The 57,671-nt window shown below is 60.0% G+C and carries 48 protein-coding genes (1 of these 48 running past the window's edge); 32 read left to right on the forward strand and 16 right to left on the reverse strand.

Annotated elements, in window-relative coordinates; translation table 11 throughout:
* The 3 genes in view from PMI07_RS11615 to PMI07_RS11625 are tightly spaced (at most 43 nt apart) and all read left to right on the forward strand, a layout consistent with a single transcriptional unit that may run on beyond the window.
* Nucleotides 1–79: the end of an ABC transporter ATP-binding protein gene (locus PMI07_RS11615; protein WP_007762429.1), read on the forward strand. The gene continues 716 nt to the left of window position 1, outside the view; only the last 79 of its 795 coding nucleotides appear in the window; the start codon falls outside the window, past its left edge; the stop codon is at nt 77–79.
* Entirely contained in the window at nt 76–897 is an 822-nt protein-coding gene (locus PMI07_RS11620; RefSeq protein WP_007762426.1) for an ABC transporter permease, read from the forward strand. The genes PMI07_RS11615 and PMI07_RS11620 overlap by 4 nt, the downstream gene beginning before the upstream one ends.
* Before the next feature lie 43 nt (nt 898–940).
* Nucleotides 941–2,572 carry an ATP-dependent acyl-CoA ligase gene (locus tag PMI07_RS11625; RefSeq protein ID WP_007762424.1) on the forward strand — a complete coding sequence of 544 codons (1,632 nt, stop codon included), beginning with the start codon at nt 941–943 and terminating at the stop codon, nt 2,570–2,572.
* A 120-nt stretch (nt 2,573–2,692) separates the two neighbouring features.
* Here the strand turns inward: PMI07_RS11625 and PMI07_RS11630 are convergent, their stop codons facing one another.
* The 6 genes from PMI07_RS11630 to PMI07_RS11655 all read right to left on the reverse strand — a co-directional run bounded on the left by PMI07_RS11630 (nt 2,693) and on the right by PMI07_RS11655 (nt 8,423).
* A complete protein-coding gene (locus tag PMI07_RS11630; RefSeq protein WP_007762422.1) occupies nt 2,693–3,403 on the reverse strand; it encodes a hypothetical protein in 711 nt (236 codons plus the stop codon).
* 109 nt (nt 3,404–3,512) lie between these two features.
* The gene (locus tag PMI07_RS11635; RefSeq protein WP_007762412.1) at nt 3,513–4,544 is read right to left on the reverse strand and encodes an MsnO8 family LLM class oxidoreductase; all 1,032 of its coding nucleotides are present in this window, start codon (nt 4,542–4,544) and stop codon (nt 3,513–3,515) included.
* A 189-nt stretch (nt 4,545–4,733) separates the two neighbouring features.
* Nucleotides 4,734–5,735, reverse strand: coding sequence for a nuclear transport factor 2 family protein (locus PMI07_RS11640; protein WP_007762410.1), 1,002 nt, complete (start codon nt 5,733–5,735; stop codon nt 4,734–4,736).
* Between the two features lie 26 nt (nt 5,736–5,761).
* Nucleotides 5,762–6,253: a nuclear transport factor 2 family protein gene (locus PMI07_RS11645; RefSeq protein ID WP_007762409.1), complete on the reverse strand. Its 492-nt coding sequence runs from the start codon at nt 6,251–6,253 to the stop codon at nt 5,762–5,764.
* A gap of 27 nt (nt 6,254–6,280) precedes the next feature.
* The gene (locus PMI07_RS11650; RefSeq protein WP_007762406.1) at nt 6,281–7,387 is read right to left on the reverse strand and encodes an alkene reductase; all 1,107 of its coding nucleotides are present in this window, start codon (nt 7,385–7,387) and stop codon (nt 6,281–6,283) included.
* 16 nt (nt 7,388–7,403) lie between these two features.
* Nucleotides 7,404–8,423 (reverse strand): LLM class oxidoreductase, encoded by a 1,020-nt coding sequence (locus tag PMI07_RS11655; protein WP_007762403.1) that lies wholly within the window; start codon nt 8,421–8,423, stop codon nt 7,404–7,406.
* 94 nt (nt 8,424–8,517) lie between these two features.
* Here PMI07_RS11655 and PMI07_RS11660 point away from each other — a divergent pair, with 94 nt between their 5' ends.
* Nucleotides 8,518–9,438, forward strand: a complete 921-nt coding sequence (locus PMI07_RS11660; RefSeq protein WP_037086208.1) for a LysR family transcriptional regulator — start codon at nt 8,518–8,520, stop codon at nt 9,436–9,438.
* A 191-nt stretch (nt 9,439–9,629) separates the two neighbouring features.
* Here PMI07_RS11660 and PMI07_RS11665 read toward each other — a convergent pair whose 3' ends face one another.
* On the reverse strand, nt 9,630–10,472 hold the full coding sequence (locus PMI07_RS11665) for an IclR family transcriptional regulator (protein ID WP_007762396.1): 843 nt from the start codon (nt 10,470–10,472) through the stop codon (nt 9,630–9,632).
* Nucleotides 10,473–10,628: 156 nt separating this feature from the next.
* Here PMI07_RS11665 and PMI07_RS11670 point away from each other — a divergent pair, with 156 nt between their 5' ends.
* From PMI07_RS11670 to PMI07_RS11705, 8 genes are all read left to right on the forward strand, one after another.
* Entirely contained in the window at nt 10,629–11,621 is a 993-nt protein-coding gene (locus PMI07_RS11670) for a tripartite tricarboxylate transporter substrate binding protein (protein ID WP_007762393.1), read from the forward strand.
* Nucleotides 11,622–11,666: 45 nt separating this feature from the next.
* Nucleotides 11,667–13,085, forward strand: coding sequence for an MmgE/PrpD family protein (locus PMI07_RS11675; protein ID WP_007762390.1), 1,419 nt, complete (start codon nt 11,667–11,669; stop codon nt 13,083–13,085).
* A gap of 46 nt (nt 13,086–13,131) precedes the next feature.
* On the forward strand, nt 13,132–13,581 hold the full coding sequence (locus PMI07_RS11680; RefSeq protein WP_007762385.1) for a tripartite tricarboxylate transporter TctB family protein: 450 nt from the start codon (nt 13,132–13,134) through the stop codon (nt 13,579–13,581).
* A gap of 4 nt (nt 13,582–13,585) precedes the next feature.
* On the forward strand, nt 13,586–15,091 hold the full coding sequence (locus tag PMI07_RS11685; RefSeq protein WP_007762382.1) for a tripartite tricarboxylate transporter permease: 1,506 nt from the start codon (nt 13,586–13,588) through the stop codon (nt 15,089–15,091).
* Nucleotides 15,092–15,167: 76 nt separating this feature from the next.
* Nucleotides 15,168–16,655, forward strand: coding sequence for an NAD-dependent succinate-semialdehyde dehydrogenase (locus PMI07_RS11690; RefSeq protein WP_007762379.1), 1,488 nt, complete (start codon nt 15,168–15,170; stop codon nt 16,653–16,655).
* Nucleotides 16,656–16,747: 92 nt separating this feature from the next.
* On the forward strand, nt 16,748–17,623 hold the full coding sequence (locus PMI07_RS11695) for an SMP-30/gluconolactonase/LRE family protein (RefSeq protein WP_007762378.1): 876 nt from the start codon (nt 16,748–16,750) through the stop codon (nt 17,621–17,623).
* A 13-nt stretch (nt 17,624–17,636) separates the two neighbouring features.
* Complete coding sequence (locus PMI07_RS11700) at nt 17,637–18,251, forward strand: glutathione S-transferase family protein (RefSeq protein WP_007762375.1); 615 nt, start codon at nt 17,637–17,639, stop codon at nt 18,249–18,251.
* Nucleotides 18,248–18,883 carry an RraA family protein gene (locus PMI07_RS11705; protein WP_007762373.1) on the forward strand — a complete coding sequence of 212 codons (636 nt, stop codon included), beginning with the start codon at nt 18,248–18,250 and terminating at the stop codon, nt 18,881–18,883. Before PMI07_RS11700 ends, PMI07_RS11705 begins: the two co-directional genes overlap by 4 nt.
* Nucleotides 18,884–19,010: 127 nt before the next feature.
* Here the strand turns inward: PMI07_RS11705 and tcuB are convergent, their stop codons facing one another.
* From tcuB to PMI07_RS11720, 3 genes are all read right to left on the reverse strand, one after another.
* Complete coding sequence (gene tcuB / locus PMI07_RS11710) at nt 19,011–20,150, reverse strand: tricarballylate utilization 4Fe-4S protein TcuB (protein ID WP_155956497.1); 1,140 nt, start codon at nt 20,148–20,150, stop codon at nt 19,011–19,013.
* A 4-nt stretch (nt 20,151–20,154) separates the two neighbouring features.
* Nucleotides 20,155–21,576, reverse strand: coding sequence for an FAD-dependent tricarballylate dehydrogenase TcuA (gene tcuA / locus PMI07_RS11715; RefSeq protein ID WP_007762368.1), 1,422 nt, complete (start codon nt 21,574–21,576; stop codon nt 20,155–20,157).
* A gap of 78 nt (nt 21,577–21,654) precedes the next feature.
* Nucleotides 21,655–22,602 carry a LysR family transcriptional regulator gene (locus PMI07_RS11720; protein WP_024163753.1) on the reverse strand — a complete coding sequence of 316 codons (948 nt, stop codon included), beginning with the start codon at nt 22,600–22,602 and terminating at the stop codon, nt 21,655–21,657.
* Between the two features lie 381 nt (nt 22,603–22,983).
* Here PMI07_RS11720 and PMI07_RS11725 point away from each other — a divergent pair, with 381 nt between their 5' ends.
* From PMI07_RS11725 to PMI07_RS11735, 3 genes are read left to right on the forward strand one after another with little or no spacing between them, the layout of a single operon-like run.
* Nucleotides 22,984–24,690: an FAD-binding protein gene (locus tag PMI07_RS11725; RefSeq protein ID WP_245277126.1), complete on the forward strand. Its 1,707-nt coding sequence runs from the start codon at nt 22,984–22,986 to the stop codon at nt 24,688–24,690.
* Nucleotides 24,687–26,471, forward strand: coding sequence for a thiamine pyrophosphate-binding protein (locus tag PMI07_RS11730; RefSeq protein ID WP_007751923.1), 1,785 nt, complete (start codon nt 24,687–24,689; stop codon nt 26,469–26,471). The genes PMI07_RS11725 and PMI07_RS11730 overlap by 4 nt, the downstream gene beginning before the upstream one ends.
* Nucleotides 26,472–26,487: 16 nt before the next feature.
* Nucleotides 26,488–26,856 (forward strand): cupin domain-containing protein, encoded by a 369-nt coding sequence (locus PMI07_RS11735; RefSeq protein ID WP_007751922.1) that lies wholly within the window; start codon nt 26,488–26,490, stop codon nt 26,854–26,856.
* Between the two features lie 63 nt (nt 26,857–26,919).
* On the opposite strand, the gene PMI07_RS11740 is transcribed toward PMI07_RS11735, so the two are convergent.
* The 5 genes from PMI07_RS11740 to PMI07_RS11760 all read right to left on the reverse strand — a co-directional run bounded on the left by PMI07_RS11740 (nt 26,920) and on the right by PMI07_RS11760 (nt 33,089).
* Complete coding sequence (locus PMI07_RS11740; RefSeq protein ID WP_007751920.1) at nt 26,920–27,897, reverse strand: tripartite tricarboxylate transporter substrate binding protein; 978 nt, start codon at nt 27,895–27,897, stop codon at nt 26,920–26,922.
* A gap of 32 nt (nt 27,898–27,929) precedes the next feature.
* Complete coding sequence (locus PMI07_RS11745; RefSeq protein ID WP_007751918.1) at nt 27,930–29,915, reverse strand: FAD-dependent oxidoreductase; 1,986 nt, start codon at nt 29,913–29,915, stop codon at nt 27,930–27,932.
* A 37-nt stretch (nt 29,916–29,952) separates the two neighbouring features.
* Nucleotides 29,953–31,458: a tripartite tricarboxylate transporter permease gene (locus tag PMI07_RS11750; protein ID WP_007751916.1), complete on the reverse strand. Its 1,506-nt coding sequence runs from the start codon at nt 31,456–31,458 to the stop codon at nt 29,953–29,955.
* An 18-nt stretch (nt 31,459–31,476) separates the two neighbouring features.
* Nucleotides 31,477–31,932, reverse strand: a complete 456-nt coding sequence (locus tag PMI07_RS11755; RefSeq protein WP_007751913.1) for a tripartite tricarboxylate transporter TctB family protein — start codon at nt 31,930–31,932, stop codon at nt 31,477–31,479.
* Between the two features lie 209 nt (nt 31,933–32,141).
* Nucleotides 32,142–33,089 carry a LysR substrate-binding domain-containing protein gene (locus tag PMI07_RS11760; protein ID WP_007751910.1) on the reverse strand — a complete coding sequence of 316 codons (948 nt, stop codon included), beginning with the start codon at nt 33,087–33,089 and terminating at the stop codon, nt 32,142–32,144.
* A 335-nt stretch (nt 33,090–33,424) separates the two neighbouring features.
* On the opposite strand from PMI07_RS11760, the gene PMI07_RS11765 reads away from it, so the two are divergent.
* From PMI07_RS11765 to PMI07_RS11815, 11 genes are all read left to right on the forward strand, one after another.
* Complete coding sequence (locus tag PMI07_RS11765) at nt 33,425–34,879, forward strand: aldehyde dehydrogenase family protein (RefSeq protein WP_007751906.1); 1,455 nt, start codon at nt 33,425–33,427, stop codon at nt 34,877–34,879.
* Nucleotides 34,880–34,896: 17 nt separating this feature from the next.
* Nucleotides 34,897–35,598: an SDR family oxidoreductase gene (locus PMI07_RS11770; RefSeq protein WP_007751903.1), complete on the forward strand. Its 702-nt coding sequence runs from the start codon at nt 34,897–34,899 to the stop codon at nt 35,596–35,598.
* A complete protein-coding gene (locus PMI07_RS11775) occupies nt 35,595–36,206 on the forward strand; it encodes a glutathione S-transferase N-terminal domain-containing protein (protein WP_007751900.1) in 612 nt (203 codons plus the stop codon). The genes PMI07_RS11770 and PMI07_RS11775 overlap by 4 nt, the downstream gene beginning before the upstream one ends.
* A gap of 213 nt (nt 36,207–36,419) precedes the next feature.
* Complete coding sequence (locus PMI07_RS11780) at nt 36,420–38,408, forward strand: FAD-dependent oxidoreductase (protein ID WP_007751898.1); 1,989 nt, start codon at nt 36,420–36,422, stop codon at nt 38,406–38,408.
* Between the two features lie 102 nt (nt 38,409–38,510).
* Nucleotides 38,511–40,046, forward strand: coding sequence for an ABC transporter substrate-binding protein (locus PMI07_RS11785; protein ID WP_007751895.1), 1,536 nt, complete (start codon nt 38,511–38,513; stop codon nt 40,044–40,046).
* Between the two features lie 66 nt (nt 40,047–40,112).
* Nucleotides 40,113–41,027, forward strand: a complete 915-nt coding sequence (locus tag PMI07_RS11790; protein ID WP_007751893.1) for an ABC transporter permease — start codon at nt 40,113–40,115, stop codon at nt 41,025–41,027.
* A gap of 33 nt (nt 41,028–41,060) precedes the next feature.
* Nucleotides 41,061–41,933, forward strand: a complete 873-nt coding sequence (locus tag PMI07_RS11795) for an ABC transporter permease (protein ID WP_007751890.1) — start codon at nt 41,061–41,063, stop codon at nt 41,931–41,933.
* Between the two features lie 11 nt (nt 41,934–41,944).
* Nucleotides 41,945–42,937 (forward strand): ABC transporter ATP-binding protein, encoded by a 993-nt coding sequence (locus tag PMI07_RS11800; RefSeq protein ID WP_007751889.1) that lies wholly within the window; start codon nt 41,945–41,947, stop codon nt 42,935–42,937.
* Nucleotides 42,934–43,929, forward strand: a complete 996-nt coding sequence (locus PMI07_RS11805; RefSeq protein WP_007751888.1) for an ABC transporter ATP-binding protein — start codon at nt 42,934–42,936, stop codon at nt 43,927–43,929. Before PMI07_RS11800 ends, PMI07_RS11805 begins: the two co-directional genes overlap by 4 nt.
* An 18-nt stretch (nt 43,930–43,947) precedes the next feature.
* Nucleotides 43,948–45,903, forward strand: a complete 1,956-nt coding sequence (locus PMI07_RS11810) for an FAD-dependent oxidoreductase (RefSeq protein WP_007751886.1) — start codon at nt 43,948–43,950, stop codon at nt 45,901–45,903.
* Between the two features lie 257 nt (nt 45,904–46,160).
* Entirely contained in the window at nt 46,161–47,312 is a 1,152-nt protein-coding gene (locus PMI07_RS11815) for an L-dopachrome tautomerase-related protein (protein ID WP_007751884.1), read from the forward strand.
* Nucleotides 47,313–47,447: 135 nt separating this feature from the next.
* Here the strand turns inward: PMI07_RS11815 and PMI07_RS11820 are convergent, their stop codons facing one another.
* Nucleotides 47,448–48,143 carry a GntR family transcriptional regulator gene (locus PMI07_RS11820; RefSeq protein ID WP_007751880.1) on the reverse strand — a complete coding sequence of 232 codons (696 nt, stop codon included), beginning with the start codon at nt 48,141–48,143 and terminating at the stop codon, nt 47,448–47,450.
* A gap of 123 nt (nt 48,144–48,266) precedes the next feature.
* Between PMI07_RS11820 and PMI07_RS11825 the strand changes: the two genes are divergently transcribed.
* The 6 genes from PMI07_RS11825 (at nt 48,267) to PMI07_RS11850 (ending at nt 57,398) form a co-directional block, all read left to right on the forward strand.
* Entirely contained in the window at nt 48,267–49,667 is a 1,401-nt protein-coding gene (locus tag PMI07_RS11825) for a CapA family protein (protein ID WP_007751872.1), read from the forward strand.
* A 140-nt stretch (nt 49,668–49,807) separates the two neighbouring features.
* Nucleotides 49,808–50,578, forward strand: coding sequence for an SDR family NAD(P)-dependent oxidoreductase (locus PMI07_RS11830; RefSeq protein WP_007751870.1), 771 nt, complete (start codon nt 49,808–49,810; stop codon nt 50,576–50,578).
* A gap of 77 nt (nt 50,579–50,655) precedes the next feature.
* Nucleotides 50,656–51,696 carry a tripartite tricarboxylate transporter substrate-binding protein gene (locus tag PMI07_RS11835; protein ID WP_007751868.1) on the forward strand — a complete coding sequence of 347 codons (1,041 nt, stop codon included), beginning with the start codon at nt 50,656–50,658 and terminating at the stop codon, nt 51,694–51,696.
* Nucleotides 51,693–53,792, forward strand: a complete 2,100-nt coding sequence (locus PMI07_RS11840; protein WP_024163754.1) for a tripartite tricarboxylate transporter permease — start codon at nt 51,693–51,695, stop codon at nt 53,790–53,792. The genes PMI07_RS11835 and PMI07_RS11840 overlap by 4 nt, the downstream gene beginning before the upstream one ends.
* A gap of 338 nt (nt 53,793–54,130) precedes the next feature.
* The gene (locus PMI07_RS11845) at nt 54,131–55,771 is read left to right on the forward strand and encodes a carboxylesterase family protein (RefSeq protein WP_155956444.1); all 1,641 of its coding nucleotides are present in this window, start codon (nt 54,131–54,133) and stop codon (nt 55,769–55,771) included.
* 16 nt (nt 55,772–55,787) lie between these two features.
* The gene (locus PMI07_RS11850) at nt 55,788–57,398 is read left to right on the forward strand and encodes a hypothetical protein (protein WP_007773504.1); all 1,611 of its coding nucleotides are present in this window, start codon (nt 55,788–55,790) and stop codon (nt 57,396–57,398) included.
* Nucleotides 57,399–57,671: the final 273 nt, after the last annotated feature.

Consider the following 57,671-nt stretch of genomic DNA (forward strand, 5'->3'; position numbering starts at 1 on the left):
TATCTTGCGCGAGGATATTTCGGCCGAGGTCGGTCGGACGCTAAAGGCGCAAGGATTGATTTCGGAGAATGCGGCATGAGTTCGACAGACGCGGTGCCCACGCCGGCCGCAGCGCAGAAAGCTGGTTTGCAGGGAAGGTCGCCTTCTTGGCTTCTCAACATGCTTCCGGGCGCACTTTCCGTCGTGGCCGGGATCGTCATCTGGCAGCTGATGAGCCTGCGCGTTGCGCCGCTGTTCCTGCCTTCGCCCTATGATACTGCGCTTGCGCTGATCGAACTGTCGGCCGACGGCACGCTGCAGATGTCCGTCGCCGCGTCCGCATACCGCATCCTGTTCGGTTGGGCAGCCGGCGTGGTCATCGGCATTCCGCTCGGCATTTTCATGGGCATGCTGCCGGTGGTGCGGCGCGTATTCGACCCCTATATCGAGTTTTTCCGCTTCATTCCGCCGATCGCCTTCGTAACCCTGTCGGTGATCTGGCTCGGGCCAGGCGAAATTTCGAAGATCGCGCTGATCTTTTACACCACCGTTTTCATCGTGACCCTGAACACGATCGCCGGCGCCAAGGCGACGCTCGAAATGCGTCTGCAGGCCGCGTCCGCACTCGGGGCCAATCGCTGGCAGATCCTGATCACCATCGTCGTGCCTTCGACAGTGCCATACATGGTAACGGGTGCCAGAATCGCCATGGGCAATTCGTTCTTGACCATAGTGTCGGCTGAAATCGTCGCGGCACAGGAGGGATTGGGTGCGCTGATCTGGAATGCCCGCAATTTCGGGCGGACGGACTGGGTCTTCGCCGGCATCATCGTGCTTGGCCTGCTTGGGCTCTGCTTCGACCGGATCTTGCGCTATGGCACCACAAAGTTCCTGCATCGCTACCAGATCCGCCATTGAGAGCGACGGCCCATCGCGAGCGTATGAAGTTGTGAGGATCAAGATGAATTTCGATCAGACCGAGCTGCTCAGGGCGGAAAACGTCTTCCAGCTTCGCGAGGTGTTTCCGCCGCAGGCGCGGACATTTCCGGAGTTGATGACCCGCCAGGCCGAACGTTACGGTGACCGCAAGCTGATAACCCTGGGCGACCGGGTGCTCAGCTTTGCGCAGACGCGGACGCTGGCCTCAACCGCCGGACAGACATTGCGGATGGCAGGTATCAAGGCCGGCGATACGGTTGCGATCATGTGCAGCAACCGGCTGGAATTCTTGCAGGTGCTTCTTGGCTGCGCATGGTGCGGGGCTATCGCCGTGCCGCTCAACACCGCCTCGCGCGGCGCCCAGCTGGAGCATATCCTGAAGAACAGCGGCGCAAGACTGGCTGTGATCGAAACTGCCTATCTTGGCGTCTTCAATGCTCTTTCCGACACCGATCTTCCGCTTCAACAGATCTGGACGGTGGGAGACGTGCCTGCAGATGCGGCGCTTGCATGGCCGCATTGTCCGATCCCGGAGCAAAATGGCGAGATGGACGCGTATCCGAGCCGGCCGTCGGATACTGTCGCAATCCTCTACACCTCCGGCACAACGGGTGTTTCGAAGGGGGTATGCTGCCCCCATGCGCAATATTTCTGGTGGGGCATCCATACCGCGGCATTGCTCGGGGTGTCCGAAACCGACGTGCTGCTAACCTGTCTGCCGCTCTTCCATACGAATGCGCTGAATACTCTTTTCCAAGCGCTTTTGACTGGGGCGTCGATGGTGCTCGAACCGAAATTTTCGGTGTCGAAGTTCTGGGTGTCGCTTGCTGCGCATGAGGCAACCGTCACCTATCTCCTTGGTGCGATGGTTCCGATGCTATTGTCCAAGGAAGCCAGCGAGACCGATCGCCTGCACAAGACCCGGATCGCTCTGGCGCCGGGCGTTCCGCCGCAGTTTCATGCACCGTTCACCGAACGCTTCGGCGTGGCGATCCGCGATGGTTATGGATCGACGGAAACCAATTTCGTCATCAGTGCCCTGTCGCACGAGCAGCGGCTGGGCAGCATGGGAAAGGTCCGGCCCGGCTTCGAGATTGCGGTGTTCGATGAAGATGATAACGAAGTGCCAGACGGCACGCCCGGCGAACTGGTGATCCGGGCATCCGAACCGTTCTCGATCGCGACCGGTTATTTTGGCATGCCGGAGAAAACCGTCGAAGCCTGGCGCAATCTCTGGTTCCATTCCGGTGACCGGGTGACAAAGGATAGCGATGGGTATGTCCAGTTTCTTGACCGCATGAAGGACGCCATCCGTCGCCGCGGCGAAAACATCTCGTCATTCGAGGTGGAGCAAGTGTTGGTGGCGCATCCGGCGATCGAGAATGCAGCCGTGTTTCCGGCGCGCTCGGAACTTGCCGAAGACGAGGTGATGGCGTCGATCGTTCTTAAAACCGGCATGACGTTGACGCCGGCCGAGCTGATGGATTTCTGCCAGCCGCGGATGTCCTATTTCTCCGTGCCCCGTTTCCTCGATTTCGTCGAGGGACTGCCGCTCACGGAAAACGGCAAGGTGCAGAAGTTCAAGCTGATCGAGCGTGGTATAACGGACAGCACCTGGGATCGGGAAAAATCGGGCTACAAACTGGTGCGGTGATCCTCACAATCTGCGTCGTGTTGCGTCCGCCGTCTGCAGCGCCATCCGCTCCGTCGCCTTTAATGGTGTCTGACCAGGTGCAAGGCGTTCGTGGACGATCGTCTTCTCTGGGCCCGATATTTAACCGAGTTGCGCGGGAACAAGCATCTCGATTCGCTCAAGCGTCGGAAGGGCGGAGCTGACGTCATCCGTGATCTTGAGGTGAATGACCCGGGTTCCAAGAGGATCGCCGCCTGTGCTGGTGACAAGAGCCTCATACGTGCGGCTGCCCTCGGGAGCGGCTGCCTGTGCGAACACCAGCCTTACGTCATCGCCAAGCGCGGCGCGCAGACGGCTGTCTGCCGAGCCGATACCGCCGAGCTCGGCGTGGATCAGCGCCAGTGCCCGGTTCGTGGACCAGGAGGTCTCGTATTCGGCCCTCGTATTGGAAAGGATCGGCGTCTTGTCGAGCGCAATGAACCGAGGGGCACCCGGCACGAACTCGATCCGCGTCTCGTAGCTGATGATCGATCCGTGAACGCCCAATTCACCTTTGGCCTGATAGGCCACCACCACGCTCAATAGACCGTCGCCATTGTCTGCGATTGAATAGCTGGAGTGCACGATGTGGTGTGAGCTGACCTCATCCGGCACGGCGTCGAACCACGCGACGAGGCTCTGATGGTCGCTCGCAAACAGATGACCACCTCGGCGTCCGGAGAGACGGACCTGTGGATGGAACATCGCCAAGTGCGCTTCTAGGTTTCCGCCCGGCGCTTCCAGGAAGGCGAACCATCGGTGAGCGAGGTGAAGTGCGATGTGGTAACGGTCGAGCGTTGTCTCGGCGGTCATGCATGCACCACCGCGTTGTCGATCCTGGTCGATCCGCTGATATGGCCGATCGTGGCACTGTTGCGCGCGGGGCCTATGATGGTGACATGAATCATAGATTTCTTCCTGTTCAAGCCGATTTGGCAGAGGGGATTTCCACAGGCGCGGCGTCCATCGCCGCGGCGATGGTGTCGATCGCATTCAGACGCGCTTGCTCACCCGGCATCATGAGGTTGATCATGACTTCGTCAGTTCCATAGGCATCCGCCAGATCGCGAAGCTGAGCGACGACCTGCGAACCCGTTCCGGAGATGAGCCTGCCCTGGTTGCGCTCTCGCGCGGCGAGTTCGTCAGCCGTCCAGCGGTGGCTGCGTGTGGTGTCAAGGGAGGGCACCCGTTCAAATGGCCTCATGCTCTCGGCATGCGAGAGCCAGAGGTGAAACGCATCCGCAAATGCCGCAGCCTCGGTAACGGTATCGCCGACGCTCACGAAGACTGCCACGACAACGGACGGGCTCGCAGAAAAGCCGGTTGGTCGGAACGCAGCGCGGTATGCCTCGGCGGCCCGTTGGCCGCGGGCGGTCGGGTTGATGAAGTGGGCGAAGGTAAAGCCGAGCCCCGCCTGCGCGGCGATCTCCGCGGTTGCACCGGACGCCCCGAGCACGAACGGCTGAGGTCTGTCGGCCGTCTCGGGAAGCGCGCGCATCCCCGCATACCGGGATCCGGGCAGGTGGCGCCCGGTCACGAAGCCCAACAGCTCGGAGACCTTTTGCGGGTACGGGATGGTTTCGCTTTTCTCGTCATTGAGGGCGGCGGTTATGCGCTGGTCGGCGCCGGGTGCGCGACCGAAGCCGAGGTCGATCCGGTTTGGGAACAGCGCTTCAAGAAGCTGGTAGTTCTCCGCGATCTTCAAGCTGCTGTAGTTAGGGAGCAGCACGCCGCCGGAGCCGACGCGGATGCGCGTCGTCGCCGATGCGATGCGCGACATAAGGATCTCCGGTGAGTTGCTTACGGTGGCGGGCATGCCGTGATGCTCGGACACCCAAAAACGAGTAAATCCGTTTTCTTCCGCGCGTTGTGCCAGTCGCACGGTGGAAGCCAGCGCATCTGCCGGGACGAGACCTTCGTCTACCGGCGAATAATCTAACAGGCTCAGTCGCATAGGTGGTTCCTCATTCATTTCGTTGTGATGGCGTTCATCAATTTTGCGCCAACAAGATCGCGAGCGAACAGGTAATCGCAGGCAGACAGGTCGGATCGACCAGATACTTCGCAACAAGCGCGACGAGGTAATCGACAACTATAAAAGCTGTGGCACTAAGGGCGTTGCAGCCTGGCGGGTCATGCAGCCCTATTCCGTCCAGTCGCCTTCGCCGCTCATGGTCGCCGTCAGAAGTTTGTCCATGTCGACATCTGCCGACCTGAACCAGCCCGGACGGTACTCTGTCCATGTGATCCGCCAGAGCGTGCCACTTCGTCTCAACCTCATCGGGTAATATGCGCCGAACATGCCACGTTCCAGGTTGGACTGCGGAATGGTCCGCCCGACGATGATGGCGGCCTCGTCACCCTCGACCACGCTCCCGAGCACCTCTCCGTAGTGTTGCATCCACGGCCACGCGCGCCGGAAATCCTTGAGGACGCCGATGATGGCGTGTCTCCCGGAAAGAGGTCCCATCGGGCGGAACGTGCCAGCCGCATCTTCCGTATAGCATCCGGTCAGCAGACCGAAGTCTGCCTGATCGATCCCCCAGCTATAACGGGCGTAAGTGTCTTCGACGTCGCGGACGTCACCCGCCCGTAGCTCGTTATCCGGATGCACATGCCATGGAGCATCGACCTCGCTGACAATGACCGGAAGCGGGTCGCCCTCGGTCCAGATCTTTTCATGGACCGGGAATGTCCAACCCGGCCGCAGTTCCTTCACACCCTCGATCCAGGTCAGCTGGACTTTCAGGCCTGAGACCTTCCACGGTTCAGCCAGGACCTCGCGCGTCAGGTCAACGACGAATACCGCGCCGAAGGACAATTCCGTCGTTCCGGTCACTCGTCCTGCAAGGTAACCGCTCGCGCGCGCCTGGGTCATGGATCCGGCAAGGTACACATTGCTCGATGAGAGATGCATCTCCTGCTTTTCGGGAAATGGCCCGAACATCCTCGCGACCTCCGCACGACCGGCGAGGTGGCCGCAGTGACTGGTTTCTGCGGAAACAGAACCGGTCGTCAGCGTTTCTAACGCGCCGGCGTTGCCCGTTCTAAGTGCGGCCAGCAGGCTATCGATGGTCGCCAATCCGGCCTGATGTGCCGTCGCAGGTTCGGCGATGGGCGTTTCAGCAGCAAGAGATGATGTCATTTCACGATCCTTCTGGCTCGAACCCGTCACGACGGAAAGGTCATGCCGTTGCCCGGCTCGCCAAGGCCTTCGCCACCTTCGCGCTTCGGCCAGACCGTTTCCAGCCGCGATCGGCTGATCCGCCATTCACCGTCAACACGGCGATACTGGTCGGAATAGAGCCCAAGAAGGAGGAGGGGGTTGGGATCAGGCTTTGAAGCTGTCTCGAAGTCGATCAGGTAGCAGCGGCCCTCCGCCGTGTCAGGGCCGGTGATCCTGACCCAGTGATTGGTGACGGCATGCAGGAATGGGTAGTTGCCCTTCCCATCCCGATCGAACAGTGTCACGGCGTCGCCAAGTCCTTTTTGGATCGCCTCGATGCCCCGCATGCTGCCGACCGTCACCTCGACGATGGCGTCATCGGTGAAGACGTTTCCGAGTTGTCGGACATTGGCGCTGTCCAGGTAGTGGCTGTAGAGAACGCGCAGGTTGCGGATTTCCTCGATATCGAGAAGGTTCTGAATTCGTTTGTCTGTCATGATTGTTTCCGTGCGTTTTGATGGAGATCAGCCGCGTTCGGCCTGATATGTCGGATAGTCGGTGTAACCTCGAGCTCCCCACTGGCCATACAAGGTCTCGCGATCGGGCTCAGCGAGTGGCCAGCCATTCTTCAGGCGTTCAACGAGATCGGGGTTAGAGATGAAGGGGCGCCCGATGCCGATCAGGGAAAGGTGTCCCTTCTGCAGTGCTTCCTCTCCGGTATCGCGGTCGAAGCCACCCGCGGCGATCAGCGTGCCGTGATACAGGCGGCAGAAGTTCTCCGGGAAGTCGGCCGGGATCCCTTCGAGTCCCATCGTGATCTGATCGCTTAGGTGGACATAGGCAAGCTTGCGAGCGTCCAGTTCGCGCGCGACGGAAAGCCAGGTCTCGGCTTCGTCGGCATAGGGCCGCATGTCGTTAAGACGACCGAACGGGGAGATCCGGACGCTGACGCGATTGCTGCCGATGGCGCCGCACACTGCGTCCACGGTTTCCAGGAGGAACCGAAGCCGGTTCTCGATGGAGCCGCCGTACCGGTCAGTCCGGTCGTTGACCGCGCCATTGATAAACTGCTCGAAGATATAGCCGTTCGCTCCGTGAATCTCGATGCCGTCGAAACCGGCCTCGATCGCTAGCCGTGCGGCGGCAACGAAATCATGGCTTACGCGCGCGATTTCATCGGTCTGCAGCGCCCGCGGCGTGCTCGTCCGCACGTTCTGCGGCTTGCCGTCCTCGCCAAAGGCATAAGCCTGGCTGTTCTCCGCCCGCGTAGACGTCGAGGACACCGGAGCGCCACCATCGGGCTGCAGGAAAACATGCGAGACTCTCCCAACATGCCATAACTGGGCGAAGATCTTGCCGCCCTTTTCATGGACGGCAGCGGTTACCTTGCGCCAGCCCTCGGCCTGCTCTTTCGTATAGAGGCTCGGATTGAAGAGATAGCCCTGACCTTCTTTGGAGATAGGAGCGCCCTCGCTGACGATCAGGCCCGCGTTGGCGCGCTGGGCATAGTAGAGGGCCGTCTGGTCGTCGGGAATGTTGTCGAGCGCGCGGGCCCGAGTCATCGGGGCCATCACGATCCGGTTGGCAAGCGGGAGTCCGGCAAGGTCATACGGTTCGAATAGCAGGGTCATGTGTATTCCTTCTGAATCAGGAGGCGTTCGGAACAATGGATGGGAAAGACGGAATGACGTTCTCCGCCAGATCTGCCATCAATTCGTCGTAGGGGCGGCGACTGATCTTCGGATTGAGGGCGGCATGGTTCACACCAGCGGAGCGCGCGGTTTCAAGGAATTCAGCCAGGGCGCGGGATCCGGTCCTGAATCCCGCTCGCATCCTCTGGAACGGGTGGTTTCGGTCTTCGACCAGATCGAGGTATCCGGCGATGCCGATGGGTTTGAACGTATGCTCGCCGTGCACAGATCGGACGAGGTTCGCCCATTCTCCGGCAAAGACTGGCAGATTCTCGACGGCGGGCGAGGGAGCGATCAGGCCGTCCATGCTCTTCGCGATCCACTCGATCGATTGTTGCCCGCGCCCGATCGCGATCGACGGCGTTCTGTCGAATGGCGGCTTCGGAAGCAAATCCAGATGGCCATGAGAATTGCCGAACCGCGGTGACTTGAAGGTCGGGAAATCTTCGTCCGTGACTGTTCGGTAGACATCGTAGGCATCGCGAAAGCGTTCACCGCGCGTGGCGAAATCGATGTCGAACAGGGGGTATTCGGCCGGCCTGTCACCAGATGACAGGCCAAGGAGCATGCGGCCTCTCGACAGGTGGTCGAGGGAGGTAACTTGCTTTGCCAGGATCTTGGGTTCTCTCAATGGCAATACGATCCCGGCAGTGCCGAGGGCGATCGACTTGGTCGCTGCTGCCAGAGTGGCGATGTAAATCAAGGGCTCGAATACCTGGCCCGTATCGCCATAAGTAGGGTCGTAGAATGGAACGTCCCGCATCCATAGGGCGCCAATGCCGTATTCGTCCGCTCTCTGTGCCATCTGGATATGATTGCGCATCGTGGGAGCGGGCGTGTCCGGATGAGTTTCCAGCGGTAGTATGAGGCCGACGGTAAGGCGATCCTTGGAGAACAGGCGTCTGTTGCCTGGGTGCTGAACGGGAGCGGATACGACACCGCCGCTCGCGGCCTCCGGCTTCCAGTTGAGTGTCATGGGGTGGCTCCTTCGTTTCCACCCAAAAGATAATAGATATGATTATGAAGATAATGCCCTTTGAATTCCATTCATTACGTCCTATGATTCCAGAATGGTCGGCGAGAATCGATTTGATGGCGTTCAAGAGTTTGTGGAAACGGTCCGCACGGGCAGCTTCACGTCGGCTGCGTCAAAATTGGGTGTCACCGCTTCTGCGGTCGGCAAAAGCGTCTCTCGGCTAGAGGCTCGTCTGCGAACGAAACTCCTGCATCGAACAACGAGGAGCCTCAGCTTGACCAGCGAGGGCGAAGTATTCCTTGCTACATGCATGAACGTTCTAGAGGAGCTCGATAGTGCCGAGGGAACCCTTGCTGCCGGTGGAAGCGTTCCAGTCGGCCGCGTGCGCGTGGATCTACCGGGAGCGTTCGGCAGGCGGCATGTCATGCCGGTCCTACTTGATCTGGCGTTGCGCCATCCGAGGCTGGATCTGTCGGTCATGTTCTCGGAACGCACTGTAGATATATTCGCCGAGGCAACTGATCTCGCCGTGCGCATCGGTGAGCTTCGTCAGGATTCCGGACTGGCGGCGAGGAGGCTGGGCACACAGCGGCTGGTGATCTGCGCGGCGCCAAGATACCTTTCGGAACACGGCGTACCACGCGATCCTGCCGAGCTCTCGCAAAGTGATTGCGTCATGGGCTGGCGCAGAGAGGCCCGGGCGACCTGGCTGCTGAAGCACGAGGGCGGTCCGGTCCTCTCTCAGGAAGTAAGGACCCGGCACGAATTTAGCGACGGAGACGCAATGCTCGACGCCGTGCTCGGCGGCGCGGGACTATCCCAGCTTCCGACCTGGCTTGTAAACGACCATCTGGCAAGCGGTGCACTGGTTCCGGTTCTGACGGAATATGCCGGGGCCGAGATGCCCATCCACGCAGTCTGGCCGCAATCGCGCTACATGAAGCCAAAGCTTCGCGTCATCATTGACGCCTTGGCTAAGGCGGCCACTTCGAAGATGTCGGGTTTCCATCCTTGAAGTGGTCCCTCTTCGAAGTGGCCGAGGAAAATCGCGATTAAGATCTCGACCTTTTCCGAAACGCGATCATCTGAAGGTGGTATTCGAAGGACATTTGCGTCCTTCATCAAGCGGAAAACCAACTCTCCCTGGAGTGCGGGCGCAAGTTCACCCGGATGCAATCGACAAACAAAACCGAATGTCGAGAAATCTCACAGATGTTCAACCAGGCTGCCTAGCAACTCCCCGTCGTGCGACACCGAGCCCAAAGGGTCATGGATGTTCCCCGGACCCGACATTCTCGCCTGAAGTTCGCGCGAGAAATGCGCGGCGGCATCCCGTACATCGCGGGCGAGTTCATCGTCGGACTCTGAATGAGAGCGGGTAAGTATCCGTGTCAGGCTTCCGATTACCGCACCTTCGCCGTTGAAGATCGGAGCTGAAATCGCGGCAAGGCCTGACTCGAACGTGCCGACGGTGATGCAGAAGCCGGCCTTTTTGATAGCCTGCATGCGACGCCGGAACTCGGTCCAGCTCTTGCCGAGGCCGGCCTCGGATATCTCTGATCCTGACCGCAGGAAAAGAGACTTCAGCCTCGCCGGCGGCAGGTTTGCGAGGATAACGAGCGAGGCGGCGCCTTTGAACAGTGAAAAAGGAAGACCTCGTGCTCGCATCAGCCGCAGCGGCATCTTGTCCGAGAGATTGCTATTTTCCTGCCGGAGGCAAAGCACTCGATCCCCCCAGAGTCCGCAGAGGATCAGAACGCTGTTCGGGACGCGCCGCGCGGTTTCGGGCATGATCCGGTTTCCGACGGAAGTCATAGGATCGCTGATCTGGATTTTGCGTTCCAGTTCCACGATTCGTGGCCCGAGCGAATAGCTGCCTCTGCTGAGCTGAACCAGCAGCCCGGCATTACACAGCACGCGCAGATATCGGTAGGTGGTTGATCGCGTCAAATCCAGCTTTGCGCTGATCTCGTCAGGCGACACCGTAGGGCTACCTTCATCAAGCAGATCGAGGATTTCGAAAGCGCGATCGATGCTTGTTTTTTCCATGTCGCGTTGCCCTGTGTCCAAAGATTCTCGATAACTTCCTGCAACATACAGGAATTTTCTATTATCGCAACAATCAACACTTGATGTTTTTCTCAAATAATGGCACAAACCTATATATCGGCGCTGGGAACCGATGTTCGTGGAGGAACAAATTACATGATAACCCGCAGACTATTTACCCGAAGCACGCTGGCTGCCGCAGCCATTGCTTCCTGCTTCGCACCAACTCTGGCTTCCGCGCAGACCGCAAATGGTTATCCGGACCGTCCTGTAACGATCGTCGTGCCATTTCCGCCGGCAGGTCCGCCGGACCTGCTTGCCCGTTCGATCGGCGAGCACCTTTCGAAGAAATGGGGTCAGCCTGTTCTTGTCGAAAACAAGCCCGGGGCCAACGGTGTCGTCGCAACCCAGTTCGTGGCGAGCGCGAAGCCGGATGGCTATACGATCCTGGTCGGCAGCGTCGCGACGCAGGCCATGAACCGCGCCCTTCGTCCGGACCTGCCTTTCGATACGTTGAAGGCGTTTGTTCCGGTGACGCAGCTCGGCTTTACGCCGATGTTGATCACTGCCCACCCATCCACCGGGATCAAGACCATTCCCGACCTCGTTGCGAAGGCGAAGGCCAATCCGGAATCGATCACCTATGCGTCCGTTGGCCAGGGAAGTGCGGCGCATCTTGCTGCCGAGCTGTTTCAGGCGGCAGCCGACATAAAGCTGGTGCATGTGCCTTATGACGGAATTGCGCAGGCTAGCCTCGATCTGATCTCCGGCCAGGTCGACCTCGGCTTCTCGAACGTCGTCAACATGCTGCCGAACGTAAAGGACGGCAAAAGCACGGCGCTTGCGGTTACGGATACAAAGCGCGACGCTGTCCTGCCCGACGTGCCAACCCTTGCGGAGAGCTATCCGGGAATAGACGTCCGGCTGTGGTGGGGCATTTTCGCGCCGGCCGGTACTCCGACACCGATCGTCGACAAGTTGAGCGCTGAAATCAACGTTGCACTCAAAGATCAGGCTCTGATCGACAAGTGGGCGAAGTCGGCAACGGTTATCGTGGGCAGCACGCCTTCGGACTTCAAGGCAATGGTCGATGCCGATGCCGAGAAGTGGGGAACGGTGATCAAGAACGCCAAGATCACCACGCAATAAGCAGTCGGGGCCGCCACATCGGTCGCAGCCTCAGGAGGATTTATCATGAGCGTTAATCTGTCGCTTGGCCTTGCCGAGTTCATCAAGCATGCCGATATCGCGGATGCAGGTCCGGATGCCGGTGAATTCGCAAAGCGGGTAATTGCCGATACAGTCGCTGTTATCCTGTCCGGCGCCGGCAGCGATATGGCCTCTCCCATGCTCGACTACACCTCCCGCATGGGGACGGGGACGGTGCCGTTGATCGGCACGAATGTCAGTGCTTCGGCTCCCGTCGCCGCCCTCGTGGGCGGGACTTTCGGGGCGGCTCTCGATTTCGACGACGTGCTCTCCATGATGCCGGGGCATCCGGCCGCCGTCATCATGCCGGCACTCATCGCCCAGTGCTACGATGTGCCGATCTCCGGCAAGGCGCTCATCGATGCCTATGTCGTAGGTCTTGAGGTTGGCGCCAAACTCTCGCAGGGCGTGGGCATAAAACACTATCAGCGCGGCTATCACACTACCGGCACGATTGCACTGTTCTGCGCCGTTGCGGCCCTGGCGCGGCGCTTCGATCTTTCGATCGACCAAACACGCATGGCGATGAGCCTTGCTGCGTCCACCGCTTCGGGCATTCAGGCCAATTTCGGCACCATGACCAAGCCGTTCCATTCCGGCTGGGCTGCCCAGTCGGCGGTCATCGCAGTCGATCTCGTGCGTTCCGGCTTCACCGCATCACTTTCGGCGCTCGAGGACAACGGTGGCTATCTTTCGGCCTACGGTACGGAGGAAAGCGACGCGGGCAAGGTCTTGCCCCTGCTTGGCAAGCCATGGACAATCGTTTCGCCGGGCATCGCGCTCAAGAAATTCCCGACCTGCTATGCGACCCACAGGGCGATCGATGGTGTTGTGGAAATCGAACGCGAGGTTGGCCCGCTGATAGGCCAGCTTGAAAGACTGACCTGCCGAGTTGTTCCCGGCGCACTATTGCCGCTGCGTTTCAACAGGCCCAAGACTGGTTTGGAAGGCAAATTCAGCATGCCGTACGGACTTGCCGTCGCCATGCTGGATCGCCGATTGACCATCGCATCCTTCGAGGATCCTGCGGTCATGCGCCCTGAAATATGGGATCTCTACGAGAAGATCGAGGTGATCGAAGACGAGGCATGCGGCGCCGAAGATCCCGACTATCACAAAAAGAGCGCCGGCACCCGGGGCTTTGTGGTCGTCGAGGCCAGACTCGCGGATGGCCGTACAGTTAGCCGGCGCGTGGATATCTCGCCGGGTCATCCCAAACGGCCACTCACCTGGTCGGACCTGAACGAGAAGTTTCTGGACTGCGCGGCAAGCTGCGAGGTCGATGGCAACGTTGCGCAGAAGGCATTCGACGGACTCAAGGCACTGGAAAACGTACCGGATGTCGGGGCCCTGCTGCGAACGCTTGTTCCCTCGCCGACCGCCAAGTCTGCCGCAGCCGAATAAGGACCAATGACGGTCGTCCGGAGAGGCGGCGTCGGGGAGGAATTCGATGAACGAGAAATTCTACAGGACACCTGACGGGCAGTCGGGGATCTTCTTCACCCTGTTCGGCGCATTTGTTACCTGGCAGTCGCTCGGTTATCCGCTGGGTAAGCTTTCGCAAATGGGGCCGGGCATGTTTCCGCTTGGACTGGGATCGCTGCTGGTGATCGTCGGTCTGATAGTGACATTTAATGCCATCAGGTCCTCTCAGGAGGAGGCCGAACCGTTCGAGTGGCGCTCCGCCGTTATTATCACCGTGGCGATCATTGCATCCGGACTGCTGCTGCTGACCGCAGGACTTTTCGTCTCGATACCCGTTCTGGTGCTGATCTCATCGCTCGCGGGCAGGAAAAACCGCATTGCCTCGGTCATCCTCTCGGCGATCGGGCTGACGCTCATGGCATGGCTGATTTTCCTTGTCGGTCTCGACATGCGTATTCCTCTTTTCTGGAATTAAGATCATGGACCTCTTTTCAAACCTCCTGATCGGCTTCGAGACATCGCTCCAGCCCGCCAACCTGCTCTACTGTTTCATCGGCGTAGTGGTTGGAACGGCGATCGGTGTTCTGCCTGGGCTTGGGCCGCTCGCAACCATCTCGATGCTGCTGCCTCTTACCTATTCGCTGGATCCGGTTGCCGCCCTGATCATGCTCTCCGGCATCTATTACGGCGCTCAATATGGCGGCTCCACAACAGCCATCCTAGTCAACTTGCCCGGTGAAGCTTCCTCCGTCGTGACCGCGATCGACGGCCACAAGATGGCCAATGCCGGCCGCGCGGGGGCAGCACTCGCCATCGCGGCTCTCGCATCGGTGTTCGCCGGCACCATTTCCACCTTTTTCGTGGCCGGGTTCTCCCCTCTGCTGGCGAAAGTCGCGCTGTCGTTTGGTCCGGCGGAATATTTCTCCCTGATGGTCGTCGGATTGGTGGCGGCCGTCATCCTGGCACATGGCTCGTTGATGAAAGCCATCGGCATGGTTCTGGTCGGACTCGTGATCGGCAGCGTCGGCATCGACAATAACAGCGGCGCCTACCGCTTCACATTCGGCTCGCTGGAACTCTCGACCGGAATTGAATTCGTGTCCGTCGCGATGGGGCTGTTCGCATTTGCTGACATCATTGCCAATGTTGGCGACAAAACCAGCAATGCACCGATCATTCACAAGATCTCGCGGTTGTGGCCATCGCGCCAAGATTTCCGCGACGCCACACCAGCGGCGGCGCGCGGAACAGTGCTTGGCTCCATCCTCGGAATTCTGCCAGGCGGCGGAGCGGCCTTGGCATCCTTCTCCGCTTATACCTTGGAAAAGAAGGTCTCGCGCCATCCCGAACGTTTCGGCAATGGTGCTGTCGAAGGTGTCGCAGGCCCGGAAGCTGCAAACAATGCCGCGGCACAAACCTCTTTCATTCCCATGCTGACGCTCGGCATACCGTCGAATGGCACAATGGCCCTGATGATGGGCGCGATGATGATCCACAATATCGCTCCGGGCCCACAGGTCATCACCCAGCAACCAGTTCTTTTCTGGGGTCTGATCACCTCCATGTTCGTCGGCAATGTCATGCTCGTGCTGCTGAACCTGCCGCTGGTTGGAATATGGGTAAAGCTGATCTCCATCCCTTACCGTTTTCTCTATCCCGCGATCTTGATGTTCTGCGTCATTGGTCTCTACAGCATCCAAAACCAGACGTTCGAGATCATGACCGCGGCGGTATTCGGGCTTGTCGGTTATCTCTTCATGCGAATGAAATGCGAGCCCGCACCATTGCTGCTTGGCTTCATCCTCGGTCCGATGTTGGAATCGAATCTCAAGCGGGCAATGCTGCTGGCCAAGGGCGACGCGACAACGTTCTTCACCCGCCCCGTCTCCGCCATCATGCTGCTTATCGCTCTTGGATTGCTGCTGACCGTGGTCTTGCCGCAGTTCCGCAAGAAGCGCGAAGAGGTATTCGCCGAAGATGCCTGATGTGTCTGCCCAAGATGCTTCGGTCATCGGCCCTTGGCCGATGACCCCGATTACTGCGCTCTGAAGGAACCGAACGATGGTCGTTCACGAAACATTGCTGTCTCGCCTGAAAGACAAGACTCTCGTGGTTGAAGCCGCCAAAGTCGGTGGAAAATGGGTTCGCGACGTCTCGGATGGTGCTCGTTTCGATGTCTTTAACCCGGCGACGGGTGTGGTTCTGGCAAGCCTTCCGGCCCTGTCGGCCACGGATGCGCGCTGCGCCGTTGCCGACGCCAAGCATGCCCAGAAGGCGTGGGCAAAGCGCACGGGCAGGGATCGCTCCGCGGTCTTGAAGTGCTGGCATCAATTGTGGATCGAAAATCTCGATGACCTGGCACTGATCCTGACCTGCGAACAGGGTAAACCTCTCGCCGAGGCGCGCGGTGAGGTACTCTACGGTGCCTCCTATCTTGAGTGGTTTGCCGAGGAGGCCAAGCGCATCTACGGCGACATCATTCCCGGGCATGCGGAAAACCTTCGCATCCTGGTGATGAAGCAGCCGGTCGGCGTAGTCGGGGCGATTACCCCCTGGAATTTTCCAAACGCCATGATTGCCCGTAAAGTGGCGCCGGCGCTCGCCGTCGGTTGCGCCATGGTCGCAAAACCCGCCGCGGAGACGCCGCTTTCGATGCTGGCACTGGCGGTGCTTGCCGATCGCGCTGGTCTTCCGGATGGCCTGTTCTCGGTCATAACCGCGCGCAGCGGCGCGGATTTCGGCAAGGAAATGACCTCCAATCCGGATGTCGCGAAAATCACCTTCACCGGATCGACTGAAGTGGGCCGCATCCTGATGCGCCAAGGCGCCGATCAAATCAAGAAACTTGGACTTGAACTCGGTGGCAACGCACCGTTCATCGTTTTCGACGACGCCGACATCGATGCGGCCGTGGATGGTGCGATGGCAGCGAAATATCGCAATGCTGGCCAGACCTGCGTGTGTGCCAACCGCATCTATGTCCAGTCAGTTGTTTATGAAACATTCGTGGAGAAATTCAGCGCAAGAGTTGCGTCACTCAGAGTTGGCAACGGCCTCGAAAGTGGTGTGGAAATAGGACCGCTGATCAATGCGGGGAGTGTGGCCAAAGTTCGCGAGCACATCGCCGACGCAATCGATAGAGGTGGCAAGGTCATTGTCGGTAGCGAACCGTCGGAGCTGGGTCCGCTCTTCGTCAATCCAACCGTCATTCGCGACGCAACGTCCGATATGAAGCTGTCGCGCGAGGAGACCTTCGGTCCGCTTGCGCCGATCTTCCGCTTCGAAACGGTGGACGAGGTGATCGCGCTCGCCAATGACACCGAGTTCGGTCTTTCCGGCTATTTCTACGCGCGTGACATGGCTCGCATCTTCAAGGTCGCGGAGGCATTGGAAGTCGGCATGGTCGGCGTCAATACCGGCCTCATCTCGACAGAGGTCGCACCATTCGGCGGCGTCAAGCAGTCCGGTCTCGGTCGTGAAGGCTCCCGTTATGGAGCCGATGATTATCTCGAAATCAAATACGTCTGCCTTGGAGGGCAGGCCGCCTGAAAGAAAGCGGTCCGCAGTCTGCTGCGGACGGGTCGTCGCCACCCTGTGGGGTGGCAAACAGCAAGCCGAGAGGCATTTTGGAGTGAAAGCAGATGACGCAGATCGAATGCGTGGTGAGATCCGGCGATCAGGTCGGCGAGGTGCCGGTGTGGTGCGACCGCACAAATCTTTTGTGGTGGATGGATGTGCGGCGGCCACGCGTACAATCCTTTGATCCCGCAACGGGCGAACACAAGATCTACGAGACCGGCGGCCGGGCTCTGGGAAGCTACGCGCTCCGCGAATCCGGTGGCATGATCCTTGCTCAGGATGATGGCATCTACGCCTTCGATCCGGGTGTCAGCGAGCGGGTCAAGCTTTTCCATCCGGAAGACGATCTTCCGGACAATCGCCTGAACGACGGGCGTTGTGATCGCCGCGGCCGTTTCTGGCTCGGCAGCATGAACGACAAGGTGCGTCAGGACGACGGCAATTTCTGGCGTATCGGCACCGATCTCTCCGCCAGGAAATTTTTTGACGGCATCAATATCCCGAACGGTGTTTGCTTCAGCCCCGACGACAAGACGATGTATTTCGCCGACACCCCGAAGCGTATGATGTGGGCATTCGATTTCGACATTGATGACGGTGTCATTTCCAACCGCCGCGTATTTGCCGATCTGACCGCCAATCCCGGCCGCCCCGATGGTTCCATCGTCGATGCCGAGGGCTTCATCTGGAACTGCGAATTCGCCGGCAAGCGGATCGTACGCTATGCCCCGAACGGCACCGTCGACCGGGTAGTCGAGATGCCCGTCACCAATGTCACCTGCGCCGGTTTTGCCGGACCGAACCGCGACATTCTCTACGTGACGACCGCATGGCAGGGGCTGAGCGAAGAGCAAAAGGCTGCCGAGCCGGATGCCGGTGGACTTTTCCGGATGGATGTCGGTGTGAAGGGGCTGCCCGAGCCCCGGTTCAGAGGCTGAGAGGATATTTGAAATGAAACTTCTTTATGGTGGGCTTTCGCCCTTTGTTCGCAAGGTCATGATCGTCGCGCACCTGAAAGGCGTTGCCGATAAGCTTGAGCTCGTTCCGGCTCCCGTCAATCCGCTTCAGCCGCTCGATCTCGCCATCGCCGTCAATCCTCTCGGCAAGATACCGGCGCTGACATTGGGCGATGGTACCGTGCTCTACGGTTCGACCGTGGTTGCCGAATATCTCGATGCACTGGACGGTACCCCGACCTTCTTTCCCACTGGCTCTGACAAATGGGTTGCGCTGCGCCGCAACGCCATGGGTGACGGCATCCTCGAAGCGGGAACACTGGTCCGCATCGAGAGCCTGCGTCCGGAGGACAAGCAGTGGTCGAACTGGCGGGACGTTCAGGCTCTGAAAGTAAGCAATGCGTTGAATGCCGCCGAGGCGGAAGCCGGTGCACTTGCAACCGAAGGCTTCACCATTGGTGAAGTGGCGTTGATCTGCGCTCTGGGTTGGCTTGATGTGCGGCTTCCGGATGTCGCTTGGCGTGAAGGTCGTTCCGCTTTGGCAGCCTGGTTCGCAAAAGTGTCGGAAAATCTGGTCGTCGCGCAAACTGCGCCGAAGCTGCCGAAATGAGCGAACTCATCAGGCAGGCAATCGCCTCAGGGGTTGGCGTCGGCCAGATCAGCGACGCTATGGATGAGCTCGGCCTGCCGCGGAACGCCGGCGGAGGTTATCGTCTACTTGGTGGCAAAGGGGGTACCGTCTTCGGACGGGCCTTCACTCTCAAGCAGATCACCATACCATCCGGCGAAACCGGCATCGTTCGTCAGGGTGAGGCAGCGCTTTCGCTGGCAAATTCCGGCGACATCCTGGTCGTCGATGCTGGCGGAAATACAGCGATGGCGACATGGGGCGAGGGGCATTCACTCAGGGCTCAGATCAATGGCCTGTCAGGTATCGTCCTGCACGGAGCGACGCGTGACAGCGAGGCCCTCGCGACAGGCTCCCTGCCTATTTTATGCCGTGGAACATCGCCTGTCCGTAGCAAGGGCCGTCTTCACACAGTTTCGGTTGGGGAACCTGTCACGATTGACAGCGTCATTATCAAGAGGGGAGATCTGGTTGCGATCAGTGTTGATGGCTTAGCCTGCATACCCTCTGACCACGAAACGGCGGTTCTCATCAAAGCCTGCGAGATCCAGCAGATGGAGCGTGAACGCGACGTCCAAATGCGCGGTCAGATTTCTGGTCGTACGTCGAGATGATGGAGCAGGAATTCCAACCGCGTCGTCCGACGTGCCCGCTTCGGCGGCACATTGTCGCCGAACCGCTCTACGAAGATCGCTCTCCGCTCAATATGCGATTTCATGCGACGTCCAGTTTCCACAAGGCTCACTCGTTTCCGGCTTGAATGGGATTTGGGCGCCTCTTCTCGATCGCGTGCTTGAGCAAGGCCGCGCAACGGAAAATACCATGGGCAAACTTGCCGTAGGGCAATGTCACGAACAATCCCATCACGAAGCCGAGATGGACAGCCAGAAGGAGCGGCATGGCCGAAGTTTCACGCAAGGCCAGCAGGACGAGGCCGGTCAGGCTGATCAGGAAGAGAAGCGCGATGAACCCGCGGTCCATGGATTTCTGCGTTTCATCCGTCTGCATCGGATTCCGACGGAGATTGAGCCACAGGAGGCCTGCGGGACCAACCAGCAGGCCGATGCCTCCAAGGGTGCCGAGCACGACCGGAGCGCTCAGGATCGGATAGGGCGCTTCCATTGCAAACAGATAGTGATAGAGCGTCGCGACGGAGGTCGATGCGAAACACAGCATGAAGCCATAGAAGGTGAAATGATGGAAGCGTTTGCGCCACAGCGTGAAAGCATCGTCCTCATTGTTGCAGCCGTCGCGATGACCGCCGTCGAGATATTTCAGCGTCAGGGCCGACGTGGTGGCCTCGCTTATGGCACGGGACAAGGTAACCGGCCTTCCCGGCTCGGAAACTGCGCGCCAGAAACGGGTGACACCGATTGCGAGGGCTATAACCGAAAATCCCGATGCGGCGCCAAAGAGGACAGCAAGCAGATTATGCGGGAAAATCGCATAGAAATCCGCCTCGAGCCCATGAACGAAAAGGCTGCCCTTCAGCAGCACCGTCGCGATGAGGAAGGCGGCGACGCCAAGGCTCACCGCAAGCGCCACCGTCAGGCCGTTCCGCTTGTAAAGCCGGCCGAATGATTTCGGGAAGGCATATTCGACATAGGTGTCTTTGCGGACCTTTGCCAATGCCTTCGGGACATTCACCCCGAACTCATGCGGCGGCGCGTACTGACAGGCGTAAAGGCAGGCCGAACAGTTGTGACAAAGGTTGGCGAGATAATGCGCGTCGGCGACGTTGAAATCGAGCCGGCGGGTCATGGCCGGGAAGACGGCGCAGAAACTCTCGCAGTAGCGGCATGCATTGCAGATGTGCAGAATGCGATCAACCTCGGCCGCATTCGCATCCAGCTCGTTTTCAGCCTGTGCCGCAAGGCCCATCAGATCAATGACGGCCATGGTTTTCGCTCCTGATGATTGACCTGCCTTGCGCCGCGGCGGCGGCGCTCGTGCCAGCTATGCGGCCGAAGGCCGTTCCGATGCTCATGCCGACACCGGCCGTGTAACCCTTGCCGAGCACGTTGCCGGCCATCATTTCGCCGGCAACGAACAGGTTCGGACTTGGCCGGTCAGCGAAACGCACAGCAGCGGTCTCATCGACCTTCAGGGATAGATAAGTGAAGGTAATGCCCGGGCGAAGCGCATAGGCATAGAAGGGTGGTGAATCGATCGGCAGCGCCCAATGCGTCTTTGCCGGTGTCACGCCGTCGGTCCGACAGTCATCAAGGACGGTATGATCGAACGTCCCGGGGCGGCAGGCGGCATTATAGGCGTCCAAACTGCGCATGAAGGATTCCGCCGGCAGTCCGAGCTTCGTGGCCAATTCCGGCAGGGTACTCGCGGTTACGCCGGGAAAGACAGGTGGCATGAAACGCCCGATGACTTTCCGGTCGATGATCGAATAGCCAATCTGCCCCGGTTGCTGGGCGACCAGGCGTCCCCATATGGCATATCGTTTGGGCCAGAAATCCTCACCTTCGTCATAAAATCGCTCGCCATGTTTATTGACGACCACGCCAAGCGAGACGCAGTCGATACGGGTGCAGATGCCGCCGTCGTAGAGTGGCGCGCGGGCGTCGATCGCGACGCAATGTCCCTGGGAAGGATCGCCGATCGTATCGGCGCCGGCATTCATCATCTCTTTCAGGAGAACGCCCTGGTTGAAACGCGTGCCCCGGATGAGAAAATTGTCAGCCGGCCATTCTCCGAGGTCGTTGCGGCCCCACGCCTCGCGCAGCCACTCGCGGTTCGATTCGAAACCACCGGCGGCAAGCACGCAGGTCTTGGCCGTGAGCCGTTCCCCCCTTTCGGTGATGGCGGCCACGAGCCGGTCGCCATCGAGTTCGATCTTCGCAACGGGCGTGTCGTACCGCACCGTCACGCCAAGGTTTTCGGCGCTGCGATAATAGGCGTTGATAAGCGCCTTGCCGCCCCCCATGAAAAACGCATTGGTTCGGGCAGTGTGGAGTGCGCCCGACAGTGACGGCTGGAAACGCACGCCGTGGCTGCGCATCCAGTCCCGACAGTTCGACGAGGCGCGGATGACGATGCGCGCCAGATATTCGTTCGTCTCACCACCTGTCACCTTCAGGAGGTCCTGCCAGAATTCCTCTTCCGGATAGGCCTCGACAAGCACATCCTGGGGCGCATCGTGCATGCAGCGCAGATTGCGGGTATGCTGGGAGTTTCCCCCGCGCCATTCCTTCGGCGAAGCCTCCAGGACCAGAACCGAAGCGCCCGCCTCACGCGCCATGAGAGCCGCACACAACGCCGCGTTTCCGCCACCAATCACCAGTACGTCGTACACGACCCTTTTCCCCCTGAATTCGGGCGAACCTTAGAGGAGCGTGATGTCGAGGAACATGGCGGGTGCTTGAAGAGGGCTTCACGCTTCGTGAAGAGTAGCCCCCAGCCAACGGCCCTCGCGCACCAGCGAGCCGACCGTCTTTCGCAATTGCGCACGAAGCGCGAGAGCGGCGGGCGACAGCTCATGTTCGGGCAGGCTTGCCAGCAAATTCGTGCGGTAGACGCTTTCATCAGCCACCGGCCGCACTTCGAAGGTGCCGACGGCTGCGCGGGAGAGGGCAGCTCCAGGCTGTATCGTGTAGCCGTGCCGGTTCGACACCGCCTGCATGATAACGGCCAGCGAGTCGATTTCCATGACGATGCGGGGATTGACGTTTGCGGCCGTGAAGGCGCGATCGAGGCTTACCCGAAGGCCATGACTGCGGCTGGGAAGAATGAGGGGCAGCGTTGCGGCTTCTTCGAGCGTGACCGGATTTTTCGCTGGCGGTGCCTCGACCCCATCGACGGAATTTGCGACGGCACCGAACAGGAACAGGCTCTCATCGAGCAGCGGGATGGCCTCGCTGCGCGCAAAGGTGACCGACTCGGCGTTGAAGAGAACGGCAAGGTCGATCTGCCGCCCCTTCAGCATGGCGGCGAGGTGGCCGGACATTCCCTCGACAAGCTGCAGCCGGATCAGCGGATATCGCCTCCCCATTGCCTCGATCAACGGTATGGCGAGGATGGTAGCCGTGGTAGGTGCCAGGCCAAGCGCGACGACGCCGGTCAGACGAGCACCCTGCGCCGCCGCTGCAGCTGCTTCGGCATGACGCAATGCCAGCATCGCATGTTGGCAGAAGGCAGCGCCTGCCTCGGTCGGAGCAACCCCGGCCGCCCCACGGACCAGAAGCCGGGTGGAAAGCTCGCTTTCCAGACGGCTGATCTGCTGGCTGAGCGCGGATGTCACGACACCGAGTTCGGCTGCTGCCTTGCCCAAGCTGCCGTATTCAACGGCGGCGACAAAATACCTAAGCTGTCTCAGTTCCACATCGTTCCCCGGAAGGTCCCTCAGACCATGACACAAGCATATAAGGTGATATCGCAAACTAGCGTAGTCTCCAGCCATGGGCTGAGTTTTTTCATGCCCTGCGGAAAAAGAGCTTCTCGCTCCTGATGGCTCGGGACCCGCGGGCATTCCGGTTGATCTGAACGCGCATCAGAAGCTCCAGATCCTGCGGGACTCAGGCGCTCAGGTGCGTGCTCTCGTCGTCGCGCGAAGAAGCGGCATCGTCGTCGATATGGGGCGATAACCAAAACATATTTGTCCTGCAAAATTCAATTTCATAATGTCGCGGTCACATCTGACGGAGGAGATTGACTGATGACCGCTGATGCGGCGACCGGCCCCGAGGGCAGGATCTTCGATCTCGTGGTTGTCGGCAGCGGTGCCGCCGGGTTAACGGCGGCGCTGACCGGTCTGCTCGCAGGTCTCAAAGTCGCCGTGATCGAAAAGCTCGACGTCATCGGCGGAACAAGCGCCCGCTCGTCGGGAACCGTGTGGGTGCCGGACAATCATTTTATGCACATGGCGGGCTTTTCTGGTGAACGGCAAAGCGCGGGCGAATATCTGGCCGCGCTGACGGGAGAAGATGGCGATAGCGCCATGTGGCGCACCTTTCTCGCCAATGCGCCGCGCATGATTGAAGACCTTAATACGTCGGCAGGGATCGCTTTCCGACCCTATGAGGCCGCGCCCGACTATCGGCAGGACAAGCCCGGTGCGGCTTCGGGCTGGCGGGCACTGGAGCCGGTTGCCTTCGATGGTAGGGAACTGGGCGGAGATTTTTACCGATTGGCCTGGCCCATACGGGAACTGATGCTTTTCGGCGGTTTGATGGTGACCCGCGGCGAGGCAGCCATGTTGCTCAACGCGGAGCGTTCCCTGTCGGCAATCGGCTTGGGAATGCGGCTTGTCGGCCGTTATCTGCTGGACAGAATCAAGTACCGGCGAGGGACGCGCCTCGTGCTTGGAAACGCGCTTGTGGCGCGGCTTTTGAAAGCGGTCGTCGACCGGGGAGGGATGGTATCGACCGGTGTAACGCCGCTCCGCCTTCTGGTCGAGGGAGGTGTCGTGCGCGGCATCACGGTTCGCAACGGCGAGGCCGCCGAGGACATCAGGGCACGTGCGGCTGTCATTCTCGCGGGGGGCGGTTTTCCCGCCAACGGGGAGTGGCGCAGCCTGTATCTGCCTGCCCCAACCCCAGAACATACGCCCGCTTCGCCCGGCTGTGACGGGAGCACGATCAGGATCGCTCTCGAAATGGGAGCGGCTCTCGGCCGGCAGGGAAAGGACAATGCGCTGTGGTTTCCCAGTTCCGTGGCCGGCCGGCATGACGGCAGTCTGGTGGTCTATCCGCATATCGTCCTCGATCGCGCGAAGCCTGGCCTGATCGCCGTGAACCATCGTGGTGTGAGATTCGTCAACGAGGCGGTTTCGTATCACGAGTTCGTGCGGGGCATGTATGCCGCCGACGGGGAGCATCCCGCCATTCCGGCCTGGCTGATCTGCGACCGGCACTTCATCCGCCGGTACGGGCTCGGCCTCATCCGGCCACGCGCGCTGTCGCTCCGCCATCATGTTGCGAGCGGCTATCTGAAACGGGGTCGGTCGATCGAAGCCCTGGCAGACGAAATTCGCGTTCCAGCCGAGCAATTGTCGCTAACGATAGCACGCGCCAACGAGTTTGCCGACACCGGCGTCGATCTGGATTTCGGCAAGGGCGGATCCCTTTACGACCGCAGCAACGGCGATCCGTTGGTCAAACCCAATCCATGTCTCGGCAGGATTGAAAACGGGCCTTTTTACGCAGTCGCAGTCTATCCGACACCGCTCGGCACAAGCCTTGGCCTGCTGACAAACCATGACGCGCAAGTTCTGAATGCGGACGGATCGCCGATACGCGGCCTCTATGTCTGCGGCAACGACATGCATTCGGTGTTCGCGGGCGAGTATCCGGGCGCCGGAGCGCAACTTGGCCAGGCGATGACATTCGCGTGGATCGCCGCGCGCCATGCGGCAGCTCGGACCGGGGCGACGAGCATTTCAGACATCATTCGAGAGGAGAAAGCGATATGACGGAGAAAAAGGGGGGCGAGATCATCGCCGATTTCCTGGTGCGTGAGGAAATTCCCTATGTGTTCGGGATATGCGGACATGGCAATGTGGGATTGCTCGATCCGCTCCTGGACGTGCAGGACAAGGTGAAGCTCGTTTCGCCCAGGCACGAGCAGACGGCAGCCCATATGGCCGATGGCTTTTTCCGCGTGTCCCACAAGCCCGCAGCGACATTGACGTCGACCGGGCCGGGCTCCGCCAACCTCATCATGGGACTCGCGGTTGCTCAAACGGACTCGTCGGCGATTTTTTCCATCACGGCCAACGTGCCGACCTCCCAATTCAACCGCGGTCCGTTCCAGGAGCTGAACCAGCATCATCAGGCGGATTTCAACAACGTCATCAAGCCGGTCGTCAAACGCAGCTTCCAGCCGACCCGGGTCGAAATGCTACCGCTTGCGATGCGGCAGGCCGCAACGACAATGACAACCGGCCGCCCGGGCCCGGTCAATCTCGACGTGCCCTATAACCTGTTTCAGGAAAGCGCCGAGGTGAAGGACGAAGCCGCCTGGAACGGCTTCAACACCAGGCGTAACGGAGCGAGCAACGAGGATGTCGCGCGGGTGGCCGACTGGCTGCTGGAAGCACAGCGGCCGGTACTTTTCATCGGTCACGGCGTGACGCTTTCGGAGGCGAGCGAGGAACTGACCGCGCTTGCGAAGCGCCTGTCGATCCCGGTCATCAGTTCGCCCAACGGCATGGGCTGCATCGACATGCGCGATCCGCTGTCGCTCGGCTTCATCGGCCGCAACGGCGCCTTCGCATCCAATCAGGCAGGGCGCCGCGCCGACCTCGTGCTGGCGATCGGCGCGCGGTTCGACGATCGCTCGGCCTCATCCTGGAAACCGGGTTATTCCTGGAATTTCCCGAGCACCAGACTGGTGCATGTCGATCTCGACCACGCCGAACTCGGCCGCAACTATCCGCCGGACATTGCGATCCTCGCGGATGCCAGGGCGTTTCTCCGGCAGCTTCTCGCCGAACTCGACCGCCGGAAGGCCGGGACTGAGCCGCGCCTGCCTGAATGGCATGCCGCGATCGCCGGTTGGCGCAAGGAATGGAAGGACTTCATTCAACCGGGCTTCGAAACCCATTCCTCGCCGATCCGTCCCGAACGCATCGTCGCGGATTGCCGTGCGGTTCTGCCCGACGACGCGATCATCTCGCTGGACTCGGGCATTCACCACAACTGGTTCATGCAGTTCTGGGAGGCCCGCCGCCCGCGCACGATGCTGAACACCTGGGGTTATTCCGGAATGGGCTTTGGGCCGAGCGCCATCCTCGGGGCGAAACTCGCCGCTCCGGACAAGGTCTGCGTTTCGATCTGCGGCGACGGGGGCTTCACCATGGTGCCGCATGTTCTCTGCACCGCGGTCGAATACAACATCGCTGTCGTGTGGGTGGTGTGGAACAATTTTGCCTGGGGCGCGATCCGCGACCTGCAGTATGCGTATTTCGGAGGACGGGAATATGGAACGGCCTTCTATCATGGGCAGAACAAGGAGCGGTATAATCCGGACTTTGCCATGTGGGCCAAGGCGGCTGGCGTTGCTGGCCACACCGTGACCCGCTCGCAGGATTTCGCCGGTGTGCTTCGGGAAGCAGTGGCGTCGAACCAGCCGGCACTGATCGACGTCCATGTCGACGCGGACATCCGGCCGCCGGCAACGGGCGCCTGGGAACTTCCGCCCATACCTCCGAAAGAGCCCGTCTTCGGCGCCCCCTGGAGCCCTCTGGGCTGAGCGAGAGGATATTCCCATGGCAACCGAACAAAAGGCCATCGTCCGCAATATCGCCGAAGAACCCTGGCAGCAATTCCCCGCCCATTACGGCGGGGCCTTATCGAAGGCGCTGGTTCACCCGACGACGACCAGATCCACGCAGATCGACTACCGTATCTCGACCTATGCCCCGATGGCCTATGTGGAATATCATGTCCACAAGGTCCAGGAGCAGGTCTATCATGTGCTCGACGGGGAAGGACTGATGGAGATCGATGGGGAAAGGCGCGTCGTGCGAAAGCACGACGTCATATTCCTGCCGCCGGGCGTCTGGCATTCCATCCAGAACAGCGGCCTGGGCGACCTTACTTTCATCGTTGCAACGACGCCTATCAAGGACGAGTGAGCGAATAGGACGATAATCGAAGGATCCCGGCTGGGTCAGCGTGATGACCCGGCCGGCTTTCCGTTACTTGCTGGTATTGAACTCGGTCGGCAGCTTGAGTTCCTCAATGACGGCTTTGAACTGTGTCATCGTATCGGCCAGATAGGTCTTGAGCTTTTGGTTGTCGCGATAGAGAACATCGAGCTCGAGATTCTTGACCGTTTTCACGAATTCCGGGTCATCCATTGCCGTCCTGAATGCTTTGTCGAGCTTGTCGATGATCGGCTGCGGGGTTCCCGCCCGCGCGACGATGACGGAAGCCGACGAGGCCGAGAAATTGAAGCCCAGTTCCTTCGTGGTGGGCACGTCCGGAAAACTTGCCATCCGTTCGTTTCCAACGATTGCGAGGAGCTTCAGGTTTCCCTGGCGGACATCGTTTGCCCACTGGGTCGAACCGACCGCCGCATTGATATGTCCGCCGAGCACCGCTGTCAGCGTATCGCGCGCACCGGGATAGGGCACGTGCGTCCAATCCAGCCCGCGTTCGACGCCGATATACTGCATGGCGACATGCATGGTGCTGCCGGCACCCGAGGTCGCGTAAGTGAAGCTGGCCGGGTTCTTCTTGGCGTAGTCGAGCAATTCCTGGAAGGTCTTCCAGGGAGCCTTGGAACTGACCACGACACCCGTGACGCCTGAGGCGAATTGCAGGACAGGCGCAAAATCGTCCGGCTTGTAATCCAGCTTTCTCAGCAGCGGGATGCGGTCGAGCGGTGTCTCTATGACTGCAGCGAGCGTATAGCCGTCCGGCTTGTCCTTGGCCAGCAGCGAGAGGGCGACTGAGCCAGCGCCACCTGGCTTGTTGAGGATCGTGATGGGTTGACCAAGGATCTTCTCCAGCTTCTGGCCGAGCACGCGTGTCATCACGTCCATGTTGTCGCCCGGGCTGTAACCAACGTAGATGTTGATCGGTTTGGCGGGGTATTCCTGCGCGAGCGCCGGCGCGGCGGCAGCGATGCCGATCCCCGCCAGTGCCGCCATTGCGATTTTCACGATGTCCATGTCTTTTCCTCCTCCTTTAAAACATGCGGTTCCTAGAGGGTGCGGCCCACCTCGAAGCCGTCCCATATGGCTTTCATGATATTCTTGGGTTCGTCTCCATCGCCGATCGTGTAAACCGGGACCGGAATGCTGCCTTGAATCGCGTCGCGAAGGGCAGCGCGCGATTTCATTCCGACCGCAAAGACCACGCTGTCGCAGGGAATTTTCGACTGTCCTTCCGGGCCGAGGATCACGGCATGCGACCGCTCGATTGCGACGACCTTCGTCCGGGTCAGAATTGTAATCCCCTGGAAGTTCAGCAGGTCGATCAGCATGTTGCGATTGGCACGGGCAACGGGAATGGAGACCAGCTGACCGAGCGCCTCGACGATCGTGACCTTTTGGCCCTTGCGCGCCAACCACAGAGCAACCTCGCAGCCGTTTTCACCACCACCGACGATGACGACCTCGCCCGCCGGCGCGGCGTCACCGAGCAGAACTTCGGTCGCCGTGGAAGCAGGCATGCCCTCGGCAACCGGTATGGACGGGCGGACATCGCTGGATCCGGTCGCCAGGATAATGGCATCGGCCTCTTCGTCGGCTAACGTTTCGGGAGTGACGGTCGCACCAAGCCTTATGTCGACGCCCAGTTGGCGCAGCTGACGCTGCATCCATAGGTCGAGCTTGTTGATGTCCCGCTTGTCTTCCGGCGCGGACGCATCGCGCAGGTGTCCGCCCAGAACGGGCTCCCGCTCGAAGAGCCGGACCTTGTGTCCGCGGATCGCCGCGACACGCGCGGCCTCCATGCCGGCCGCACCGCCGCCAACCACCACGACCCGCTTCGGACGCAACGCGACCGTGAGTTCCATGGCGCGTTCGCGCCCGCAGGTGGGATTGACGGTACAGGAATTTATCTCACGCCCATGGATCATCTCGGTGCAGGCTTGATGACAGCCGATGCAGGGCCTGATCTCCTCCAGTTCGCCTCGCAACACCTTGTTTGGCCAGTAAGGATCTGCGAGCAGCGCCTTGCCGAGGGTTATGATGTCGGCCTGGCCGTCGCGTAGCGCGCGTTCGGCAAGCTCGGGTTCGTCGAGGCGCCCCACGGCGAGCACGGGCACGGAGACCTTGCGCTTGACGAGTTCGGAAAGGTGAAGCATGCAGCCGTGCTTCTGGTAGATCGGCGGATGCGCCCAATAATGACCTGCAAGGGTTCCCGCATCGATCGCCAGCCCATGGATGCCGGCCTCTTCGAGCAGGGCGGCCATGTCCAACCCTTCCTCGATCGTTCGTCCCACTTCGATGTAATCCTCTCCCGGAAGGGCGGCCTGCTGAAGGGATTTGGTATAGTGGGTCAGCCCATAACGGTAAGTGATCGGATAGTCGTCTCCCAGCCGTTTCCTGATCTCGCCGATGATCTCGAGCGGAAAGGTGAGGCGGCCGCGCAGATCCCCGCCGTATCTGTCGTCGCGCTTGTTCCAGAAAGCACACGTGAACTGGTCGAGCAGGAAGCCTGCGTGCCCGTGGAGCTCGATCCCGTCGACGCCTGCCTTGGCGATGATTTCGGCCGCCCGTCCGTAGGCCTGGACGAGTTTCTTGACCTCCTCGGTCTTCAACGCGCGACAGGTAATGCGGGGATCACCGAAGTTCGGCACGGCCGACGGCGCGACCGGTCCACCCGTGACGCTGCCCGGCCGGGCCGAAGCGCCGAATCCCGGTGAGAGCTGGGCAAATATCTTTGCGCCCAGCGAATGGACGGCCTCAGTCATGTCGGCGAAGGGGCGAATGAATTCGTCCCGCACCGGCCCGCGCTTGCGGGTCGTATATTCCACCTGCTCTTCGACCTTCAGCATCCCGGTGATGAGCAGTCCCGCCCCGCCGCGCGCCCGTTCCACGAAGTAGTCCACGTAGCGTTGGGTCGGCAGCCCGGTCACGTCCTGAAGGGCGGGAAAGCCCATCGGCGCCATCGCGATACGGTTCTTGAGCTTCAGCTTTCCGATTTGAAAGGGTCTGAAGAGTTCCGGAAATTGTGGATGCACTGGGTAATCTCCATGACTGGGGCGGAGGTTCGCGAGGTCATTCCGCAAACTGGTTGTAGACTTGGCGTCGGCGGCGCAGCCATGGCAGCGCGTTCGACAGCAGTACGAGCGCGCAGATCGCAAAGCCCGTCGCCGATATCGGGTGACTGAAGAAGATCGAGAAACTGCCGCGTGAAATAAGCAGTGATTGACGCAGGTTTTGCTCGAGAATAGGCCCGAGCACGAAAGCCAGAACGAGAGGACCGGCTTCGTAGCCGAACTTGCGCATCAGGTATCCGATGACCCCGAATACCAGCATCACATAGATGTCGAAGACCGAATTGTTGACCGAATATGCACCGATCAGACAGAACAGGAAGATGACTGGATAGAGCAGCCAAATCGGCGTCTTGAGCAGCTGCACCCAGATTCCGATCAGCGGCAGATTGAGGATCATCAGCAGCACGTTGCCGATATACATGCTGGCGACCAGGCCCCAGAACACATCGGGATTGTTGGTGATCAACGTGGGACCCGGCTGAATGCCCTGAATGACGAGTGCGGCGAACAGCATCGCCATGATCGGACCGGTCGGCAGACCGAGCGAAAGCAGGGGCACCAGTCCGCCCGTGGCTGCCGCGTTGTTTGCCGATTCCGGTGCAGCCAGCCCCTCGATCGCCCCGTGGCCGAATTTTTCCGGATGACGCGAGATCTTCTTTTCCAGCGCATAGGCGACGAAGGTCGCGAGCACGCCGCCGCCGCCCGGAAGAATGCCGATCAGGAAGCCCAAAATGGAGCCGCGGACGATGGCCCATTTCGCTTCCGTCCAGTCCTGCAGCGATGGCCACAGCCTGCTGATGCGGTTCTGGACCTTTCCGGCGCTTACCTGGTTCTCAAGGTTCTCGATCACCTCCGCTATTCCGAAAAGACCCATGACCACTGGCACGATGCCCAGCCCGTCGGTCAGTTCGGGGAAGCCCATGGTGAAACGCGGCAGTGCCGTGACGAGGTCGGTGCCGACGCAGCCAAGGATCACTCCGAGCGCTGCCATCATCATCGCCTTCAGCGGCGAATTCTGAGAAAGCTGCGTCACCATGACCATGCCGATACATATCGCGGCAAGATATTCCGGTGGGCCGAAGTCGAGGGCCGCTTTTGCCAGAGGACCCGAGATCAGCATCAGCGCGACGATGGACAGGGTTCCGGCTATGAAGGAACCCCAGGCGGCAATCGCCAGCGCCGGACCGGCACGTCCTTGCCGCGCCATCTCGTAGCCATCGATGCAACTGACGATCGAGGTGGCTTCGCCGGGAATGCGGACCAGCACGGAGGTTATCGTTCCGCCATATTGCGCTCCGTAATAGATCCCGGCGAGCATGATGAGGGAGCCGGTCGGCGTGATGTGCATCGTCGCCGGCAGAAGCAGGCCCATGGCGCCGACCGGGCCGATACCGGGCAGCACGCCGATCAGCGTGCCGATCAGCACCCCGGCCATGCAGAAGACGAGATTGTCCCACTGAAATGCAATTCCGAAGCCGAAAATGATATGACTTAGATTATCCACCGGGCATGCCTCTTCCTATTAAAAGCCGAAGGCGCCACGGGGAAACTGTCCACTCAGAAGCGTCTGGAACAGCAGATGACAGGCGACCGCTGTCACGACTGCCACAGGCAGCGCGCTCCAGGTCACCTTCTGACGGACGATAATGATGAGGGCCGTCATCAGAAGACAGATCGTCGTGACGAATCCGATGCTCGACATGAGCCACGTAGCGGCAAAAAGAACGGCGAAAGCCGGTAGGATCTTGGTGACGAGCGCGCGTCCAAGCAACGCCGCGCCGATAACCTCATCAGCCTTGGTGTAGATCACCACGAAATGGACCACAGACAGGACGGCCATGATGAATGCCGCCCAGAATGCGGTGAAACCCATTCCCGGAACCCGCATCGTGCCGAGGCCGAGGCCATACGAAGCCTTCATGATAAGAAGGGCGAAGCCAAGAAGGAACAGATTTGCGGCATAATCGCGTGCTTTCAAGCCAGTCTCCTCCCCTGACCATCGGCTGCAATCGCCTAGCCTGGTCGGCCACGACAACGCTTCCGAACGGCGCTTGATTGATCCTGATACTAGGAGCGTCTGCAGCGAGAGCGCCAATAGGCTTTTCGGAGATGCTCATAGCGATCCGTTATAGCCGAAAGCTTTGCCAAGCATCGCCGTCGGGAATTGCCGTGATGCCCTGATTGCCATCAAGCTGCTGCGATCGCTTCGACGCCGATCCAGCGACCGGTCTTGATCTGATCGCAAACGACGTTGCGGATTTCCTGGGCCACAACCCGAATGGCCGGAGACGTTTCCTTGTCAGGCGCGCTGTAGAGATAGTTCACACGAGACAGAGCGACGTCCTTGACGGGAAGAAAGCGCCACACGCCGCTGTGTTCGGGGCCAAACACGTTCACCGCGGAATGCGGCTTGATCGTTGCCCCCATCCCGCGCAGGAGACATCGCATCAGGATCGGAAGAGAGTCGATTTCCGCCAACGGCGTTATCGTAATGTCCAGCCTTTCGAATTCGATATCGATCCTCCTGCGCAGGCCGTGCTGCTGGCTGGGAAGTATCAACGGCACGTCCGCGAGGTCGCGGATCGCCACGTTGATCTTGCTTTTGGGAAACAGGTCCCGTTCGGCAGGAAAAACGACGAACAGTTCTTCGCGAAACAGCGGGCTATGTTGCGATCCAGGCACGGCCGACGGCGTGAAGAGTATCGTCAGGTCGAGGTCCCCCGATCGCGCCTTTCCTTGGAGCGATCCGCTCAATCCTTCGACGATGTTCAGGAGGATGCCCGGATACTTGCGATGCATCACTTCGGTTATCTCCGTCCCGATCTGACAGATCGTCGTCGGCGGCAGGCCGATCGTGACGCGACCGGACACTTCAGTCTGAGTCTCGCGCGTCAGAACAAGTGCCTGATCGATCTGTCGCAGGATGAACTTGGCGTGACGATAGAGCGTCAGCCCCTTCGGCGTGGGTGTCACACCGCGGGGGCTTCTCAACAGAAGGGGCGCGCCGACCTCGTATTCGAGCCTCGATATCTGTTGGCTAAGGGCCGGTTGGGCGATATTCAGTTCTCGCGAAGCCTGTGTGAAGCCGGCGCATTCTACGATCGTCACGAAATATTTCAGCTGCTTGACGTCCATGACGGCCTCCCCGCAATCATCGCTTCCAGTCGCACCGCCGGCTCGCCAACCGTCCCCTCGTCTCGATTTGTGGGTTTGACAGGGATCGGCGGCGGCCGCCCTGAATTGAATGGTTTGTCCCCCTTCCGCTTATGTGGCGACACGTGCGGAAACCATTTTTTGGTATACCAGATAGCACCAGACTTCTCGGGAAGGCAATACATTCAGCTTATGGGGCTCCCTTAAAACAATATTGGCGGATTGCGGAGCTGCCTTCTAGGCTTCTGCACATCAGGCCGAACTGGCAAGTTTTCAGTCGGCAGAAGAATGGCCCGCATCTGAAGGCAGAGACCGGAATGTTAGATCCGAACATGGACATACCTGCATCCAGAGAGGCGACGTATCCTATTCTGATCGGTTCGGAGTGGGTGGCCGGCGAAGCGGCGTCGCGGGAAATCCTCGACAAATATACGCTGAAGCGGTTGGGGATGAGGGCCGCCGCGTCGCCGGAACAGATTGGCCGCATGATCGCGATCGCGCAAGACAGGTTCGAGGCGGATCGGCTCTCGCCCTATGATCGCGGAGCGATTCTGGATCGCGCCGCCGATCTCGTAAAGTCCCGATTGACCGATTTCCTCGCTGTCATGCGGCCGGAGACGGGGTTCACGACGGCCGACTGCGAGGGGGAAATCCACAGGACGTGCCTGACCCTCAAGCTTGCCGCAGAAGAGGCGAGGCGCTTTTCAGGCGATATCATCCCGGTGGCTGGAGCACCATCGCAAGGAGGGCGTATTGCGATGACGCTGCGGGTACCGCTTGGCATCGTGCTTGCCGTGACGCCTTTCAACTCTCCACTGAACACGGTCGCGCACAAGATCGCCCCGGCGATAGGGGCCGGCAATGTCGTGTTGCTGAAACCGGCCAGCGTCACCCCGGCCAGCACCTCGCTGCTGGTTCAAGTCCTGCTCGATGCCGGCTTGCCGCCCGGATATGTTCAGTTGTTTCATGGCGAAGGCCCGGCGGTTTCGGCGGCTCTCAACGATCCCCGCATCCGCTATGTCGCCTTTACCGGATCGACGGAAGTGGGGCGCATCATCCAGGCCCAGGCCGGCCTGCGCCGCACCCAAATGGAGTTGGGGTCAATCGCCTTCACGGTTATTGCCGAGGATGCCGATCTTAGCCGGGCGCTGCCGAAGGTCGTCTCCGCGGGGTATCGCAAAGCCGGCCAGGTCTGCACTTCCATTCAGGTGCTTCTCGTCCATGAAAGCCGGCTGGACGAAGTTTCCGAGAGCCTTGCCGGATTGGTAGCTCCGTTGAAGTCCGGCGATCCCGCCGCACCCGGTTGCGTTACCGGTCCGCTCATTTCGCTCGACGAGGCAAAACGTGTCGAGAGTTGGATCAGCGAAGCATTGGATGGCGGCGCCACGCTTCTTGCGGGAGGTCGCCGGACGGGTTCGATGGTCGCCCCGACATTGTTGCGGGATGTGCCGCCGACGATGAAAATCGGCTGCCAGGAGCTGTTCGGCCCCGTGGTATCGATAGAGGCCTATCGCAGCAGCGAACAGGCGATCGCACGCATCAACTCGACAGCCTACGGTCTTGCCAGCGGTGTGTTCACCAACCGGCTGGACGACGCGTTTCTTTTCGCCAGGAAACTGCATGTCGGCGGGGTGCATATCAATGAAACGTCTTCGTCGCGCGTCGATCTGATGCCCTACGGCGGCTCCAAGGACAGCGGCTTCGGCCGCGAAGGACCGCATTATGCCATCCGGGAAATGAGCGAGGAGCGCGTCGTTACCTTTCTATCCTGAATTCAGTCGAGGAAATTATGACAATCAAGACAGCACTCGTTTTTGGTGGTTCCCGTGGTATCGGTGCTGCGATCGTCGCGGCCCTGCAGGAAAGGAACTGGCAGGTCGTCCATACATCGACGGGTCGCTCCGGTGCTGCCGCGGATGGCGCGATAAAGGTCGATGTGACCGATGCTTCAACTGTGAACGCGGCTTACGAGGAGGCGCGCACCCGACTGGGCGGAAAGATCGGCCTCGTGGTCGCCAATGCCGGGATAAATCGTCCGGGCCGACCGCTTGCGGATTTTCCCGACGAGGACCTGCGCGCTCTGGTGGAGACTAATATCGTGGGGGCTTTCAACATGCTACGGGGCGCGGCGCGCGCCGTCGAGGACAACGGAGTCATTCTGGCAATCACAACCTCCCTCGTCCGGCGCGCACTTCCGGGAACCGGCCCCTATACCGCGACCAAGGCGGCCGTCGAGGCGCTGGTGCGATCCTTGCAGATGGAACTGGCCGGCCGAGGCGTTCGCGTGAATGCAGTTGCGCCCGGGCCTGTCGACACCGATCTGTTCCGTGCCGGAAAGGATGACGCGGCGATCACCCGGATGAAAGGGCTTTCGCCCTTCAATCGCGTTGGCGACCCAAAAGATATTGCGGGTCTTGTTGCCTTCCTCGCCTCGGAGGATTCCTCTTGGATCGCCGGTCAGGTTCTGCAGGCCAACGGAGCCATGGTATGAGCCCACTGACCCTTCTTTACACTCCGGCCTCCCCCTTTGCGCGCAAGGTCCGCATGGCGGCGCTAGAGCGGCGCATCAAGCTGGAACTTCTGGATACCCACGTAAGTCCAATTCTCTCGAATCCGGAACTGGCAAAAGTCAATCCGTTGGTGAAGGTACCGGTGCTCATCTCCCCGGACGGTCCGATCTACGATAATCGCGTGATCTGCCGTTATCTGGACAGATTGGGGGAGGGCCCAAGTCTCTATGCGTCGGAAGTGGCCGAAAGGTGGTCTATCGCGACACTGGAAGCATTGTCGGACGGTGTCATGGATGCCGCGGTACTGCTCCGCTACGAACTCGGCGTGCGACCGGAGGAGCTACGGTGGAAGCAGTGGGTTGATATCCAGTTTTCCCGGATCCTCGGTGTGCTCGAGCAGGTCGAGAAGATCACCGACAGTCTTGTCGGTCTTCATATCGGATCGCTCGGTCTTGCCGCCGCGCTTTCGTATCTCGACTTTCGTCATCCAGCGCTTCCATGGCGTGAAAACCATCCCCGCTTGTCCGCGTGGCTTGCCGATTTCGAGGAGCATGAAATCATGAAGAATACGCGCTACCCGCAAGTGTAGTTAGTTAGTTCGCGCAATTACGTCTATAATTACAGTATACCGAAAATCATAGGTGTAAATCACCCTTGGTTGCCCGTCATCGTGTGGTTATTTTATAAATCCGATAAGCTTTTCCTATACGGTAATCGTAAAACGGTATTTTTATTCCTGTTATTATTAGCTCTAAATATTGAAGAATGTCGACCCCCAAAGGCGCTATCAGAGTAGAGAAGCATGAGCAAACCTTTCCCTCATCTGTTCCAACCACTCCAGATCGGCAATGTAAGGTTGAAGAACCGGATTGCCATGGCGCCCATGGGTTTTGGGGCGCTCTCGGACGACAATGGTGTTCCGACCCAGAGGTATGTAGACTATTTCGCCGAACGAGCGAAAGGCGGAGCGGGCCTTCTCCTCACAGGCATGCTCAAGGTCGAGGATCAGATAGAGCATCTTCGCGCGCGGCGCGGACCGGTGACCCGGGAATTCATCAAGCCGTTTGCAGACCTGACGGAACAGATCCATGCCTTGGGGACGAAGATATTCGTACAGCTTTCGGCTGGGCTTGGATATCAGGGGCGGCCTCACAATGTGGTGGGCACGCCTGTCGCGCCGTCGCCCATTCCGAGTTTCGTCGATGACAAGGTCATATGCCGAGAATTGTCGACGGACGATATCGCAAGCCTTGTAACGGCCTTCGGGAATGCCGCCGAAATCCTTGCCAAGGCAGGGGTGGACGGTATCGAGGTACACGGACATGCGGGCTTCCTGATCGACCAGTTCTCCTGTTCCCTCTGGAATAAACGGACAGACCGCTACGGGGGGGACCTGCGTGGCCGGATGACCTTTGCATTCGAAATCTTCGATGAGATCAAGCGCCGCCTCGGTCCGGGTTATCCGGTACAGTATCGCTACGGCCTGAGACACTACATGAAGGCTGTTCGTCAATCCGCTCTTCCCGGAGAGGACTATATCGAGCTTGGCCGCGATATTGATGAGGGCCTGGAACTCAGCCGGATCCTGGAAGAGCACGGTTTCGACTCTCTGGCCATCGATGCAGGCACCGCGACCGGTCATTACTGGGCACATCCGCCGATCTACCAGCAGCACGGATGCATGCTGGACCTGTCGGCGATGGTCAAGGAGACCGTATCCATTCCGGTCATTGCCGTTGGACGGCTGGACATTCCCGAACTCGCGAATTCGGCCATTGCCGACGGTAAGGCGGACGTCATCTCGCTTGCCAAGGCGCTTCTTGCAGACCCGTATTGGCCGACCAAGGTACAGCGTGGCAAAGTTGAGGACATTCGCCCCTGCATCGGCTGCCACCAGGCTTGTTCGGAGCAGTTCAGCGGTCGATACCTGAATTCCTGCACCGTCAATCCGGCATGCGGACGCGAGCGCACCCATACGATCCTTCCAGCCCTGCAGCCGCAGAAGGTCTTGATTGCGGGCGGTGGCGTGGCGGGGATGGAAACCGCACGCGTTGCTGCGCTGAGGGGGCACAGCGTCGTGCTCTACGAGAAAAGCACGGAGCTCGGCGGGCACCTGATCGAAGCGGGGATTCCGGAAGACAAGAAGGACGTCGAACGACTGAATGACTGGTACAAGCGGCAGATCAAGCTGCTCGGCGTCGATATTCATACGGGCACCGAAGTCACCACAGGCCTTGTGGAGCAGGAAAATCCGGACGTCGTCATCGTGGCCACCGGTTCCGTCGATCTTCTGCCGAGGATACCCGGCTCGGATCGTTCGCATGTCGTCGCGACGACGGCTCTCTTCAAGGGGGACGTTTCCGTCCGGGGACGGGTGATCGTGGTCGGCGGCGGCGAAAACGGATGTGAGATAGCGCTGTGGCTGCGTCGGCGGGGCCATGAGGTCGCGGTTGTCGAACGCCAGTCGCGCCTGGTGAATATTCCGGTGGCCAATGCAAACCGGAACATGCTCCTCGACATGCTGGTCGACGAAGGTGTCGAAATCCACACAGACACCACCGTGCAGGAAATCGGCTGTCAGCATGTCCGGGTCATCCGGGCATCCGGCGAAGTCCTCGAGCTTGCCTGCAACAGCGTCGTGATGTCGGTTGGCATGCGTTCCGAACGCGGCCTCTACGAAGCCATCAGCGACAGCTTCGGCGGTCCCGTCTACGGCGTCGGCGACTGCGCCGATCCCACGAATATCATGAAGGCTGTGTGGGACGGGTTCGAGGTGGCCCGAACCATCTGACGCCGGCGGCGCTTGTGGTCGGGAGCCTCAAGCGCCGTGATCAAACGGCGCGTTCGCGTCCGTTAAAATGGCGTGTTCGGCAAACGGGAGGAGAAGAAGATCATGCACACAAGACGTGAATTTCTGATGAGCACTGCCGCCGCTGGCGCTTTGCTGGCGATGCCGCAGGCGACGAATGCAGCAGGGGACAGATCGCTCAATGTCGCCATCGGCGACGAACCGACGACTATTGACCAGAGCATCGCCTGGACGGGGGTGGATTACACCACCGCCGAAAACTATGCGGAATATCTGATTCAGCGGAGCCCGGCGGGTGAGCTTGTGCCGGGGCTGGCGGAACGCTGGACGCTATCCAGCGACGGCAAAACACTGGATCTGTTCCTCCGCAGGGGAGTGAAATTTCACAGTGGCGACGATTTCACTGCCCAGGACGTGATTTTCAGCTTCGAGCGCGGCCGTGCGAAAAGCAGTACCGTCAAGTCGCGCCTGAGTTCGGTGGCCAAGATCGGCGCGGTCGACACCCACCAGGTCCGCGTCGAATTCAGCAAACCGGACGTGACCTTCGTTCCCAACCGCTGTGCGGCCATGATCTCGTCCAAGAGCTACTTCGAACGCGTCGGCGAGGCGGAATTCGGCAAGAAGCCGTCGGGCACAGGTCCGTTCAGGTTCACGGAATACAAGCCGGGCGAATATCTCGATGTCGAGCGCTTCGACGGATACTGGGGCGGCCCCGTCCAGGTCGAAAAGGCACGCTTCTCGTTCGTTGCGGAAGAGACGACCCGTGTCGCCAAGATGCAGGCGGGCGAGGCGGATCTGATAACCTCCTGCCCGTATTTTGCGGTGAAGGGGTTTGAGGGAAACTCCAGTTACAATGTCGTCAAGTTGTCACTCTATCACCCAACGATGTCGATCGTCTTTGGCACCCAGAACCCCAAGGTTCCGTGGGCGGACAAGCGCGTCCGGCGGGCCATGGCGCATGCGATCGATTGCGACGCGATCATCAAGGGTGTGCTCTTCGGCATTCCCGACCGGCTGGCATTCCTCGCACCCTACGAGGTGGGCTACGACGCCGATCTGAAGCCGTTCGCCTATGATCCTGCAACGGCAAAGAAGCTGCTTGCGGAGGCGGGTTACGCAGACGGCTTCCCGATGAAACTGAGCTATGCAGTCACCGGCCGCGTCCAGATGAACAACCAGGTCGCAGAAGCGATCGCCTCCTATTTCGAGGCCGTCGGCATCAAGACGCAGCTAGCAGGCGAGGAATGGGGCGCCTACCGCAATGCCTACAACGCGGGTAAGGAGCCAGGTGCGCAATATGTCGGCCTCTTCACGCACGGACGCGCTGGCGCGGTCGATCCCACCTACAACTTCTCGCTGTTCTTCCAGACGGGCGGGCCGATCAGCATCTACAGCAACCCCAAGCTGGATGAGCTCAACGCGAGAGCCAAGGCCACGGCGGATAATGCCGAACGGGCCGAGCTCGTCAAACAGCTCGTTCGCATGGTGCAGGATGAGGTTCCGAGCTTCCCCGTCTACAACAACGTGGCGGTCTACATCACCAGCAAGCGGATCAAGTTCACGCCCACCAAGAATTTCAATTTCGACCTCGTTCAATTGAAAGACGTCACCTTCGTATAGCGACGAAACCTCACGTGCTGCGGCCAATCGGCAAGAGAAGGACGCAGCACGTCCATGGGATAGACCATGCTTACCTTCACGTTGAAACGTCTGGCGATCGGTTTGCTTTGCCTTGTCGGCGTAAGCCTGATCATCTTCGTAGCGATGCGCGTCTCGGGCGACCCGACGCTGCTTCTCCTGCCGGATGACGCGCTGCCCGAGGACCGCCATGCGATGCGGGTGCAGCTCGGACTCGATCTGCCTGTCCCGGTGCAGTTCGGCGTCTTTCTCGAGAATGCCTTTCTGGGCGATTTCGGCAATTCCATCCGCTGGAAGATGCCGGCGATGTCGCTAGTGCTGTCCCGGCTTCCGGCGACGTTGCAGCTTGCAGCCCTGGCGTTCCTGATTGCTGCGGTCTTCGGCCTGCTGAGCGGCGTCGCCGCCGCGAGACTGCGTGGAACCGTCTACGATTCCCTGATCCGGTTCGTGATGACGCTGGGGCTGGCCCTGCCGGTTTTCTGGATCGGCCTGATGCTGATCATGACGGTTTCGGTCAATATGGGCCTTCTGCCGACGTCCGGCCGCGGAACCTTCTGGCACATGCTGCTTCCGGCCGTGACAATGGCACTCAATCCGGCGGCGGCGCTCAGCCGGCTGACGCGCTCGTCCATGCTCAACGTTCTCGGCACCGACTACATCAAACTCGCCCGGGTCAAGGGCAACTCGGATTCCAGGGTCGTCTGGAAACACGGGTTGCGCAATGCCTCGATCCCGGTCGTGACGCTCGCGGGAATCCAGCTCGCCAACATGATCGGCAACACAGTCGTGGTCGAGACCATCTTTGCATGGCCGGGGACCGGGAAGCTCATCATCGACGCCATTCTCGCGCGCGACTTTCCTGTCGTGCAGGCAGCGATCTGTCTGATCGCGGCCATCTACATTGGCCTCAATCTGCTGGTCGACCTCTTGTACGGCGTGCTCGATCCGCAGATCCGTTACTGAACCTGAACCGGTTGCAATGCTTGAGGATGCCGCATGAATACTGTGACGAACGGCTTAGCCTGGGCGAGATTGGGGAGCGGCTGGCGCCGTCTGCCGATCTTTCCCGTCATCCTGTTGGCGCCCATGGTCATCTTCGGGATTCTCGGCACACATATCGCACCTTACGATCCTGGGGCGACCAATCCGGTGAATGCCTTGAAGCCGCCGTCATGGCTGATCGGGGAAGGTTTCTCCCATCTTTTCGGAACCGACTATCTGGGCAGGGACGTTTTCAGCCGGGTCATTGCCGGCGCACGCGCTTCGCTGACCGTATCGGTCGTGGGCGTCGGCATCGCCGGATGCGTCGGCATCTGCGCCGGTCTGGTTTCCGGTTATTTCGGCGGCTGGGCGGAAACGATCCTGATGCGCCTCGTCGACATCCAGATGTCGATGCCGCCCATTCTGCTGGCCCTCCTGCTGTCGGCCTCCCTTGGAACCGGCCTCTGGATGGTCATTTTCGTCGTCGCCGTGGTGTTTTGGACGAATTATGCGCGCGTGCTGCGCGGGGAGGTCCTGTCCGTCAGGCAACGGGATTATGTGGTGATGGCGCGTGTGCTCGGGTGTCGGTCGCATACCATCCTGCGGCGGCACATCCTTCCCAACGTGATCGATTCCGCCCTAGTCGTCGCTTCGCTGCAGCTTGGGGCCGCGGTCATTCTCGAAGCCTCCTTGAGTTTCCTGGGCCTTGGTGTCCAGCCGCCGGCGATCGCCTGGGGCAAAATGATCGCGGAGGCCAAGCTCTATCTGGCAACCGCCTGGTGGCTGCCCTTCTTCCCGGGTCTCGCGCTGGTGATCACGGTTCTCGGCGCCAACATGCTCGGTGACTGGCTGCGCGACCGGCTCGATCCCAAGCTGCGCAATTCATGAGGATCGTTTCGATGCAGTATGATCCGGTACTCTCCGTTCGCAACCTCGAAACGCACTGCTTCACACCGAAGGGCGTTCTGAAGGCGGTCGACGGGGTAAGCTTCGATCTTCATTCCGGACAATCTATGGGACTGGTCGGCGAATCCGGCTCCGGCAAGAGCATGGTCTGCAATTCGATCATTCGCCTTCTTCCCCGCCACGGGGTGCGCACTGTCGGCGGGCAGGTGATCTTTTCCGGTCGGGATATCCTCGGCATTTCCGAAAGCGAAATGCGCCGGGTGCGTGGCCGAGAAATCGGCATGATCCTTCAAGACCCGCTGATGTCGCTCAACCCGGTCTTCACAGTGGGAAACCAGGTCGGCGAAATGTACCGGTTGCATCCGCAGGCCGAAGACGGGCGCCCCATTCACCAGCGTGTCCTCGACGTGCTGAGAAAGGTTGCGATCCCGTCTCCCGAGCAGCGCGCGCGCCAATACCCGTTTCAGTTCAGCGGCGGCATGCGCCAGCGTACGGTCGCTGCGATCGCTCTTGCGGGCAGGCCGAAAGTGCTGATTGCCGACGAGCCGACGACGTCTCTCGATGTCACGATACAGGACCAGTTTCTCTGTCTCCTGAAGGAGCTGCAGGAGCAGGAAGGCATGTGCCTTATCCTGGTCACCCACGATCTGGGGATAGTGGCGGAAACCTGCGACAACGTCGCTGTCATGTATGCCGGACGTATCGTCGAGGTAGGACCCGTGCGCGAGGTGCTGATGCGACCGGCGCATCCCTATACGGAGGCGCTGTTGCGCGCCATCCCGAAACCGGGCGGGCGGGGAACGCGGCTTTACCAGATCGATGGCGAACCGCCGAACCTGCTCGACCCGCCACCAGGCTGCCCGTTCCAGCCGCGCTGCGCCCGTGCGATGCCGATATGCGCGCGGACCACGCCGCCGATGAAGGCCGACGAAAACGGGCGGGCAGCTGCCTGCTGGGCAAGCGACATCGAGGAGGTGCGTGCATGAGCGAAACCGGTGATCTCATACCTCTTCTGGAACTGCGCGGCGTCACGAAATATTATCCGGTGAAGGTCGGTGGCTTTCTGAAGTCCCGCAGATGTTTGCTGAAGGCGGTGGACGGTGCCGACTGCAGTGTGCTGCCGGGTGAAAGCTTCGGCATCGCCGGCGAGTCGGGTAGCGGCAAGACGACGATGGGGCGACTGGTCCTTCGGCTCGAAAAACCGACGGATGGCGAAGTCCTTTTCGCCGGGCAGGACATCGCCCAGCTTCCGTCCACCGAACTTGCCGAGTACCGAATGTCGGTTCAGGCCGTCTTTCAGGATGCTTCCGGTTCGCTCAATCCCCGTATGCGGATCAAGGACATCGTGGCGGAACCGCTGCGGATCCATATGCGGATGAGCAAGGCCGAGATTTCGGAGCGCTGCCGGACGATCGTCGAACAGGTCGGCCTGCCGCAGCGGGTGCTTGAAGGTTTTCCTCATGAATTGAGCGGTGGCCAGAAACAGCGCGTGGCGATTGCGCGGGCGATGATCCGCAAGCCGAGGATGCTGTTGCTGGACGAGCCGGTTTCCGCATTGGACGTTTCCGTGCGGGCACAGGTCCTGAATCTGCTTTCCGACATGCAAGAAAAGTTCGGTCTGACCTACATGATGATCTCTCATGATCTTGGCACGCTCGGGCATGTCAGCACCACGCTTGCCGTCATGTATCTGGGCCGGATCGTCGAAGTCGGTCGAACCGAAGAGCTCTACGAGCGCCCCTTGCATCCCTATACGCAGGCCCTGTTTCAGGCGATGCCGGTGCCGGATCCGACGCGTGTCAAGCGCGCCCCGAGCATTCGTGGAGAGATCGGGTCTGCGTTGGAATTGCCGCAGGGATGCCGGTTTGCGCCTCGCTGCCCGCGCAGGATGCCCGTCTGCACCGAACTGAACCCCACGCTTGTCGAAGCGGCGCCCAGACATCGCGTTGCCTGCCATCTGCACCACGATCCGTCCTGAGCCCGGAAGGCAAATGTCATGATAGGGAACGAAATGAAGCTTCTGGAACAAGGCCGTATCGGCCAGCTCATCCTCAAGAACCGTGTCATCATGTCTGGCATGGGATGCGGCGCGCTGGTGAACCTCGACGGCACGCTGTCACAGCGCGGCATCGATTATTATGTCGAGCGGGCCAAGGGTGGAGTGAGCATGGTCACCACCGGTTCGGTGCGCGTCACGCGCGATTTCGAGCGACCTCCCGGGCCACTTTCGTCCGGCCTGATGCTCGACAACAAGCTCTATGGAAGATGGGTTCACGAGCTGTCGCAGAACCTCCACGACTACGGCACGAAGCTGTGCGTCCAGTTGTCTGCCGGCCTCGGGCGCTGCCTTTCCAAGGGCGACATCAAGCTGGTGGAACCGATCGGCCCCTCGGCCAATCCGTGCCTGCAGGACCCCAAGCGCCTGACGCGGCCGCTGACGATTGCCGAGATCAACCAGTTGATCAATGCATTCGAATCCGCCGCAGAGATCTGCCGCAGCACCGGCGCAGATGCGATCGAACTCAATTGCCATGCAGGTTATCTGGTGGATCAGTTCATGACGCCGCTCTGGAACAGGCGAGATGATCAGTACGGCGGCAACCTTGAAAACAGGCTGCGTTTCCTCACCGAAATCGTCGCCCGGGTCAAACGCGCGGCTGGCCCGCGCATTCCGCTGATCGTCAAATACGCCTTGACGCACTATCTCGACGGAGGGCGCCTTCCGGAAGAGGGCGTGGAGATTGCACGCATGCTGGAGGCAGCGGGCGTTGATGCCCTGACGATCGATGCGGGTGCGCGGGAAACCCAGTATTGGACGCTGCCTTCCGAATTCCTGCCGGAAGGCTGTAACGTCGATCTGGCGGAGATGGTGAAACAGGCGGTTTCGATACCCGTAATCGCGGTCGGAAAACTGGGCGATCCGCACTTGGCGGAAGAAACTCTCACCCGGAACCAAGCCGATTTCATCGCCCTTGGCCGCACCCTGATTGCCGACCCCCATTGGGTCAGCAAAGTAAGGGAGGGGCGGACCAAGGATATCTGCCCCTGCGTCGATTGCTTCGAAGGCTGCCACAAACACATTCATGACGGCAAGCCGGTCGGTTGCGCGGTCAATCCTTCGGCGGGCAATGAGAGGGCCTTGCAGGTCGCGCCAGCGGAATTGCGCAAGCGGGTCTTCGTCATCGGCGCAGGACCAGGTGGGTTGGAGGCGGCAAGAGTAGCCTCGCTACGGGGACACGAAGTCCATCTCCTGGAAAAGGAGGCCGGAATAGGCGGCAATATCGACCCTGGTTCCTCGCCCCCGTTCAAGACCATCTATCGCCGGCTGACGGATTATCTGATGTTCCAGCTGACGAAGCAGGGGGTCACGATCGAATTCGGGCACGAAGCGCGGGCTGCGGATCTGATTGCCCTCAATCCCGACGCCGTCATTCTTGCCACCGGCAGCGCACCGATAGTGCCTCCCATTGAGGGTGTGAATCTTCCCCACGTCGTGATCGCCAATGATGTTCTGACCGGTAAATCGCAAGCGAGCGGCCGGATTGCGATCATCGGCGGCGGCGTCGTGGGTTGCGAGACCGCTTTGCATCTCGCACGTTTGGGGCATGACGTGATGATCATCGAGAGGATGAAGGATCTGGCACCGGATATGTACTACATCAACCGGATGCATATGCTGAAGCTGCTCGCCGACGAGGAGGTGAAGGTCGAGCTCAATGCGGACGTACGGCGCATCGAAGCCCATGGGTTAACCTACGAGACGGCGGCTGATGGGTTGAACTTTGTGCCTGCCGACTCGGTCGTCATCGCTGCCGGGTTCCGCTCGCGCACGAAACTGGCCCAGGATCTGGATGGCCATCTGCCGGAAGTCTATTCGATCGGTGACAGCATCTCGCCGCGCAAGGTCATGGAGGCGATGAACGAAGGCTACAGGATCGCGCGGCTCATCTAAACCGGAAGACCCTGTAGCCTTCGTCTCATACCGAAACGGCACGACTGATATACCCCGGAGCCAACTGGAAACGGCACCGGTTATCCCGCACTGTGTCGAAGCGGTCGAGCCTGAGGAGGAATCGGCAAACCCGCCGGACGAGGTTCATCCAAAAGCTGCAACGAGTTATCGCGCATTGCCAACGCGCGATGTCTTGCGCGCGACTTGATCCTTGCCGCCACAAGGTCGTTACACCGTTTATCTCAAGGGAGGATCTGATGAGGATTTCACGCCGATCGTTTATCGCTGCGGCCGGGGCCGCAACTGCTGTTGCGCCGCTTTCATTCAGGAAAGCGCTCGCTGTAGGGATGGAGTTACCGCACACGATCGCGGCGGAGTCGCCCTGGTTCTGCAACCAGGTGGCGCTCACCAGCAAGGGCGAGATGTTTTTCGGCCTCCCCCGTTACCCCGACTACGATAAAACCCCTTGTCTCGCAAAGCGTGGATCCGATGGGAAGGCGGCGGCATTCCCCGGCAATGGCTGGAACGATTGGAAGCCAGGCGATGATGGTCGCGACAGTTTCGTCTATGTGAACTCCATCCATATCTTCAAGGACGATACGGTCTGGGCCGTAGATCAAGGCGCACTTCGTGCGGACTCCTATCCACCTGAGCTTTCGGAGCCCAAGCCCGGGGCTCAGAAGCTTGTGCAATTGGACCCGAATTCCGGTAGGGTACTGAAGGTCTTGCGTTTCGACGACAGTATTCTGCCCAAGGGCGCAAAGATGAACGATCTGCGGATCTTCGGTAACCATGTCTATGTCACCGATTCCGGAATTGGCGCGCTGATTTATCATAACCTGTCGACCGGTCAGACATTGCGGCGGATGTCGGGCCTTCCGCAGATGCAGGCAAAGGTGGAACCCAACCTTCAGCAGGGCAATCACCAGACACCAAAGATCGACATGATCGAGATCAGCGACGACGGTGAATGGATTTACGCTGCGGCTCCGACCGGTCCCTTCATCAAGATCAAGGCCGCAGCCGTGCGCGATGCGTCCATATCGGACACAGATCTTGCCAAACAGGTCGAGGAATATGCTCCGATTGCCCGCAGCGGCGGATGCGCGCTCGATACCAAAGGAAATCTGTACCTGTCCGAACTCGACAACAAACGGGTGACGATCCTTTCTCCGACTGGCCAGACAGCTGTGCTGACGTCCGACGAGGAATTCATCAGCCCGGACGGCTCGTTCATCAGCATCGACCGCAAGCTTTACATTCCGATCACCCAATCCCGGCGGACCAGGCTTTTTGGCAACAAGGAAGACATGGTGAAGCGTCCGTGGAAGGTCTATGTCGTCGATCTGCCGGAGGAGTTCGGGGGCATCAAGCTCGGTAATTCGCTGAACGGCGTCAGGGCAGGGTAATCTGATCGATCTTCAGCGCGTGGATGCCCTGCGTGAACGCCGGGCATCCATTTCTATACGCGAGAGTGCTTCCAATCTCTCGTGTGCCCACCGGCCCAAACCCGTAAAAGCGAGGGGAATGTTCAGCAATATTGCTTAGGCATGCCTCGATTTTCCTGTGGTCCGCTCCATGAGCTTGGATGCATAAGCGGAGGAGATATGAGCCCGCGCCGCGGCGATGGCTGCGTCGGCATCCCTTGCCTCGATCGCCGCAACGATCTTGAGATGTTCCTGGTGCGAGGCCTCTGCGCGTCGGGTATCGCCAAGATTGGTGCTTGGAATCAGCATCAGGCCGTCCCGGAGCGTATTGAGGGACACGACGAGATAACGGTTCCGCGCCGCACCCTGGATCGTCTGGTGAAGCGCGTAGTTGAGACGGGCAAGGTCGGCAGCGTTTTCGATATATTCTTTCTCCTCGCTGACGATCATCCGCATCAGCTGAACTTCGGCTTGGGTGGCATTTACCGCAGCAAGGCCGGCGGCGGTGCCTTCCAGCAGTTCACGCATATAATAAAGTTCGGCAATCATCTGATGATCAAGTTCGGTGACCTTCAGGCCTTTCTGGGAGGAGGAGGTGAGAATGCCTTCGCTTTCCAAACGGCGCAGGGCCTCTCTGACGGGCGTGCGGCTGACGTTGAACTGGCTGGCGACGTCTCTTTCACGCAATCGGCTACCGGGAATGAACTGGCCCTGACGGATGGCTTCGCGAATCTGCTCATATACACGTTCGGGCGCAGACTCGTTTGATTTTAATCGGCTTTTTTCGGTCGTTAGGTCGGTAATTTCAGCCAATTTCTCGCTCCGATGAGGCCTGCGCCGTAAGTTTCCGCCCAGCATTATGACAAAAAGCCGTTGACAAATCAATCTGGATTGTTTTGGTATGCCAAAAAGTACAAACGAGGAGAGGGAGGTTCCTTGTCGGATTTCGTGAAGAAGAATGATGTTGCACGGGCGGACCGTATCGTCCTGGTCGGCGAATGCATGATTGCGCGTCCATGGTCGCGCATGACCGGGCCGGAGTTCGAGGGGGTCGTGGGCATCATGCGTGGCGCCGCCACCACTTATGCCCATCTCGAAACCGTCATCGGCCGCCCCGACGAAGTTGACGGCGCAAAGAGCAGCGACTGGCTCGGCAGCTATCTGATCGCGGAACCGAAAATGGCGGAAGAACTCGCCTGGGCCGGCGTCGATATCGTCTCGGCGGCCAGCAACCATAGTTTCGACTTCGGACAGGGCGGCATCCGTTCGACGCTCGCGCATTGCAGGAATGCCGGAATGGCGTGCGCGGGCATCGGCGAGAATCTCGAAGCCGCGCGTGCGCCAGCGTATGTGGACGGACCGGCGGGTCGTGTCGCGCTTGTCGCGCTGAGTTCGGGTAACAAGGCTTACGAGATCGCCGGGATGGACAAAGGCCGGATTCCCGGCCGCGCCGGCGTCAATGCGCTTCGGGTAAAGACACTGCATGTCGTGCCGCCGACCGAAGCGAAGTCGCTTCGGGAAATCGGCAGGCGGCTTAGCATCCTGCGGGAAGGCGGGAAGCCAGGTCCTGCGAATGTCGGAATGGAAGCCGGCGAATTTCGCTTCGGATTGCCGGCCGACCAATCGACGCGGGCGCAGAACGCCTTTGTCGAAGGGGAGGAATTCGGAACCCGCAACCTCTGCCATCCGTTGGATCGAGAGGCAAACCTCAGGGTGATCGCCGAGGCACGGGACGGCGCAGACCTCGTTCTCGTGGCACATCATTTCAATATATCGGATGGGGTGAGGGGCGACGCTCCACCCAATTTCGTCCGCGACTTTGCCCATGCGGCGATTGATGCGGGAGCCGATATTTTCATCGGTCACGGCTGGCACCGCACGATGGGGATCGAGATCTACAGGGGCCGCCCGATCATCTACGGCATCGGCAATTTCATCGCCCATTCCGAATTCATGTCGAATGTTCCGTACGACAGCTACGAAGCCTGGGGGCATCCGGTGGACCAGTTGACGACGCTCGGTCCGAACCTGCACCCGCTCCACCCGGGCCTCGACGGTCCTTCGGAAACGTGGTGGTCGTCGGCAATCATAGAGGTCGTGCTGAAAGAGGGGCGCCCTGCGGGGTTGCGCCTGACGCCGGTCGAACTCGGCCGTGATGTCGGTCCTGACGCGACGATGAGACGGCCGGTCGGCAAGGAGCGATATACCGATGGTCGTCCCCTGATCGCCGAGGGCCAGAACGCGAAGGCGGTGCTTGATCGATTTGCACGACTGTCCAGGCCGTTCGGCACGGAATTGAAGATCGAGGGAGATACCGCTTGGATCGCTTGCGCCTGAACGGCCGATCGCAAGCGCATGATCGACTGGCACAGGCAAACGGCGCGCGTATCGGATGAGACCGATCCGGGCACTTTTCCAAAGTTCCGGTGAGCCCGGAGCCGCAATGCATCACGAAATACAAGGGAGATCGTATATCGATGGGAGAACTTCAGGGGAAGGTCGCGCTCGTTACCGGTTCGTCGCGTTCGATTGGCGCGGAAATCGTCCGCACGCTCGCGAAGGCCGGAGCGGACGTGGCGGTCAATGCGCGCACATCCGGAGACGAGGCCGAGGCGGTTGCCGCCGAGTGCAGGGCTTATGGCGTCCGGGCGCTGGTGACGGTGGCCGATGTTTCGCTGCCGGATGAGGCGAGGAAACTGGTCGAGGACGTGCTCGAACATTATGGCCGGATCGATATCCTCGTGAACAACGTCGGCGCCAGTCCTCGGGTGCCCTTTCTCGAGATGAGTTTCGACGACTGGAAGAAGTGCTTCGACATCAACGTCAACAGCATGTTCCTGACCGCCAAATATGCTGCCCCGTCCATGGTGAAGAACGGCTGGGGGCGCATCGTCAACATCGGCGGGCACACCCAGCTCTATACTCAGGGCCGAGGGGTGCATGTGAAAGGCAGCAAGGCCGCGGTCCAGGGTTTGACCCGCGGTCTGGCCGGCGAGCTTGCGCAATACGGGATTACCGCCAACGTCGTCGCGCCGCACGGCATCGATACGCCGCCGCGCCACAACAAATACTATACCGACAACGACCCGAAGTGGGATGCCGCATCGCGCGGAGTGGACAAGATTCCCGTTGGCCGCCTTGGGAAGCCTTCGGAAATCGCGGCACTTGTCAAGTTCCTGTGCTCGGACGACGCCAGCTACCTGACTGGACAGACCTATTTCGTCAACGGCGGCCACGCGGCAAGCTGACTTCACAAGGTTCAATAGATGCCGGCCAAAGCAAGGGGAGAAGTTGCCTGCCGGTATCGTCAAAGAAGGAGGAAGACATGCGATCGAAAACCATTCTGTTCGCCACGGCCGCATTGGCGTGGTCGCTGACAGCCGCCGGCGCGTTTGCGGAAATGGTGGCGGAATTCTACAAAGGCAAGACCGTCCAGTTCATCGTTGGCTCCGACGTCGGCAGCGGCGGCGATACCTACAATCGCCTGATTGCCCAGTTCATTGGTCGGCACATTCCCGGCAATCCGACCATCGTTCCGCAGAATATGCCTGCCGCCGGCGGCATCGTGCATATCAACTACATGTACAAGCAGGCGCATCGGGATGGGACCGAAGTCGGCCTGACGCGCGAGGCGGTTCCCTTCGAACCGCTGCTGCTCGGCAGCAAATCGAAGGCGAATTTCGACGTCACCAAATTCAATTGGCTGACGAGCCCGAATTCATTTCTCAATGTCGCATTGGCCTGGGAGACGTCCGATGTCAAAACGGCTGCCGACCTGCTGACCAAGGAACTGATCGTCGGTGGCGTGGGGCAGACGGGCTCGACGAACGACGCCAATATCCTCAGCAATCTGCTCGGTTTCAAGTTCAAGGTCATTCAGGGTTATCCCGGACCGGCCGCCGTCGATCTGGCGATGGAGAATGGCGAACTCGAGGGGCGTGCGACGGCCGGCTGGACCGGGCTTACGACACGCCACGCCGACTGGCTGCGAGATAAGAAGGTCAAGATCCTCTACCAGATGGGCGCGACGCGCCATCCCAACATCCCGAGCGATGTTCCGACACTGATGGAACTTGCCAAGACGGAGGAGCAGAAGACGATCCTGATGCTGAAATATGCCTCGAACGAGATCGGCTTCCCCTTCATGCTCCCGCCGGACGTGCCACAGGACCGTGTGGATGCAATGAGGAAGGCGTTCGTCGATACGTACAAGGATCCGGACTTCATCGCGGCCGCCAAATCCCAAGGCGTCGAAGTATTCCCGGTCGCGCCGGAGCGGATCATGGAAGTCTACAAGCAGGCCTATTCAGCTCCCAGAGAGCTGGTCGAAAAGCTGGCCGAGCTTTCCAAGGCGCCGGCGAAATGACCAGCACGCCCGGCCCCGCAAGGGCCGGGCACTCGATTGCGCATCTGGGAGGCGAGAACTTGGAAACTGGCATGCTCGACGCGGCGCTGCATGCGCTGCAAATGATTTCCGATCCCTATCGGCTGATGATACTGGCGCTCGGCGTCGTCATCGGCCTTGTTGTCGGCATTCTGCCCGGGATCGGTGGACTTGCCGGAACGGCACTGCTTCTCCCCTTCACCTTTTCCATGGACACCTATACGGCCTTTGCATTTCTCCTTGGCCTCGGGGCGGTCACCGCGACCGGCGATCCGATCCCTGCTATCCTGTTCGGCGTTCCCGGCGGCGCAGGTTCTGCCGCGACGGTTCTCGATGGACTGCCCATGGCACGGCGGGGAGAAGCGGGGCGAGCGTTGAGCGCGGCCTATATGGCTTCGCTGCTTGGAGGGCTTTTCGGGGCGGCACTGCTTGCGCTTGCTATCCCAGTCATGCGGCCGATGATGAAATATATCGGTTCGCCGGAGCTTCTGGCCTTCGCGGTCTTCGGGATTTCGATGGTGGCTGTCATGGCCGGCAAGTCGCCCATCCGTGGTCTCGTCGCCGGCTGCCTCGGCCTGCTGCTTGCGATGATCGGCGCTGATCCGAAGACCGGAACCGAGCGCTGGACGCTGGATACGCTCTATCTTTACGAGGGCCTGCCCATCCTCCCGGTCGTGCTCGGTCTTTTTGCGCTGCCCGAGCTTTGCGACCTTTCCATTTCCCGTGCGTCCATCAGTACGGGAATGATAAAGCAGAATCCCAAGGATGGCATGCTGCAGGGCGCCCGCGACGTGTTCCGCAACTGGTGGCTCGTCATCCGTTGCGGTTGGATCGGCAGCCTGCTTGGCGCCGTGCCGGGCATCGGCGGAGCCATCGTCGATTGGGTCGCCTATGCGCATGCCCGGTCCACGGTGAAGGGTGCATCGGAAACCTTCGGCAAGGGCGATGTCCGCGGGGTAATCGCCTCGGAAAGCGCCAACAATGCCCGTGAAGGTGGGGCGCTGATCCCGACCATCGCGTTCGGAGTTCCGGCCACTGCGACCATGTCGCTCCTGCTCAGTGCGTTCCTGGTCCACGGGCTGCAGCCCGGTCCAGACATGCTGGGGCCGAACCTCAGTGTCACCTATTCGATGATCTGGAGCGTCGCGATCGCCAATATTCTGGGCGCAGGTCTATGCTATCTGTTCAGCGGCCAGTTCGCGAAACTTGCCACGCTGCGTTACACGCTCATCCTGCCGACCGTGATGGGCATCATCTACATCGGCGCCTTCGAAGGGACACGAACCTGGGGCGACCTTTATGCGCTGCTCATCTTTGGCATCATCGGATGGACGATGAAGCAATCCCGCTGGCCGCGTCCGCCTCTGCTTCTCGGCATCGTGCTGGGCGATATCTTCGAGCGTTATCTGTTTATCTCGATCGATCGCTACGGCACGGACTGGTTTGCCCGACCGATCGTCATCGTGCTGTTTGCCCTGGCATTCGTCGGCATCCTTCGACCGCTTCGCCAGGACATCGTCAGTCAGGGCGGCATCGCCAGGATGGTTTCGATGATAGGCAGCTTCCGAACCAAGACGTCGGACCTCCTGTATCTGCCGGTGATTATCGTCTTCTCCTATATGCTCTGGCAGGCGAGAGACTGGGACAGCGAGCCCGCAACGGTGCCTCTGTTCGTGGGCACACTCGGACTTGGCCTGACAGTCATCAGCCTGCTGTCCCAATGGTTCTACCACCCTGGAGAACCAGCCGACGGTTCAGGCAGAATGCACATGGAACTGGAGGCGGAGACGGAGCACCTCACGCAGCGGACCATCTACACCCGCGCGGTCGTCTTCTTTGCTTGGCTGGTATTTTTTATCGTCTCCATGGCGCTGGTCGGGATCTTCGTGACGATCCCGCTGTTCGTGATCGGCTACATGCGAAGCGAGGCGAAGGAGCGCTGGCGCCTGGTCCTGCCGAAAGCCGTCATTCTGACGCTGTTCATCTATGTCGTCTTCGATCAGATCCTGCACATTCCGTGGCCGCGGACTGTCGTCGGCGAGTTCCTGCCGTCCAACTGGCGGGTGCCCGGAATGTGAGGACCGGAACTATTGGGGGCCGCGTATCCGGACCATCCCGGCAAAGCGGCGGCAAAATATCATGCCGTCGCGTCCTCGCCGATCCGATGCCACGCCGGCATAACTGATTTGCCTTCCGCAAACTTGCGGATGGGCGCGCATGCTACTTAAGATTGGGTTGCATTGCTGGTTTTTGGCAAACGTCGTGCTCTGTGTCGGGAAAGAGAACACCGTCAAATCTCCCGTCGGAATTGCCAAGGACCCGGATGCCAAGGACATCATCCTGGGAGGATATCGTGAACGGAAAATCAAGTCTGAAATGGTCTGCCCGACATATTCGGGCGACAGCGGTTAGCATAATGCTCGGCACCGTACTGGCGTTGGGGTTGGGTATGAGCGAGATGGCCCATGCGGCGCCGATCACCCAGGCTTCCGTCACCGGCGGCAAGGTGCAAGGCGTTCCGAGCGATACGGCCGGTGTGACGCAGTTCCTCGGTGTTCCCTTCGCCGGCAATGTCGGTGGGGAAAACCGATGGAAACTCGCGCCTGCGGTGAAGCCGTGGGACGGGGTTCTGGTGGCCGACAAATGGGGCGACCAGATGCTTCAAGACGCAAACAAGCTGAGCGACGCACCGATCAGCGACAACGGATTGAACCTCGCCGTCTGGACGCCAGCCCAAAGCACAAGTGACCGGCTGCCGGTGTACATGCTGATTCACGGCGGCGCCAACCGATTGGGCTCGGCCGCCATGCGAGACCTCTATGCCGCGCAGCTGGCTGCGAAAGGCGTGGTGGTCGTCTCGGTCCAGTATCGTCTCGGAGCTCTGGGCTGGCTCTCCCTGCCGGAGATGGCCAAGGAAAATGCGAACGGACCGAAGGGCAATTTCGGCGTCCTCGACCTCGTCGACGCGCTGAAATGGATTGAGAAGAACATCGCTGCGTTTGGCGGCGATCCCGCCACCGTGACGATTGGCGGGCAATCGGCAGGGGGCGAAAACACGGTGGCGCTTCTGAGGACGCCACTGGCCAAGGGCTTGTTCAAGCGGGCGTTCATTCAGTCGAGTTTTACGGGGTTCCTGCCCGGAAAGGTGGTCGATTTTTCCAAGAAATCGCAGGACAATCAGAACGCGATCAACGCGCTTTTCGGCAAGGAGACGACACTTGCCGATTTGCGGGCCATCGACGGCAAAACCTGGTTGGAAAAATGGAAGGGCGGAAAAGAAACGCTGTTCGGTGTGATGGCGGGTGCCGTCGCGACCAACCAATTCTACACTATCGATGACTACGTCTACACCCGAGATTCCGTAAACCTCTTGCAGCCGGGCGATTTCGACGGGCTCGACATCATTATCGGCCAGACGGCGGACGAGTATACCGGCCTTCGACCCAACGACTTGAAGATGACGGAGGAGGAACAGCAGAAAGCCATGCTCGCCGCCATTCGTCCGTACCAGGCGGGGAATGTCGACGAAAAGGTGTTCCCGCTTTATGCGACGGATGACCCGACCGAGGCCTATCGCCTGTCGCTGCGGATGCTCAACGACTACATGTTCGAATATGTTCGGGTGGGGGCGGAGTTCGCGAAAGCACACAGCAAGTCCAACGTTTATCTCTACTACTGGGATCATTGGCCGCCGGGCAAGGACCAAGGCTTTCGGCGTGCCTGGCACGCTGGCGACAACTGGTATTTCAACGGCTCGCTCCGCGCTGGCAATTCCAGCCAACTGCCGTGGACGGATCCGGATTATGCAATGCGAGACATTGCGATGACCTATCTTGCCAACTTCATTAAGACCGGAGATCCGAATGGGTACGACGTCCCGCATTGGGGCCAGGTGACGGCGAAATCCGGTGGGCAGTTCCTTCGCTTCCATGAAGGCGATGCAGCAATGCGCACCTCGACGATCTATCCGACACGCGATGCGTATTTGCGCAGCAAGATTCTTGAAGGAATCGGCATGACGGAAGCGGACGTAGACGGCGCCCCGCGGCGCCCCTAACGAGGAGGAGGATGGAGTGAGCAAAGTCAGGCGTTACACTATCGCGGCGGTTCCCATGGTTCTGCTGGCGGTTTCTTCGGCATCCGGCCAAACATTCGTGAACCCGGATCAACCTAAGCCCGAATGCACAATTCAATTTCCTGATCTCGCGATTCCGGACGTCGGAAAGGACAGGCTCTGGCCGGGTTATCTCGCAGAATGGAAGATAGGCAAGATCTGCGTCGCCTTCACGCCTACAAGCCGATTGAAGCCGGCGGCCTACGTCGGCGACTATTACGTCGATGAATTCACCGACGAAAGGATAAGGCAGCGCTGGCATGAGTGCCGCAAGGATCCTGCCTGCGCCGAGCGCGTCATGGCGGACGCCAAAAGGTTCATCAAGGCGGAGGAACCGGACACCGGGACGGTGGACACATTCGGCAAGATCGACCGCGAGAGTGCCGTCGACCTTGCGCAGATCAGGCGGCCGGCTTACTTTGGCAAGGCACCATTCAGCGAGCAGATCGCACAAGCAGATCCATCTTCCTATGTAGTGGAGTTCACTGCGCCACGGGACGGTTATGAGCGCACGCATCTCGGGCTGAACGACAGTATCAAGCTACGTGGCTGGTACATCCGCGGCGCAGGAGTTGGTGATGGAACCGGCAAGAAGATTCGCGCACTGATCATTGTCAACAATGGTGGCGGGAACGAAACGACGGCGCTTGGGCATCCGTGGTATCGGGCGGACGCAGCGACGGGTGACTATGTGTTCATTTCGGATCCGCCCAAAAGCGAGCAATCGAGCATGGTCGGCTGGCGCCAGCACATTCACGCGTTTTACGCGGCGGGTTTTGATGTCCTTATCACCGACCGCCGTGGTAACGGCATCTCCGGCGGTCGTGAAGGTTACGATCTTGGCGAGCAGGCAACCGACACATTCCGGATGCTGGAGCAGCTTCAGAGCGGTCAGGGCCTGCGTATCGGTTCGGCCGACGGCAGGACACTTGAGGGCCGAGCTGCGGTCGATCTCCTGCTTGACGGCGCCAGCATCAAGGACCTGCCGGCGGTCGTGCTCGGATATTCGCGCGGTTCCTATGCGACCCAGTGGTTCATGCATAAGAATTTTGTCGAGGACTGCGACGTGCGCGGCAAGAAGCCCACCTGCAAGCCCGCTGTCGGTCTCGCAAACATCAAGGGTGCCATTCTCTATGGCTTCAATGCCGGAAGCCTGGGTTACAGGGCGGCGGGCCACGACCTTCGCGAAGCTGCCTTACGCGAAGAGTTCAACATCACGCAATATACGGATAGCTCCGCCCTCGCCAACATCAACAAGTGGCCAGCCCTACAGCTGATAAAGGGCAGTTACGATTATGTCGAGGCTCTCGAAGGTTCATGGGATGCCTACCAGCGATTTCACGGGCTGAAGGATTTTTCCGTCTTCGCGGGCCAGCATATCTTACCGCATCATCACCCGGGCATGCTCGAATATAAGAGCCGACGCATGGTGGCCTTCGCAACGGCAGCGGTGCTTGGCCGCGACAGAGTCGAGGGCAGCACCCAACCAAAGAATATAAGAGAGCTTGTCCGGTCGGTACCACAATTTTGGGAAATGGATATCAATCGCGAAGGCTGGAAGCCGCTATAGGTTGCGGCATCGGTATCTTCTCATGCAGTCTCACATTCGCCTCGCAGAGATCAATCTCTGCGAGGATTGGCGGTGACGCATGGTCGTGCGCGTTGCGCCGACGTCAACTCCCGCATCCAGCACTGGACCCATGCGCTGGCTCACGGCGGGCCGATCGCAGCCCTTAGTTCCAAAGAAGGAGAGCTGGCAGACGGACCCAATCGAACCGCCGCCGTACGGTATTGGGTGTCGACAGTTCGGCTGCCAATCAAGAGCATAGCGATTTGACCTTCT

The sequence above is a fragment of the Rhizobium sp. CF080 genome (genome assembly GCF_000282095.2).
Classification (GTDB): Bacteria; Pseudomonadota; Alphaproteobacteria; order Rhizobiales; family Rhizobiaceae; genus Neorhizobium.

Coding starts and splice junctions, on each gene's coding strand:
- PMI07_RS11620 (WP_007762426.1), top strand. CDS start 76: ATGAGTTCGACAGACGCGGTGCCCACGCCGGCCGCAGCGCAGAAAGCT.
- PMI07_RS11625 (WP_007762424.1), top strand. CDS start 941: ATGAATTTCGATCAGACCGAGCTGCTCAGGGCGGAAAACGTCTTCCAG.
- PMI07_RS11630 (WP_007762422.1), bottom strand. CDS start 3,403: ATGACCGCCGAGACAACGCTCGACCGTTACCACATCGCACTTCACCTC.
- PMI07_RS11635 (WP_007762412.1), bottom strand. CDS start 4,544: ATGCGACTGAGCCTGTTAGATTATTCGCCGGTAGACGAAGGTCTCGTC.
- PMI07_RS11640 (WP_007762410.1), bottom strand. CDS start 5,735: ATGACATCATCTCTTGCTGCTGAAACGCCCATCGCCGAACCTGCGACG.
- PMI07_RS11645 (WP_007762409.1), bottom strand. CDS start 6,253: ATGACAGACAAACGAATTCAGAACCTTCTCGATATCGAGGAAATCCGC.
- PMI07_RS11650 (WP_007762406.1), bottom strand. CDS start 7,387: ATGACCCTGCTATTCGAACCGTATGACCTTGCCGGACTCCCGCTTGCC.
- PMI07_RS11655 (WP_007762403.1), bottom strand. CDS start 8,423: ATGACACTCAACTGGAAGCCGGAGGCCGCGAGCGGCGGTGTCGTATCC.
- PMI07_RS11660 (WP_037086208.1), top strand. CDS start 8,518: ATGGTCGGCGAGAATCGATTTGATGGCGTTCAAGAGTTTGTGGAAACG.
- PMI07_RS11665 (WP_007762396.1), bottom strand. CDS start 10,472: ATGGAAAAAACAAGCATCGATCGCGCTTTCGAAATCCTCGATCTGCTT.
- PMI07_RS11670 (WP_007762393.1), top strand. CDS start 10,629: ATGATAACCCGCAGACTATTTACCCGAAGCACGCTGGCTGCCGCAGCC.
- PMI07_RS11675 (WP_007762390.1), top strand. CDS start 11,667: ATGAGCGTTAATCTGTCGCTTGGCCTTGCCGAGTTCATCAAGCATGCC.
- PMI07_RS11680 (WP_007762385.1), top strand. CDS start 13,132: ATGAACGAGAAATTCTACAGGACACCTGACGGGCAGTCGGGGATCTTC.
- PMI07_RS11685 (WP_007762382.1), top strand. CDS start 13,586: ATGGACCTCTTTTCAAACCTCCTGATCGGCTTCGAGACATCGCTCCAG.
- PMI07_RS11690 (WP_007762379.1), top strand. CDS start 15,168: ATGGTCGTTCACGAAACATTGCTGTCTCGCCTGAAAGACAAGACTCTC.
- PMI07_RS11695 (WP_007762378.1), top strand. CDS start 16,748: ATGACGCAGATCGAATGCGTGGTGAGATCCGGCGATCAGGTCGGCGAG.
- PMI07_RS11700 (WP_007762375.1), top strand. CDS start 17,637: ATGAAACTTCTTTATGGTGGGCTTTCGCCCTTTGTTCGCAAGGTCATG.
- PMI07_RS11705 (WP_007762373.1), top strand. CDS start 18,248: ATGAGCGAACTCATCAGGCAGGCAATCGCCTCAGGGGTTGGCGTCGGC.
- tcuB (WP_155956497.1), bottom strand. CDS start 20,150: ATGGGCCTTGCGGCACAGGCTGAAAACGAGCTGGATGCGAATGCGGCC.
- PMI07_RS11730 (WP_007751923.1), top strand. CDS start 24,687: ATGACGGAGAAAAAGGGGGGCGAGATCATCGCCGATTTCCTGGTGCGT.
- PMI07_RS11735 (WP_007751922.1), top strand. CDS start 26,488: ATGGCAACCGAACAAAAGGCCATCGTCCGCAATATCGCCGAAGAACCC.
- PMI07_RS11740 (WP_007751920.1), bottom strand. CDS start 27,897: ATGGACATCGTGAAAATCGCAATGGCGGCACTGGCGGGGATCGGCATC.
- PMI07_RS11760 (WP_007751910.1), bottom strand. CDS start 33,089: ATGGACGTCAAGCAGCTGAAATATTTCGTGACGATCGTAGAATGCGCC.
- PMI07_RS11765 (WP_007751906.1), top strand. CDS start 33,425: ATGTTAGATCCGAACATGGACATACCTGCATCCAGAGAGGCGACGTAT.
- PMI07_RS11770 (WP_007751903.1), top strand. CDS start 34,897: ATGACAATCAAGACAGCACTCGTTTTTGGTGGTTCCCGTGGTATCGGT.
- PMI07_RS11775 (WP_007751900.1), top strand. CDS start 35,595: ATGAGCCCACTGACCCTTCTTTACACTCCGGCCTCCCCCTTTGCGCGC.
- PMI07_RS11780 (WP_007751898.1), top strand. CDS start 36,420: ATGAGCAAACCTTTCCCTCATCTGTTCCAACCACTCCAGATCGGCAAT.
- PMI07_RS11785 (WP_007751895.1), top strand. CDS start 38,511: ATGCACACAAGACGTGAATTTCTGATGAGCACTGCCGCCGCTGGCGCT.
- PMI07_RS11790 (WP_007751893.1), top strand. CDS start 40,113: ATGCTTACCTTCACGTTGAAACGTCTGGCGATCGGTTTGCTTTGCCTT.
- PMI07_RS11795 (WP_007751890.1), top strand. CDS start 41,061: ATGAATACTGTGACGAACGGCTTAGCCTGGGCGAGATTGGGGAGCGGC.
- PMI07_RS11800 (WP_007751889.1), top strand. CDS start 41,945: ATGCAGTATGATCCGGTACTCTCCGTTCGCAACCTCGAAACGCACTGC.
- PMI07_RS11805 (WP_007751888.1), top strand. CDS start 42,934: ATGAGCGAAACCGGTGATCTCATACCTCTTCTGGAACTGCGCGGCGTC.
- PMI07_RS11810 (WP_007751886.1), top strand. CDS start 43,948: ATGATAGGGAACGAAATGAAGCTTCTGGAACAAGGCCGTATCGGCCAG.
- PMI07_RS11815 (WP_007751884.1), top strand. CDS start 46,161: ATGAGGATTTCACGCCGATCGTTTATCGCTGCGGCCGGGGCCGCAACT.
- PMI07_RS11830 (WP_007751870.1), top strand. CDS start 49,808: ATGGGAGAACTTCAGGGGAAGGTCGCGCTCGTTACCGGTTCGTCGCGT.
- PMI07_RS11835 (WP_007751868.1), top strand. CDS start 50,656: ATGCGATCGAAAACCATTCTGTTCGCCACGGCCGCATTGGCGTGGTCG.
- PMI07_RS11840 (WP_024163754.1), top strand. CDS start 51,693: ATGACCAGCACGCCCGGCCCCGCAAGGGCCGGGCACTCGATTGCGCAT.
- PMI07_RS11845 (WP_155956444.1), top strand. CDS start 54,131: ATGCTCGGCACCGTACTGGCGTTGGGGTTGGGTATGAGCGAGATGGCC.